Consider the following 57,671-nt stretch of genomic DNA (forward strand, 5'->3'; position numbering starts at 1 on the left):
TGGCAAATAACGTTCTGGCTCATGTCGATGACCCAATGGATTTTTTGAGCGGCTGCAAGTCGCTCATTGATGATGAAGGCCTTGTCGTTATTGAGGTGCCGTACCTGGAGGAATTTGTCGAATTTATTGAATTTGACACTGTATATCACGAACATCTGTGTTATTTTTCAATCACATCGTTAATGCGTCTTTTTGAATCCGTTGGACTTTCCATCGTCCGCGTTGATCGAGTTGCAGTTCACGGTGGTTCTATTAGGGTCTATGCCGGAAAAATAGATAAGTATCCCGACCACAGCCTTGATGCGGTTGCGTTTTTCCGTCGAGAACAAGAGTTGGGATTGAATTCGCCTGAAACATTTGTGAGCTTTGCAAACAAAGTGGGCGTCTTGAGGGAAAGACTTCGTGCATTGTTGATCTCGTTGAAAGACCAAGGTAAGACGATCGCCGGATATGGCGCGCCTGCCAAAGGCAATACGTTGCTTAACTATTGTAGTATCGGATCCGAGATTTTAGATTTCGTGGTCGACAAGAACCCATTGAAGGTAGGTCTTTACACACCTGGAACGCATTTGCATGTAAAGCCCGTATCGGCCGTGTTCGAGTCACAGCCGGATTATTTGCTTATCCTCGCGTGGAACTTTGCAGACGAGATTATGGAGCAACTCGTCGAGTACAGAAGTATTGGCGGACGGTTCATAATTCCAGTTCCGGAGCCCAGGATAATCGAGGTATGAAAGTTGTAATTTTGGCTGGTGGCCTTGGAACGCGGCTTTCAGAAGAGACTTCGCTTCGGCCGAAACCGATGGTGGAGATCGGCGGAAGACCGTTGCTTTGGCATATCATGCAGATCTACGCCGGACACGGTTTCAAGGAGTTCCTGATTGCTTGCGGATATAAAGGGGAGCAGATCAAAGAGTATTTTCACAGCTACGTTGTCAGCTCCAACGACTATTTTATCAATCTTGAAAACGGGAACTGCGACATAGTGGGTCGTAAAGGGCTCGATTGGCGTGTTGGAATGATCGATACGGGATTGCATACGATGACCGGTGGGAGAATCCTTCGCCTTCGCGAGTGGTTGATGGACGGGACATTTATGGTCACCTATGGCGACGGTGTCGGTAATATTGACATCAAACGGCTGCTCGAGTTTCACCGGGCTAATGGGAAACTCGCAACCGTTACAGCTGTGCGGCCACCGGCCCGATTCGGTTCTCTGAATATTGAAAACGACCTGGTGACCGAGTTTTCTGAAAAACCTCAAACTGCGGAGGGATGGATCAACGGTGGTTTTTTTGTCTTTGAACCGATGATCTTCGACTACTTTACAGGAGATGATTCCGTGCTGGAGCGTGAAGCGCTTGAACGTCTTGCATCGGAAGGCCAATTGGTCGCGTTTCGTCACGATGGATTTTGGCAGCCGATGGACACTCTGCGTGAAAAGCAGCAGCTTGAGTCGCTTTGGCAGGACGGCAATGCACCATGGGCAACGTGGAACAAAGATGGGAACTAGGTTGATCGTTTGAAATGTAATAATGGGGTTTTGGAGCAAAAGAAAGGTATTTGTAACAGGCGCCACCGGACTTCTTGGTTCGTGGATGGTAGATTCTTTGCTCGAGCTCGGAGCATCGGTTACGTGTTTGATCCGGGACTGGGTCCCGGGAAGCCGCTTAATATCGTCGGGGACGGTGAGCCGAGCTCAGATCGTTCACGGACACCTCGAGGACTACGATATCTTGGTCCGGATCTTGAATGAGTACGAGATTGACACAGTTTTTCACCTCGCGGCACAGACAATTGTTGGCACGGCTTCGCGATCTGCGATCTCAACATTCGACTCGAACATCCGCGGAACGTGGAACCTGCTGGAAGCTTGCCGAGTATGTCCGACTTTGATCGAACGCATAATATTTGCGTCGAGCGATAAGGCGTATGGCGCCCATGACAACTTGCCGTATACGGAAGATATGGCACTTCAAGGGCGTTTCCCTTATGACGTCTCGAAATCGTGTGCGGATCTGATAGCCCAATCGTTCTATCACAGTTATGGAATGCCGATCGCAATTACGAGATGCGTGAATTTGTTTGGAGGCGGGGATCTAAGTTTCAACAGGCTGGTTCCGGGAACAATCATGTCTGCACTCCGTAATGAGCGGCCCGTAATTCGAAGTAATGGTCAATTTGTCCGCGACTATTTCTATGTCATGAACGCGGTCGAGGGCTACTTGAAACTCGCTGAAATGATGCCAAGTGATCTCGTGAACGGCCAAGCGTTTAATTTCGGTTACGGTGAGCCATTAACGGTTGTTGAGTTGGTTGATGAGATTCTGACGATTATGGAGAAAAGCTCGCTAGAGCCGATCATAATGAATGAGGCTAGTAACGAGATCGTAAACCAATACCTCGACTGTACAAAGGCTCAAAAACTGCTTGGTTGGCAACCTCGATTCAACAGAGTCGACGGTTTGAGGGAAACGGTCGCATGGTACGAAGAGTACATATTCGGACGAGATCGGGGTCACCAAAATGTTGTTGAGAATTTAATATCGGGTCGCGGAATTTAACGACCTTGTGAAGAAGTGAAGAAAAGAACATGTCAAAAGTCTTCGAAATAGGTTTGTTTTACCTTCGACCGGTCGTTTTCATTTTTGTTGTGATCTCCTTTGGAACGACCGCGTTGATGCTGGATCTCTCCGGACCGATCAGTGTTCAAGACGTTGAAGCCTCGAGCCTGGGATCTGATCCACGACCTGACCTCGACGAAATCGGGCGAATGCCCGAGAACTCGAATCGGCAGAACCTGACCCGTTTCGTCGGTGCCGTGAATGGCGAAGCGTTCGAACTTGTCAATGGGCCAGACGGCCCATCAAAGGTTGCGATCCCCTCATCACGAAAGGTCTTTAAGGCCTTCGGATTGACATCAGATGGTCGAAGGCTTCTTTACACTCCGCTTAAGAACAACATTCCTTCCGGCGAACTTTTGATCGAGGACCTTTCAACGGGGGATCTGAGAAAGATCTCCGATCGTGTCGTGATCGAGGCATCACTTTCACCGACTGATGACAATAAGGTGGCATTCACCTTCGCGGAAGGCGGCACGTTCGGATTGGCAGTATCTGATGTTGCTGCGAACGATTCCCGTGTTCTTGTCGCGAGAGACGTTTTTGCTGAGATACTTCAGTGGAGCGATTTGGGCGACGGCGTTCATTTTTTTCAATCATCGCGATCAGATACTAGCATCGATCTCTCCAAGCAGTTTGAATCCGAAGAATTGTTCGAAGGTAATGTATTGTGGGCCCGGAAAAAAAGAGCTTCGACTTCGTCCAATCAAAGTTTAGAAATCACGAAGAAATTTGCAAGCATTTCTGAGTCCGGTCAACAGGGGCGCAGTAGCCATCTGCCTGCCGGTTTCCCGATGTTAGGGTTGAACGAGGCGTATTCCGCCACAACCGGCGCGAGGTTGCGGAAGTCGAACAAGGCGGATGACTTGCCGTTATCCTTTAAGGTGCTTTCGCCGGACGGACGCTACGAAATATTGGGACGGAATTTGCTTGGATCGGATTTGCTGGTGATGCGAAGTGCAACTTCCGGCAAAACGGTAGATCTCGGCAAGGCTCAGTTCAAGGGGTTGTCAAACGATGGTGTGATAATTAAGAAATTTGATCGGGATCAAACCGTCTTGAAATTTGTAGAATGGTCCGGAGCCGAGTTGATCTTAGGAACAACGGTCGTCAATTTCAATTTACCGATTTCAAACTCAGTAATGACTCAGGGCGGAATGGGCTACGGTTCTCCGGGAAACTGCAACATAACTGCTCATTCCGGACACCTTGAGTATGCTTATGACTTTCAAAAGCAGGTAGTTGGAACCCATGCGATGGCAACAGCCGATGGTCTCGTAGTTTTCACTGAATCATCAGTGACCTGTAATTCGGTGCAAACAACATGTCCGGCTTACTCGGGCTCAGGTTGTCCAGGGTCGTTTCTGGGTAATGTGGTCGTTATCCAACATGCAGATGGAACGTACTCGAAATACGCTCACCTCGAAACCAATTCGCTGCAGGCAGTGGTCGGTACCGCCGTTGATCAGGGATTGTATATTGGACGGCAGGGCCACACTGGCTCGACAAGCGGTTCGTTTAACAGTTGCGGCGACCATCTTCATTTTCAGCGACAGATTTCGCCCGATATATATGGCCAGTCGATACCGGTTGATTTCAGCGACGTAGCGTCCGAGCCGCTGTCGTGCGGAACTACCTACACGTCGGGAAGTGTTGAAATTTCGCATTCTGTAACTCCTTCCTCCCAGACCTTTCCGGTCGGCGGGGGAAATGGCAGCATCACAGTAACGTCGACAGGCGGCACATGGTCCGCTACTAGCAACAGCAGTTGGATTACTTTGATCGATCCGGGCAGTGGAACGGGAAACGATACCGTTTTATACACGATTGCGGACAATTCCTCAGGCGGTCCGCGCACTGGAACACTTACCGTGGGCGGCCACATATTCACAGTTGACCAGGCCGGTGCTCAGCCGTTGAATTTGCCTCCATCGGTCGATGCTGGCCCCGATTTGACCGGTGCAATCACAGATCCGGTGAATCTCGTTGGTTCTGCTACCGACGATGGATTACCAAATCCCCCATCTGCTTTAACAGTCGTTTGGAGCGTCGTAGATGGGCCAGGAGCGGTCGTTTTTCAGGATTCGAGCTCCATCAACACGACGGCGAATTTCGGTCTTGCGGGATTTTATACGCTGCGTCTTACGGTTGATGACGGCGAACTCGTCGCGAGCGACGACGTTCGAGTTCTTATCAATTCGGTCGGTGGCGGTGGGCATATAGTTGGGACCCGTAGTAACTCTCCAGCAAGCGTCGATCTCACGAATGAAGGAACTTCCGATTGGGCACATTGGGGACTCGATACCGCTACGAGCTTCAATCACATGGGCGGTGTTGGGCAGCAAATAAGCGATTATTCATTAATTGGAAACACGAGTGCGTTGCGATTTGTAGGTAATCCAACTTCATTTTCATGGAATAACGGTTTGCCAACCAGTTTGGCTTCCACGAACACGGGAGTATTTACCTACGATGTTGGCAGTGGTTTCGAAGTGAACCTGCCTGCGGACACAACGGAACGCACACTGAGGCTTTATGTTGGTCTTTGGCGTGCAGGTGGCCGCCTTGAAGCGGCGATCAGTGACGGCAGTGCGTCGCCGTTTCTTGACACTTCATTTGTCGATACAACAGGGAATAGCTTGGGCTATTACACGCTCAATTATAAGGCTGCCTCAACCGGGCAGACTCTGGTCATCAGATGGACCGTGGACAGTTCGTATCATTCGATTGGGAATATTAGTTTACAAGCGGCCTCCCTTTCTCTGACACCGGTACCGGTGAATCAGGCGCCGGTGGTGAATGCGGGAAGCGACATGACGGTGACGCTGCCTGGTACGGCGAACATGGGAGGGACAGCGAGTGACGACGGGCTGCCTAACCCGCCTGCGTCGGTAACGACCACATGGGCGACGGTCAGCGGGCCAGGGACGGTGACGTTCGGTGATGTCAATGCATTGAACACAACGGCGAGTTTCAGTCAGGCAGGGACGTATGTTGTGAGGCTGACGGGAGACGATGGTTCGCTGACGGCGACGGACGAAGTGACGGTGACGGTCAATGCAGCAGGTGGAAGCGGCTCACTATCGGTGACGAGTGCTGTGACCCCGACGGGTGCGGTGGATCTGTCGGCGGAGGGGACGGCTGACTGGGCACATTGGGGGTTGACGTCGGCGGGCAGTTTCAACCGCAAAAGCGGGGTTACGCAGCAAATAAGCAACTATACGCGAGTGGGGACAGGGACGATACAGCAATTCGGGAGGAACCCGACGCTTTACAACTGGACGGGCGGGACACCGACCGGGAGTGCGACGAATGTAGCTACGGGACTATGGGTGATCGGGCAGAATAACGGATATCAGGTAACGGTGCCGGCGGACACGGCAGTGCGGACGCTGAAGATGTATGTCGGGCTGTGGGCGGCGGGAGGTCGATTCGAGGCAAGTCTGAGCGACGGAGCGCACCGGTATATGTGGACACATCGTTATCGAATTCGACGGCGACGAGCAACCGGGTATATACGCTGAACTATCAGGCGGCAGCGAGCGGGCAGACACTGACGGTGAGGTGGGTGGCGAACACGACGTACAATGCGTGGAGCAATGTGACCCTGCAGGCCGCAACACTATCGGGCGGCACTGCTCCAACCCCAACTCCGACCCCGACTCCAACACCGGTACCGGTGAATCAGGCGCCGGTGGTGAATGCGGGAAGCGACATGACGGTGACGCTGCCTGGTACGGCGAACATGGGAGGGACAGCGAGTGACGACGGGCTGCCTAACCCGCCTGCGTCGGTAACGACCACATGGAGCGACGGTCAGCGGGCCAGGGACGGTGACGTTCGGTGATGTCAATGCATTGAACACAACGGCGAGTTTCAGTCAGGCAGGGACGTATGTTGTGAGGCTGACGGGAGACGATGGTTCGCTGACGGCGACGGACGAAGTGACGGTGACGGTCAATGCAGCAGGTGGAAGCGGCTCACTATCGGTGACGAGTGCTGTGACCCCGACGGGTGCGGTGGATCTGTCGGCGGAGGGGACGGCTGACTGGGCACATTGGGGGTTGACGTCGGCGGGCAGTTTCAACCGCAAAAGCGGGGTTACGCAGCAAATAAGCAACTATACGCGAGTGGGGACAGGGACGATACAGCAATTCGGAGGGACCCGACGCTTTACAACTGGACGGGCGGGACACCGACCGGGAGTGCGACGAATGTAGCTACGGGACTATGGGTGATCGGGCAGAATAACGGATATCAGGTAACGGTGCCGGCGGACACGGCAGTGCGGACGCTGAAGATGTATGTCGGGCTGTGGGCGGCGGGAGGTCGATTCGAGGCAAGTCTGAGCGACGGGAGTGCACCGGTATATGTGGACACATCGTTATCGAATTCGACGGCGACGAGCAACCGGGTATATACGCTGAACTATCAGGCGGCAGCGAGCGGGCAGACACTGACGGTGAGGTGGGTGGCGAACACGACGTACAATGCGTGGAGCAATGTGACCCTGCAGGCCGCAACACTATCGGGCGGCACTGCTCCAACCCCAACTCCGACCCCGACTCCAACACCGGTACCGGTGAATCAGGCGCCGGTGGTGAATGCGGGAAGCGACATGACGGTGACGCTGCCTGGTACGGCGAACATGGTAGGGACAGCGAGTGACGACGGGCTGCCTAACCCGCCTGCGTCGGTAACGACCACATGGAAGACGGTCAGCGGGCCAGGGACGGTGACGTTCGGTGATGTCAATGCATTGAACACAACGGCGAGTTTCAGTCAGGCAGGGACGTATGTTGTGAGGCTGACGGGAGACGATGGTTCGCTGACGGCGACGGACGAAGTGACGGTGACGGTCAATGCAGCAGGTGGAAGCGGCTCACTATCGGTGACGAGTGCTGTGACCCCGACGGGTGCGGTGGATCTGTCGGCGGAGGGGACGGCTGACTGGGCACATTGGGGGTTGACGTCGGCGGGCAGTTTCAACCGCAAAAGCGGGGTTACGCAGCAAATAAGCAACTATACGCGAGTGGGGACAGGGACGATACAGCAATTCGGAGGGAACCCGACGCTTTACAACTGGACGGGCGGGACACCGACCGGGAGTGCGACGAATGTAGCTACGGGACTATGGGTGATCGGGCAGAATAACGGATATCAGGTAACGGTGCCGGCGGACACGGCAGTGCGGACGCTGAAGATGTATGTCGGGCTGTGGGCGGCGGGAGGTCGATTCGAGGCAAGTCTGAGCGACGGGAGTGCACCGGTATATGTGGACACATCGTTATCGAATTCGACGGCGACGAGCAACCGGGTATATACGCTGAACTATCAGGCGGCAGCGAGCGGGCAGACACTGACGGTGAGGTGGGTGGCGAACACGACGTACAATGCGTGGAGCAATGTGACCCTGCAGGCCGCAACACTATCGGGCGGCACTGCTCCAACCCCAACTCCGACCCCGACTCCAACACCGGTACCGGTGAATCAGGCGCCGGTGGTGAATGCGGGAAGCGACATGACGGTGACGCTGCCTGGTACGGCGAACATGGGAGGGACAGCGAGTGACGACGGGCTGCCTAACCCGCCTGCGTCGGTAACGACCACATGGAGCACGGTCAGCGGGCCAGGGACGGTGACGTTCGGTGATGTCAATGCATTGAACACAACGGCGAGTTTCAGTCAGGCAGGGACGTATGTTGTGAGGCTGACGGGAGACGATGGTTCGCTGACGGCGACGGACGAAGTGACGGTGACGGTCAATGCAGCAGGTGGAAGCGGCTCACTATCGGTGACGAGTGCTGTGACCCCGACGGGTGCGGTGGATCTGTCGGCGGAGGGGACGGCTGACTGGGCACATTGGGGGTTGACGTCGGCGGGCAGTTTCAACCGCAAAAGCGGGGTTACGCAGCAAATAAGCAACTATACGCGAGTGGGGACAGGGACGATACAGCAATTCGGAGGGAACCCGACGCTTTACAACTGGACGGGCGGGACACCGACCGGGAGTGCGACGAATGTAGCTACGGGACTATGGGTGATCGGGCAGAATAACGGATATCAGGTAACGGTGCCGGCGGACACGGCAGTGCGGACGCTGAAGATGTATGTCGGGCTGTGGGCGGCGGGAGGTCGATTCGAGGCAAGTCTGAGCGACGGGAGTGCACCGGTATATGTGGACACATCGTTATCGAATTCGACGGCGACGAGCAACCGGGTATATACGCTGAACTATCAGGCGGCAGCGAGCGGGCAGACACTGACGGTGAGGTGGGTGGCGAACACGACGTACAATGCGTGGAGCAATGTGACCCTGCAGGCCGCAACACTATCGGGCGGCACTGCTCCGACTCCAACTCCAATGGTGCCCCTTTGGGTGGATCGTTTCAGGTAAGTACGATCACTGCGATTAATCAGTTCGTCGCAAAAGCCACAGTCGATAGCAACGGCAATTTCGTGATAGTTTGGGAAAGTGAAGGGATGGATGGTAGTTCGTATGGTATCTCGTGTCGTCGTTACAGTTCTAACGGGACACCACTGAGCGGTGAATGTCGGGTGAATTCCACTGCTGCAGTTAGTCAATTCGATCCCTTTGTGGCAACTGGGACAGACGGTAGATTTATTGTGACCTGGACGAGCGATCTACTAGACGGAAGCGGTAGTGGCGTCTACGCCCAGCGTTTTGAAGCCACCGGAACGCCGCAGGGTGGGGAATTTAGGGTCAACACGTTCACGTCCGATAATCAGGGGAGATCTCGTGTTTGGGTCGACTCATTTGGCAATTTTATTGTTGCCTGGGAGAGTCGCGGACAGGACGCAAGTGGATACGGTGTCTACGCTCAACGGTTTGACACAAATGGAGCTCCCGTGGGTAGTGAATTTCGAATTAACAGCACGGTAACTGGCGATCAGCTTTGGGCTGCTTTGGGCGGAGATGCGTCAGGCAACTTTACGGCTGTATGGAGTAGTAGCCAAGATGGCAGCGGATTCGGGATTTGCGGCCAGCGGTATGATTCAAGCGGTTACCCGGTCGGTTCCGAATTCCGGGTCAACACCTTTGTGCTTAATGACCAGCTTTACCCTTCCATTGCAGTTGATCCGACCGGACGATTTCTCGTTGTTTGGCAAAGCGACGGTCCGGACGGTGACGGTGCGGGTATTTTCGGCCAACGCTTTGGTGCGACCGGAAGTCCGCAAGGTAGCGAGTTTCAAATAAATTCCTACAGTGTGGGTGCCCAAGGCGGTCCGTGGGTCGCGGCTGGCGCTTCTGGCGGTTACGTCGTTGTTTGGAGTAGTTACGCACAGTTTAGATCGGATTGGGCTGTATTCGGTAGACGATTCGACATTGCAGGGGTGCCGCTGCCGGCTCCATAGTTTTTGCGGCGAATCAATTCTAAACTATTTGAATCCATTAAGTTCTCGAAGAATTTATGTCAAAACGAGGTTCGACACTCGTTCCGTCGAGTAATGCTGTTTTGAGTTTCGAGCGAGTGTCGCTGCCGCGTCTGGTTTCGATAAGCATGCGCCCACATCAGTGGGTCAAGAACCTTTTCGTATTTGCCCCGGTATTGTTCGGAGGCAAACTCACCGATATTGCTGCACTTGGTTCGGCGTCTCTTGCGTTTTGCACATTTTGTTTGCTGTCAAGCTCGCTGTATATGGTGAACGACTGTGTTGACGCTCGCGAAGACCGCTCTCATCCTGAGAAACGCAACCGACCAATAAGTTCTGGATCTCTTACGGTTACGGCCGCCTTGGTAGCTTCTCTTTTCCTTGTGGCCACCGGAATGTTGTTGGCGTTATTTGTTGGCGGGAGTTTTGCGATAATCGCGGCGGCCTATTACGTTCTTATATTGGCATATTGTGTTTTGCTGAAGCGAATCGCCATTCTTGACTGCATCGTGATCGCATCGGGGTTCGTACTAAGGGTCGTCGGAGGTGCAGTTGCGATCAATGTTATGCCAACACATTGGCTGATCGTTTGTGCTTTTTTGCTTGCTCTTTTCCTAGCATTCTCAAAACGCCGCCAAGAACTGCTAATTTTGTCCGCGAGTGCTACTCAACATCGCAGCGTATTGGGCAGGTACTCGATCGCATACCTCGAGCAGGTGAATGTCATCTTGATTGGTGCATCGATAGTGTCTTATGCACTCTACACGGTCGCCCAAGAAACGGTCGAAAGGTTTGGAACCGACACATTGATCTATGGTACGGTCTTTGTCATTTACGGGATGTTTCGGTATCTTTTGTTGATCAACGACCCGAAAAAAGGCGGGAATCCGAGCACTGTACTGGTAAGTGACAAGCCGTTACTTGCTGCGCTTCTCGCCTGGGGCATGTATAACTCCGCAATTATTTATCGCATGCATTTTGCGACCATCTACACGTCACTTTTCGGTTAGGAAATTGAAGAAGTCAATGATCTGAACAGTCGGATTGTTCCTCTTGCCGGAGTTCATTGTTTTGTCGACAAATTTGAATTTAATCGGCGCTTGAGATCTGAGATCACCGAATTCGACACGGTGCAATTGGCATTAGGCTTGTTTCGATTCGCACAATGTTCTTTTGCCAGCTCGATACAAGTTGGAAAAACTGCTTGACTTTTTTTGCCGGAGAGAGTTCTACTTAGAATGTAGCTATTCAGCCCTCCCAAGACCAGGCTTCGAATTTCATCCCACAACAATTCCAGATTTCGGTCAAAATCCGGTTGGCTTTTTTTGAACATGAATCGTATGAACGCGCACAAAGAGACTTGCTATGCGTCCGGCACCTGGTTACTTCAGGGCAGGAGAACATGTACGTTATTTTTGGTCGGCCTGCTGTCGATTTTCGTACAAGCCAGTAATTGTCGTAGCACCGTTCCACAAGAGGTATTAATGGACGAGTCATCTCCGACTGTTGTTTTTGACGGGTTACGTCAGTATTCACGAATGTATGTCCACGTGCCGCTAAATGTTATCGCCCGCGATGATGTGGGAATCAGTCGTGTGGAGCTGTATGTTGACGGTGCGCTGTTCGCCACCCGTGATTTCGTGCCGAGTCAGCGTAACGCGCTCGCGAAGTTCAATTGGAATGCTGTGCCTGTCGGCAAGCGGCTGCTTCAGGCAAAGGCCGTGGATGCCGCAGGCAACGCGCATACGACCGCGATTGCCGTGATGGCCAGAAAGGTCGAGCAACCGCTCGATAACACGATAGTGATTATTCCAGAGGTTCGGCATCAGACAATGCAAGGTTGGGAAGCAACGGACCAAGCCGGACAGTTTGAATCTGCCGCGTGGCAAAACTACAAAGATGTATTGTTTGATCAAGCCGTCAACGACCTTGGAATAAACCGTGTTCGTTTGGAGGTCTTTAGCGGAATGGAAAATCCGACGGACTACTTCACTCAATGGCAGAATAATCAAATCCCCGCTTCTCAGTACTTCGGTAGGCGATATGAGATCATCAACGATAATTCGAATCCAGCATCGACTAATGTAAATGGCTTCAAATGGTCGGCCCTCGACCATTCGATGACTAACATTGTTTTGCCACTGCGGCAGAGGCTTCAGGCGCGGTGAAACGTTATGGATCAATGTAAACTACGTCGATTTCGGTTCATCTCCATTCGAACATAAGGCTGATCCCGCAGAATATGCTGAGTTCGTTCTCGCTGCGTACCAACATTTGCAGAGTACATATGGGCTGACACCGGACTCGTGGGAAATAGTCCTGGAACCGGACACGCCGGCTGCAAGCTGGTCCGCGGATCAGGTGGCAATGGCAATTAAGGCAGCGGGCGAACGGCTCGTTGCAAGCGGATTCACACCGAATTTTGTTGCGCCGTCGACTACGAGCGCGTCGACCGCGCCAGGCTATATTGATCAGATCGCAGCAACGCCGGGTTCGATGCAGTATGTTAAAGAGTTTTCCTACCACCGCTATGCCGGCGTCAGCCAGTCAGTATTACAGAGTATCGCAGACCGTGCAATCCTATTTGGAAAACGGACTTCGATGCTTGAGTGGATCGGTGCCGACCAGCACACTCTGCACGACGACATCAAATTCGGCAGAATATCGGCATGGCAACAGTACACTCTTGCCTTTATCGAGGCAGGACAAGGCGATAATGGTGCCCAATACTATCAGATACACGATCAAAATCCTGCGAACCCTTCGATTTCACTAGGAACACGGTCAAAATATCTCCGTCATTATTTCCGCTTTGTCCGGGCCGGGGCACAGAGAATCGAGGCGATAAGCGGAAATGGCAATTTCGATCCAGTGGCATTTATTAACACGGATGGAAAATTCGTAGTTGTCGTGAAGGCTCAAGTTGGAGGGACTTTTCGAGTTCGAAATTTGCCGAACGGAGTTTACGGGATCAAATATTCAACCGGATCGACGTACGACGTAGGTTTAGCTGATGTGAGTTTAGCCATCGGGCAGGTCTTAACAACAACGATTCCGGCATCGGGGGTAATGACGATTTACCGGAAGTAATTCAACTGCGTCACTTGCTTCCCGCATCTAGAGTAACATCCGCTCGTTCTTCAGTCGATAAAGAAACCCCTGTTGCATCGCTTGCAAGCATTCTATAGCGAATTACAGGATCCATTAAATGCCGCTTCCGCAAAGTCACGCACAGGCGATACCGAGATCATGTGCCAAATTTTAAATGTTGTTTTTGTAAGAAGTTGAGATAGTCGTATTTCCTCACTTTACAGCACAGATCCGGTTCCGCTAACTATTCGAATTGGGAATAGATTTCGAAGGCCATTTAACAATCGATTGAACCGAATCGATTCGACTCGGTCAGCTAATTTCCATTGTCGGTCCAATTTGTGTAGGAGGCGCTTAGTTTTTCAATGTAGGTTTAATTCTAATCGTCTACACGTTGAAAAACACGAATTTCGTATATCGGTTCCTGAGCATCATGGTAAACCAATCTGAATTCACTAATCAGGCTGTATTCGTTATTCTGAAATGCCGGGCCGTCTTTCTCCCAGCGCTTATTAAATACCAAATAATCGGCTTTTTGCATCTTCGCATAATTAATTATCGCCGGAATATCCGCATCAGGAATGTAAAGGTGTTTTGCCTCTGCGTAGAACGCAACCGTTATGTTTGACGACAGTACTAAAGGGCGACTTCCATTCGACCGATTCTTGATCCAAACACCGGCTTCTTTTTCTTCAAAAGGAACGTCTTCAATTCCATTCGCTTTCACGGTGGCAACGAATCTTGGAGAAAGAACGGCTACCAGAATCATCAATGTAACTGCTTGAAGATGTTGTGGCTTTAACTTGGTTATGGTCTGGAAATGGGGCTTCGAAGATTCGATCGCCCAATTGCTGAATTCGACGATACCGTTTGCAGCCCATGCAATCAGGATCGGTATCAATGGAAAGAGATATCTGGTTTCGATTACGGATAGTGCGTATCCGATAACCGAACAGGCGACGATCGAGAACAGGTAAAGCTCATTTGCAGAACGTTCTCGCGACCATGGTTTATCAAAAAAACCGATAATCGCAAACAATATCAAAGGGAACGGCAATAGTTCAGGAAAATAAGTTTTCAGCTGAAATTTGATCAAACTCAGTGCCCGTTCGCTTAATGTAATCATGTCTAATACTGGTTGAGAATATTCGGGCGGCTTTGCGATTGCTGGAACGCTTTGAGGCGGCACATTACTACTCGTTCTGTAGTCATCGCCCCAAATTATATCTTTCATAGTCGAACGACCGTCGGGCGACAAATGGCCAAGTTCGCCCTCAAAATGAAATGCAGGACTATTTACAGCGGTCTTCTTACTGATTGTCCACTCCCCGGTTTTACTTTGTATAAACACAACATATGGCACGAAGAGCAATGCAAATCCAAAAAGTATCATTAGATAGGACGCAAGCAGTTGACGAATATTCAGAACCGATCCGAATATCGCCAAACAGATCAAAAGCAAAAGCATCAAAAAAAGAAATCCGATCGCCTCGGGCTTAGTAAGATACGAGGCGCCGAGAATTAGGCCAGTTATAAAGAATGTGGCTAGTTTGCCGCTTTTAAGGGCGTACCAACCAAATAGGACGAACGTCAGAAATATGAACGTGTAAAGCGATTCCACCATCACTACGCCTGACGATTTGATCAATAATGGATGCAGAACCATCAAGAACGTGCCGATATAGGCCTGATAATTACCGTAGAGATCACGGATCAGAAGATATGCGGGAATTACCAAGAGTGTCCCCGCCAAAAGCGATACAAAACGGCCCCCTAATTCTCGATCATCAAAAACGGTAATGAAGATCCCAGTAAGGATCGAGTACAACGGTGACCAATATGCACTGATGCCGCCACCGAAATCGCCGGACATAAACCTTTCACCAAGAAGCGTGTAATAGGAACCATCCGGGTTTACAACCGCATCACGAGGTAAGAAAATCAGTCGGATCACGAATGCCGTAACAACGCTCGCGGCAACAAAGATGTTCTCACCAGCGCTCCCAATCAATTTCGTGTTGAAGTTTTGTGGAAAATTCAATTTACGCATCTGCAATTTGCTAAGCGCCGAGATCTGTCTCCGATGGAGATCTATGGAACAGCGGTAACTTGTAATAGAGCCAACATAATACAAAAACCGATCCACTATAAAAGAAATAAAGAAACTGAAACGGTATCGCTGCGATCGCGAAAAATATACCTCTTTTCGCTATGAAAAATCTAAAGATCCTCCGGTTCAAAAATACGACAAACCCCAGAAGTCCAAACGGTACAAGCAATGCGATCGGTTTCCACAAAACAAGCGGTAACATGATCAGTGATAGTCCGGTAAGGACGGCACTAAGTCGGTCTGTTGACTTTAAGTTCATGTCATTTATCATGCCTTTTTCTGCGATTATCAATTTCGACCACGGTAGGGCACGAGCGAAAATCTCCGTCCTTAGGTGAGAACCAAGATCCCATCTTTTCAAGTGCTTAGCCTGGATCTCTCGGTCAAGCAAAATATTCAATCCGTCCCTTTTTAGACGAAAACCGAGATCAATATCTTCGATCGAGGGAATCGAAAACTTATTTTGATCAAAGCCGCCGAAATCCAAAAATACGTCCTTTCGAATCGCACCTAGACCTGACCAAAAGGTTGAGGCCGCGCTATTCGAGGTTTGATGAACAAAATGGTGTTGCAGGTTTTTGTACTGCGAAAGAAAATTCGGTTCTGCTGGAGCATCATCGTAGGAGCCGAAGAGGGCCGAGATCTCAGGTTGTGTTTCAAAGCGTTTCGCTACGCGTGCAAGTGTATCGATATTTAGCACTACGTCAGCGTCAACGAACATAAGGATCTCCCCTCGGGCTGATTCGGCTGCAAGATTCCGGGCGGCTGCCGGACCAGACTGTTTTGGCATAGAAAGAACCAAGACATCTTTTTGACGGGCGATCTCAGCGCTTTTATCGGTGGAGGCGTCATCCACAACTAGAATCTCAAACGACTGGAAGCTCGACCTAAACACAGCATCCAGGCATTCTTCTAAAAATCGTCCACCGTTATAAACTGGGATGATGACAGAGATGTAGGGAGACTTTAACGCCATAGTCGATCGGACGGAGCGGCAATCATACCGTGAGCCTATTCATTTATCACGCTGCCCTGAATTTGTAAGATCACCCAAGCCACAAGATCCTCAAAAGTAAAGTCGGTTATTCGTTCGCGAGTCCTGCAGCGTCCGTTATCATTCTGTCCCGTTTTGAACCGATGACGGCCCGGGTCAGTTGGATCGGTTGGAACACGATACTCGACCAGAGAAAAACCTCATTTGTGCAGTAACATTTTTTTGCCCGAATCTGTTCACGTAGTCGCTGAGCCTCTTCAGAGTCCCAGATCTCAAAAAATGACTTGTTCCTTAAATTTCCGAGCGGGAAGTGCTGTTCGCAAACACTGACATCGCCATTTGCATAAACCACACCGGTCAGCACGCCGGCTTTACATGGAATATATTGAGATTCAGATTCAATTGTCTTGACCTTAGCCCATTGCAAGAGTGGTTCTACCGTTGACCCAAAACGGGTTTCTTCGCGGTCTTTCCATACTTCAGCCACGTGCCGATAAAGCTCCTTATACTTCTGAAGCTGTGGGCCCTGAAGCGAAGGATTCTTTCGATCGCCACGTATTATAGCGAGATTGTGATGCTCGATCTTAGGACAATTATCATGCAGGTATTCGGTTAGATCCCATATTTCATCCATATTTTCGCTCATAGCGACGGTATTAGAATGAATACGAAAACGCGAATCAACGCTATTCAACCCGGCCAGCATTTCGTAGGTTTCCATCGCTTTCTTGAATGACTGGGCGTTTCCACGAAACCGGTTATGATATTCCGGCATGCCGTCCAACGAAATTTCGCAGACAAATAGCTCCAATGTCTTACTCTTCATTAACTGCCGTAGAGCCTTCTCAGTACGATCCGTAAAGTAACCGTTAGTGGGTACATAAATGTTCTTTACATTATTGTTCTTAATGAAAAGCTCGCAGATCTCGGCGAAATCCGGTCTGATGAATGGTTCTCCGCCAGAGAGGTTCAAATTCTCGAATGAACCAAGCTCAAGCGACAAACTTTCAAATTCCTCGAACGTAAGATCGTTGCGTTGGTTCAGTTCTTTCCAATAGAAGCAGTGCTCGCAAGTTAGATTACAGATCGAATTGATAAAAATTATCATGAACGGCGGTGTCTGTCTGCGAGAGTGTGTCGCCGCCTTGAGCGATAATTTAGTGTGACGAGCTATTCTGGAAGTTAACTTCATATTTGTACGTTCCTTACGGTACGGTCGTATTCTTATACGCTCTTGGCTGCAGATCGTACACTGCGCAAGCAGCGACGAAGCAAAATGTAACGATCGAATGCGGCAGTCGACAACATCTCAAAAACTCGGAGGTTGCCTAAATAGTAAGCATCAAGTCGATTCATCGTATACAAATCGTCATTAGAGCCGTATTTTCCAAGTTTTGTTGAACACGCCCCGTCAAAATTGGCGGCAGCCAGACCCCTCGTTGCCGAATTGAATCTGCCATACGGATACGCAAACGAATGGACTTTACGGCCAATCGAATCTTCGAGCCTTGCCTTCGACCCAAGAATTTCTATTTTCGCGGCCTCTGGACTTTGCTTGGTTAGATCTGAGTGGTTTTTCCCATGTGCCCCGAACTCGATCCCGTTTTCATCTAATTCCCGGATTTCCTGCCAAGAGAGTAACGGACTGCGGGGCAGATCAGACGGGTTTCCAGGCCAGTCATTGTACCCGCCGCAGAAATCAGTAACGACGAACACTGTAGCCTTGAAGTTGACGTCGCTTAGGATCGGTAGTGCGTGATTATAGAAGTTCTGAAATCCGTCATCAAAGGTCAGTACGATCGGGTTCGGCGGCAACTGTCCGTCATTATCGACAATTGAGAGAAGGTCTCTCAAAGTGAGAGCGCTGTACCCATTTTCAAATAGGAATCTCATTTGACGAGCGAAAATTGCGGGAGATGTCGATATGACCGAACCGCTATCATCAATCGAATGATAGGTTATGATTGGGATAGAGAACTTTTGCATACACTCTCGTGTTTCAATGCCGACTTCGCAATTTATAATAATTCCCCAAACTTCATTACTCGGCCCACACCCTCTATGCAGCGTGCTACGGAACCGTAATGGTTCCTAAATGTCCGATCATTGATCCGAGCCCGTAATATTTCGATTTTTGATCGAGTCTATCAGCCGAAAATACCGATTTAAATGCGGCTCTTCATTCCATTCTTTCAAATACGCGCGATACCCATTGTTTCCCATTTCCGCGCGGAGATTCGGATCCGCAACCAGTTTGTTCATTGCATCGAGAAGTTCTTCCTCAGTACGATATATGAAACCACCGTTGCTGTCCTCGACAACCTCGGGCAAGGCTCCAAGGTCGTTTACGATCACTGGCGTTTGATATGAGAACGCTTCGATAATAATGATTCCAAAGGTTTCGTAGCAAATTGAGGGCACGATTACCGCGACAGCCGATTTGTAATTGTCAGCTAGTTGATCTTGAGTGAGCCGGCCAAGGAATTCTATGTTGGGACAACCTTTTGCGCTAAGTTCAAGATCGGGCCTGTACGCTCCATCACCGGCAATCTTCAGGTTAAATTCAGGCCGACTACGAAAAACCTCGATCAAATTCTGAACGCCTTTAATATATTCTAGACGCCCTACAAAAAGAAAATATGGCTTTGTTCCGTTTTTCGATGTCGGAATATCGGCTCGGTCCTTGTCTCTCGGCAAAAAGTACGGATGATGCTCAATCGGTACGTCCAAACCCATGTCCAGATGTTTTTGAAGTGTAAATCGGCTTGGCGAAAGGAAACAGTCTATATGCTCGAGCATTTTCGCCATCAGACCCGTACTTCGCCAAAGCTGAGGCGGACGTTTGCCCCGAAGCTGGCAGCTCAGACAACTGGGTTTGGTGCATACTTCGCGGTTATTCTTCCAAAGGACATGCATCGGACATACAAGCCAATGTTCGTGCATGGTGTACAACTTGATCGCTGAACCGTAGCTCAATGCCTTTATACCTATCAGCGACATATTGTTGTAATGGATCACGTCATAGTTGTTACCTTCAAGCGCTTCTTTGAGCTTGCCCTTGAAAAACGGCACTCCTGTTTGGTGAGTGGTAAGCGGAGACAAAAACCCCACGCTGCTCTTCAGTGGATAGAGAGTTATCCGCCTATGGTTCGGAAATGTGGATGTCGGCGGGGTGCCGTTCATGAACAAAAATGAGTCTTCACAATAAAATACATCTACCGTGTGTCCCCGGCGTGCGAGTTCATTTGACAGTCGGTAAACGTGCATTCCATCACCGCCGAAATTGAAAGGCGGATAGAAAGTCGAAACCATGCAAAATTTGAGCGAAGACTCCATCATGGTCTGATCATCGGGGGCCGAGCGAGTTGAAAATCCCTAATGTCTCATCGGCGGCCTTTTTCCAACAATACTCCTTTGACCGTTCCATCCCGGAACGTATCATTTCTGCCCGGACGGATTCATTCGAAAGAACGTCGCCAATAACATCTGCCATTCCAGCAGCACTGGTCGGATCAAAGAACCGACCGGCACCTGCGACAATTTCAGGCAAAGAGCCATATGTGCTAGCAGCTATTGGAGTTCCGCATGCCATTGCCTCTATCGCTGGCAGGCCGAATCCTTCCTCCAAAGATGGAAAAACAAGCAGGGTCGCAGAATTGTAAAGGCAGACGAGATCCTCATCTGTTATGAATCCGGTAAACAAAACACTGCCCTGCAGTTCGAGATCGTCGATCTGCTTCTTTAGGGTCGGATAGGCAGAATAGAATGGATCGTCAGTGTAGTCGCCAACCAAAACGAGCTTTATATCGTGGTTCGAATCCCGGTCGAGTATTAGTTTGAACGCATCGATCAGGGTGCCTAAGTTTTTATGAGGGCTAATGCCTCCAACGTACAGCAAGAACCGTTGTTCGGGAGTCAGGCCATGTTTCGAAAGGGTAGAAAAGAACATTCGATCCTGCGGTATTTTTTGGAATACTGAACTTGCCGCCTCCGGGATAACTCGGATCTTTGATTCGTTGATCCTAAAGTAATCCGCGATTTCATTTTTAGAATGTTCTGAAACTGTTGCGATGACATTTGCCTGTTTTATCGCGAGATTCTGTTTCAATTTCCAAAAGTACTTTGATCTGCGGTCAGGGAAGACAAGTTCCGGATGATGATCAGCAATTACATCGTGAATCGTAAGGACGATCTTTGTCCTGTTGAGAATCGGGAAATAGGAGTAAACGGCCGGAAAAAAGAAAACATCTACGCGGTGTCTGAGCACCTCGCGGGTCATCGACCAAATATCCTGTAACGATCTCCGACCGCCCGCAGAGGCCGCTTCGATCTGAGCCTGTTGCGTTTTTGCTACGATCTTTTCAACGCCCGATGGTATGTCATACGCATCAGACATTTCGCTATCAACAAAAAATACGTAATCATTCGACTTATCGAGTTCGAGCAGCGCGAAGAAGAGTTCACGGGTGAAACGGCCAAAACCTCTTCGATTTCCCCAGCAAGATGCGTCTACTCCGATTCTCATAGGTTCTCAAACAACTATCTGTAGCACCCGGAGCTGGTTTCCAGTCAATACGATTCCAATCAACATTCCGGCCACGGTTGATCGCTTTTCGCCAACGGGTCGCGAGAGATTCGGTGATAATCAACCTCCACAGGTCTGATTAGCCAACTGAGCACATATCAAAATAAAATCTGGGCTGTTCTAGCGAAATGAGATGACCCAGTTGTATATGTGGCCGATTACAAGACCGCAAATGTAGCCAATTACAAATGCATAAGCGGCACCGATCAAGCTGCCAACAAATGTGACCGAGTACCCGAAGAAAAACTGATCCAGAAGTCCCATATGCGGGCCAACGACCTCACCGCCTTTTAGAACTAACCAATTAGTGGCCAGAAAAATAACGAGTGCGCTTATAACCGCCAGGACGAAACCCAGAATGTGGCTATTCAGCCGAATTACAGCATTTCGAATTATCTCCTCTTCTGCTATTTCGTCATTCAATTCGGAGTATATATCTACCTGCGGGGACACTTCGATTTGATCATCTTTAGACATAGTTCTATGAAATCTTGGTTGGGATCAAAGGCTGAGTCGACGCCAATTTCGAATGATCGGATTCACCGTTATCCTTAATTTCCTCGTGATACTCATGCTCTTCGTTTACTCCCCAAACGTCATAATTTGCCCCTAAAATATTTTTTACAGAAAGCATAGCGGTTAGCATGGAATGATCCTGATTATTGTACTTGTGCATTCCGTTTCGTCCAACGAGGTATAGGTTCGGAAGTCCTGCCAAAAACTCCCGAATTGTGTTCACGGCCTGAACATACACGCCGTCGTACACAGGGTACGCTTTTGGCATTCGAACTACCGCCCCATCTTCAACATCGGCGGTATCGATAAGCCCCAGCAAGCCAAGTTCTTTGGTGCCGAGGGCGATAAGTTCATCGTCAGGCATCGTCCATAGTCCGTCGCCCTCGAAACAGAAGTATTCAAGACCTAAACAGGTCTTGCTTGGGTCGGGAACCATACTTGGACTCCAGTTCTTGAAGTTTTGTATCCTTCCGACCTTCACTTCCGAGTCGTGGATGTAGATCCAGTTGTCCTGAAAAAGATCAGCCTTGTTGATGATAAGTGAAACGGTCAAAAAGTCACGATAACCTAACTTGTCGGCAGCATCAAGGACTATCTTTGTCGGGGGCGGGTCTAGTTTCCTAACCAGTTCTTGGATCGGCATGCTGCTGATGAAATGCGTGCCTTCTACCGACTCTTTATTTTCGTTATTCTTTATCTCTACTGATCGAACCCTTCCGGGTGTCCACATGATTTTCTCGACACTCGAATTCATCTTAAGTTCGCTGCCACGCTCTTGAATATCCGCCGCGACGATTTCCCACATCATTCCGGGTCCCTTTTCGGGGTAATCAAATGCGTCGATCAAAGTCTTGATCACATCGCCTTTCTGCTTAACCTGGCTTGCCAACAGTGCATTTTTTATCGTTGCAAAAAGCGACAGGCCCTTGATTCGCTGAGCCGCCCAGTCCGCCGAGATCTCATTACACGGCATTCCCCACACCTTTTCGGTGTAGGTTTTGAAAAAGGTATTATACAGCCGATATCCAAACCGATTACAGATCCAGTCCTCAAATGATCGTTCGGGCTTTATTGGGAACGTCTGCGCTTTCAGATAGCTGAAGACCATCAAAAAACAATTCCATATTCCTAAACCGAATAGAGCATTAGTTGCTTTTAACGGATAATGAAAGAACTTTTTATTATAATAAATGCGCGATAGTCTTGATCGACGCAAAAAACGCTCCTTGCCGAGAACCTCACGCCACATTTCATCGACAGCCTTAACCTTCGTAAAAAAACGATGGCCCCCAATGTCGAAAAGGTAGCCTTTATAATTGACAGTACGTGAAATCCCGCCGACAACGTCGTCCTTTTCCAAAACTACGGACTCAACACCTTCCTTACAAAGTTGATAGGCAGCTGTGAGACCTGCAGGGCCGGCACCAATAATTACTATCTTCTTATTATTATGATTGCTATCCATTCAATCTAGCTGGGGTCTCTTAGGGGTGATCGAGATAATCGTTTACAGCAGACATTTTTGCCTTCAATTTCAAGAAGTAGAGGTACGTCATCACAGCAGAGTTTCGTACGGAGGCAATCAACCATCCGATCGCAAATCCAACAATGAATCCGTAGCCTAAGCCGACGATACTACCTATCGGTGTTACGTCGTAGCCGATGAAAAAATTTCCGAGAAGGCCTAGATAGGTTCCTATTTGCTCCCCCCCCTTCAAAACCAAAATGTTGGTCGCCAAAAAGATCATGAGGCCAAATAGTGAGCCGAGTGCTACTCCTAAAGCCGTTGCATCAATTTTGGCCAAGGATTGAACGATCAAGTCCTCCGTTCGGTGCGATTTCATATTCACATCTGGCATAGTTTTCCTCTTTTTGCGGCCTAAGCGCCTAATTCGCTACTTATTGATATGTCCATACAAGCTCGAAGAAACGGATGTTCACCAATTGATTTTGATCTCTGAGCATCTATTGATAATACTCGCGTTCAAAATCGGCCGTCGCGGATAATTACGTCCGGATCTCCATAACACGGATACCCCAAACAACAATACTTGACGAGAACACGGTCAATTCATCATGAATTCCAGTTGTAATAACCTTTTTCTCCCACCTCAAACGATTGAGTTCCTCTTTCGAGTTCCACCGCACTTACTGAAAAATCATCGGCATGGGCGTTTCCAGAAAAGGGCAGTGCAGCCGAATGAGCCAAAACCGTCTTCAGTCCGCATATTTCCGTTATTCAACTAATGACGTCAAAAAAAACAAATTTTGCGATATTTTGTGAGAAGCCATACGCTTCATTAGAAGTTTGCTTACATTCAATTATCCAAACGACGGTCACGACTTTCAATGCACCGTGCCAATATCACGAAAGACGGCGTTCTCGACATCGATAACTACTCATCGCCATCAAGACCGATTTGCAGATCACTCGGAACACTATTTCCCTTGATCACAAGTAAATATGGATTAATTGCATCAGCTATATTACTTCATCGTTTTCGATAGAGAGCCCAGAAGAGATCTTCTGATGGGTATGGAAAAGAAATCCGATCAGGCATCAACCGCAGCAACTGAAGATCACCGAGGCGATACTTTAAGAGCGATTTAGCGTGAGTCCCACTTATCGACTTTAGGGTTCGGCCTGAATACACTTCGTCGAATCCCTCATTTCCCAGAAAGTCCTTCAACGATCGTCGCGAAAACCAATGAAGAACACTTGGCGGTGAATATTCGTGCCAGTGTTTTCCAAGGACCTTTGCAGTGATCGAATCTCGATCCCAAGTCTCGATCAATAGATGGCCATTTCGGTCGAGTATGCGTTTTGCATTCTTGAATGCGGTTTTTGGGTCGTGAAAATGGGCCACAACTTGGATCATCGTAATCAGATCGAATCTTTCCACGGAATCAAATGATTCGAGGTCTCCGGTCTGAATATCAAGACCGTACTCTGCTTTCCCCGAAGCGGCCATCGTGGCATTTGGCTCGAGTCCGATTCCTCGCCAGCCCTCCTCGATGAATCCCTGCAAAATAGAACCATTGGCCGCCCCGATATCGAGTAACCGGCCGGTTTTTAAGAATGTTTTCAGTTTTCTCGCATAACCTCGCCCTCGACGTACCAATCGAATGCTTTCGGCTGCATAGTCAGGGTATCCGGCGCCCCCGCCAGTAAAATACTCGTCCCCATAAACATCCATAATGTTTGAGGATCCCGATATGTATGGAGAAAATCGATGGCCGCAGATTTCGCAGTCGAGAATCGGGTAGTCTGCAACAACAAATCGAATGGTCGAAATTGAATCGCAAAGCGGACAATGAAATCTACTCATGAATTGCGTTTGAACCATACAGCGTGTTCAGACCTACCCAAAATCGAATAACGAGCATTTATCAATTCAAAGGCCCCCGGAGCATTGTTTCGGATCATTGACTCGCACCCCGGATCAATTACAAGGAACCAAGGCGTGCTCCTTTCCAGCTCGCTTTCAAAAATGAGCCATTGCTTGGCGACAAAAAACTCAGGCATCCATCCATTCGAACTGAAGGAAACCGGCACATCAAAGAGATAGTAATAAAGAGGATCACCACAAACAAAAAGCTGATCAGGCTCACCGGAAGAGAGTACAGATAAATAAGGATCCTCGAGAATTCGCGCATAATTTCGAATGTTGTCGCCCCTTCGCTCAAATATCTGAGACGGACTGACTAAACTTACGCTCGTTTCACGATTCTTCAAACGCTCCGCGTAAAAGATTGCGAGAAATCCAGTGATCAGACTGAGTCCGAACAAAAATGATAGAGGCCGTAATGAGCCGGCCGTAAGGAACGATGAAAGGAACTCAAGAAGTTCGTCGACACCCTTTAGAGCTAGGATACCTAAAGGAATAAAAAACAGTATGAAGTGATATGCCCACCATGAAGTCGCCTGCAGGAGTACCAGCCCTAGCCCGACAAAAAGCCAGGACATCAAGCACAACGAGATGATCCATTCGGATCGCTCAACGTCCGACGGCCAATCGCCGCGGCGGAATCTCTGAATAGATCTTGACAAAGCCAGCAAGAAAAAGAGCACGGTCAAGAGAATCAATGGCAGGAACGCGATTCCGAACCAACGCACGCTCGATTTCAGTGTAGGCAAGCGATCCCATCCGCCATGAAGGCTGATCGCCTCGGACGGATACTTGAATGTCGCATAAACAAACTCGTCTAATGCGCTATTGAAATAAAAATATATAACGATCGCAACGATCGGTGTGATAATCGCAATTGCCGATATAGTCAGACCTGCGTATGATCTCCCACGCACTTCCTTCTTCTTCTGCACAGTTCTGATCCAAAAGAAACAAAGCAAGATCGAGATTCCTGCAATCGGCAAATAAGCAAGCTTTAGGAAAATCACAGATGCGATCGATAAACCGCTAACTGCGCAAACCAAATGCCACCAACGGGTGTTTGTGGTTTCTCGGAAACGAATTAGCAACGCGAATGAAAGGAATAACGGCAGACCGACAAGGCCCTCGACCTGAGTCAACTGCTGGCTTCCTGCAACAACGTAGTAGTACCCGACGGTGAAAAGCGGAGCGAAACTCACCAGCCATGAAGCTCTGAAATAATCATTCAAAAGTACAGATAAGAGTATGGAGAACAGTAGCCAGTTGATGAGTTCGAAAAGATGTATGCCGATCTCGTTGAAACCGAATAAGAAACCGCCAACGAGATAAAAAAGAAAGATTCCAGGCTGTTTGACGTCCCAGACGTCCCGGTAGAGTACTGCACCATCGAGAATCTGCGATGCATACACCGTGAACAAAGCCTGGTCGCCCGTGTACGTCTCCGAGAGCCGCAAAACTCCCAAGACGGCTACAGTGGATATCGATAGGACCAAAAAAAGTAACTGAAGCTTTTTAACCTGCATTGCCCGATCGAATATCACCTTCGGTGAAGATGACCTGCGCTATCTTAGCGGGACTCGTGATGCCCCATTTATCCTTGAGCGGTTGAGGCAAAGAGTTCATTGCCTGACACGTTTTCCCGCACCGGAAGCGTTTGCTGCTCAAGCGTGCCTACAAAGTCGGCCATCGAGACTATATCGAAGTGGCGGGAAAGTGCCCCTATCGTCTCGCTTACAAGCTCGATCTTGTTTTCGATGCTAAGTCTCATCCCCGGGAAAAATGACAGCTCAGGCGCGTCGTCGGCGGTCATGAAATCGAGAGGATGCAACAATATAGATGGTTGAATGCCTTTTGCTTTGCAGAGGCGTATCGCGGTTTTCCAATACGCCAAAGCAACCGATTTAGAGAAAGTTGAAAGGTATATTATATAACTCAAATGAATCGGCGTCTTAGCGATCGGTAGCGTCGTTACCGGAATTTCGATGATCGACCGTTGGTTCACGATCAGCCGGTACGGTTTTAGAGGAGCAAAGCCATCTGAAAACTTGCCGAAAAGGAGTTTTCGCTTTTCCTTTTCCTTTTCGGACATTTCGACAGCATTGAAAAAGTAATATGCCCGAGCCAACGGAGCTATGAACGTTGGAAAAGTCGAGCAATCGTAGTCGTAACCACGCTCAGTTAGCACCTCTAACACGGTAGGCGAGAGACTAAAGCCCGGGCCCCGGAAGCCTTTTGGCATTTCACCTGTGGCTTCAGCTATTGCAGCCTCGGAGCGAATAAACTCCTCGTCAAGCTCATCGCGGGAATAGAGATGGAGCCACGGTTCGTGATTGAACGAGTGGTTTCCGACTTCGTGGCCGGCCTTTGGGATCTGTGACAGTACTTCGTGGTTCTTTTCAAGGGCTGCGTCCTGTCCAACAATGAAGAAAGTTATACTAAGATCGCGTTCCTTCAGAAATCTCAGAACCCGCGGTACAACGATATCCAGGTACGAGGGGAAACTTTCCCAACCACTATCGCCATGCGTCTTCATGTAGGACCATTTGTTATCAAGGTCCAACGAAAGGCTCGCGATGGGTTTGTTGGTTGGTTTTGACATAATGCGTTTGTCTAGTTCAAAGATCTTGATAATAAGTTCAAATGTACTCCGCCATTGAAAAGTCCTCTGCGAGTTGAATGGTTTCGTTTACGTTTAAGGTACCATTCGTGATGTGCGACGAATTAAGCACGAACACATTTGGGATCGATACCGATGTATTCGGGATCCCGGCCGAATAATTTAACACCGGTAGAGGGAATACCTCTCGGACCCTCGAGATCCTAAGATCGACAACATCCTCTCGTCTGAAATTCGCATACATTGCCGCAAAACCAGTCAGAAAGTTCTCAACTACTTTATCATCAGCAACATCGAATATTGGATCGTCAGATTCCACGTACTTCGGCAGATAGACTAGCGAGTTACCGCCAAATTCGCTTTTGTCTACCAATGCCGACATTTCTATTATTCCCGTGAATGGCGTGTCATCGGTGATGTTCGTTACGTAGAAATCCGAGATCGGTTGTTTCAGCAGCACTGAGACGCAGATGATTCCCTGATATCGTATCGCCTCATAAGCCAAACGCTCTTCGGCGGTCAATTGCGGCAACAATTTCGCTGCAACCTTTGGTGGACACGTAAGCACGGCCTTATCGAAGTCCTGGAATGTTCCTTTACATTCAATGCGGACGCCGTCGCTCTGGGTCGCTTCAACGGCCTCGACCTTGCTGTTTAAGACCATCTTAACACCCAACTGAACCAGTTCTTCGCCAAAGCGTTTGAGGACCCTCGCATAACCGCCCCGGACGTACCCGAACATCTCTTTCTTGAGACCTGAATTCCTGGCGGCATACATGCGTTGAATGGTCGCCCAAATAAAGGCCGCAGAGGTTTGTTTATACGCATCCCCAAGCTTTGCACGCAGCAGCGGAAGCCACATTTTCTCGAAGGTTTTTCTGCCCGAAAGACCAGTAAGCCAATCTTCAACCGGAATCCTCTCAAGAGTTCGCCAGTTCTTCAACCTTGAAGCATAGAAGATAGTGGCGCCAAGACGAAGTTTGCTCAGGATGTCGAGAGGCGGGAAGCGGAGGAATTCTAAAGTGTTCGACATCGAGTGCAGCTTTCCGTCGGTATAGAATCCAGTCTTCGTTTCAACCCAACGGAATTCTTCGCCCAGACCGAGTTCTTCGACGATTCGACGTGTGTACTGGTCGGACAACAGCGTTACGTGGTAATGCTTGTCCCAGGTAACGCCGCCGATCTGCCATGCTGAAGCAAGCCCACCGATCTCGGATGCGGATTCAAAGATCGTTACAGTGTTGCCTCGCTGTGCACAACGGAGAGCAATCGTCAGACCGAGAAATCCGCCGCCTACAATTGCTATGTTCTGGCCCATTAGAGATCGACTTGATCTTTCAAATGTCATCTGCGGAAGACACACTCGTCCCGTGGATCATGTATTTCAAACCGCACTCGCAGGCGTATTCTGGCAGTTCGGGTCCAGGGAATCGATGGAAGAGTAGACCGCATTTGCAAACAGCTCCGATCGAACGAGCTGGGCTGCCGATCACCAAATGAAAATCAGGAACGTTCTTTGTGACTACCGAGCCCATACCGACCATCGACCAACGACCGATCTCAAGATCGTTCCCGATAATACAACCCGCCCCGATCGTTGCACCTTCACGAACAATGGTCGGGAGCGTGTGTTCATCGGGTTCACTAGGCCGAAGTGATTTCAAATCCGGAAAGGTAGCTCTGGGAAAACGGTCGTTTGTAAATGTCGTTGAGGCCGATATCATCACGCCATCCTCGATGGTAACGGCGGCACAGATATAAACCATCGCGTTAATTTTTACGCGATTACCAATTTGAACGTCATATGCGATGTACGACTTTTCACCAACGATACACTCGTCGCCGATCCTTGCACCGTGTCGGATGTGCACATTGTCCCAAATGCTTGAACCTTCGCCAAGTACGACGTCTTCTTCGATTATCGCTGTCGGGTGTATCCTAACCATAATCTGAATCACCGGCTGAGGATCAAATAACGACCGCGGCAAGTGACTGAATTGAATCGTTGGCTGTGACGGCCGAGAGTACCGTTACCCAGCCGGCAACCTTACTCTTTCCACCACTTCCAACAGCCCCACTTTTCTCGGTCACGGACTGCCAATGATTTGCGGATAATGACCTGTAAGCCGCATCGATCACTTTAACCGATGCGAGGGCAGCGTCCTGATCGATCAGTAGTTCCTCTTTTTCTTTGATCGCGTTCCGGAAATTCTCGATCTTAGACCTGAATGCCTGCACTTTGTCATAGCCCTTACCAAAAACGATCCAGTCAGGCGATGAATTAAGCCGATATTTTGATTCGCGCCAACCGATGTGGATTGTGCCATTTGTGCCGTAGATGCTTATAAAATAAGGTAATTCTTTACTTATCCCCCAAGTAAGATCAACAGTTGCAACGATCCCGTTTTCTGTTTTTGCCATTAGGCGGACGTTTTCGTCAACAGATAGGCCTTGAGTGCCGCCGGATTCGACTGCTAGAACTTCGGTGACCGGTCCAAGGAAATAGCGAATAATATCGACCGAGTGGGTGCCGTTGTCCATTAAGACCCCGCCGCCAGAGATCGATTTATCAGCGTTCCATCTTTTCGACATGTCCACTTTGGCAGTAAAGGAATTGTCGAATTGAACAATATCGCCGAGAATGCCCGAGGCAACTAATGACTTGGCCTTTATCACATCTTCGACGTAGCGGAACTTCGAAGCCATTGTAAAGACCGTCCCGCATCGATCAGCGGTTGCGATCATGCGTTCCGCATCAGCGATAGTCAGACACAATGGCTTTTCACATAGCACATGGACGCCACGCTCCATAAAATATTCAGCGATCTCCGGGTGGGATACTGGCGGAGTTGCTATGATCACTGCATCGATCTCAGCTTTTTCAGCGAGTTCTTTGTAATCGCCAAATGACAATGCTCCGAATGGTTCAGCAAAAGCATCGGCCGATTCTTTGCGAAGGTCTGCAACCGCGACTAACGAACAGCATTCGCTTGCCACGAACGCCTGAGAATAGGTTTGGGCAATGCCGCCAGTACCTATAAGTCCGAATCGTAATTTACTCATATCTAGTTCTTGTTAAGGTCTCAGCAAACCAAATAAACGCGTTTTCACGAAAAAGTGATGTTCAAACCAAACAGCCGCGCCGAAACGACGACCCAGGTGTAACTCTTCGCAGGTCGACGTGTGTGAAAAATAGGCGATCAGCCAAAATCTTGTCAGATGGCCGCGAATTGGTTAATTGAGACACCGATTTCCAGCACAAACCACACATTCACCCCTTCCTTGAGACACACTTTCGATTCTGACCGAGGCAACGGCCTCTCTGATCGAGTCGGCTAGGAAATGAACATGTTCCTCATTGTATCTTTCGTTAATCGGGAGCACGAGTACGTCGTGCAGGCCCTTGAAAGTTCCGGGAAACTTGTCATCCGAATAATCCACCGCTTCCGGCCTCGCCAGATTGAACGGGTAATGACTATCCCCAAAGGTATTTTGGTCTCGAAATACCTGACACTTGAAGGCGGGCTTAACAACGTATCTCGGAGCCGAAGCCACGTCGTATGCCTTCAGAGCCTTTGCGAGTCCGACAGAACCATCTTGGATCTTTGTGTCGTCGACGCGAAGGCAGTACTTCCAATAAGTCATTGTCGAATCCGACGCAGGTTTGTAACTCTCAATTCCGTCGATGTCGTCAATGAGCGCGTCCAACAGCGAAGCCATCTCCTGGCGTTGCTTAACCGAATTATCGAGCTTCTTGAGTTGTTCAAAAGCAAGAGCAGCTTGAAGTTCCGTCATTCGGTAGTTGAGAGCGATAAAATAATGGTCCGGGTTGTCGTCACCGTAACCCCAGGCTTTGTTGATAAAGAGGAACATACGGCGAGCTATCTCGTCGTCATCAGTGACCACCATCCCACCTTCGCCCGTGGTCATTTGCTTGCCCTGTTGAAATGAAAATGCACCGACTTTACCGATAGTGCCTGCCTTTCGTCCGTTCACTGTTGCAAGGAAACTCTGTGCTGCGTCCTCGATTACCGAGATGCCGCGAGAATCGGCGAGTTCCATGATCTCTTTCATCCGGCACGGATTACCAAAGAGATGTGTAACTATTATCGCTTTTGTCCTCTCGCTCAATGCAGACTCGATCGTCTGCGCGGTCACGTTTAAGGTCTTTGGGCATACATCTGCAAAAACGGGAACCGCTCCTTGAAAAATTATCGGAGTCAAAGCTCCCATATCGGTGATCGAAGTCGTGACTATTTCGTCACCCGGATTTGGGTTGATCGCGGCGATCGCTGTGTGGACAGCCGCCGAACCCGAATTACAGGCAAAGGCATGTTTCACACCCATTTTTTCGGCAAAGGCTCTTTCAAGCATTCGGCCGAATTTTCCTTTTGTAGTGATCAACACCCCTGAATCAATGACCTCTTTGAGAGCAGCGAGTTCTTCGCTTCCAAAGCTTCTGCCTGTGGCATCTTGATCCGATGGGAGTTTAACGACGGCTTCAGATTGTGATGATGTTGACATTAACGTTCTATGTTTCTTTCCCTTTCTTTAGATTCGGTTTTTACCGTGTCTCTTGGCAAAGAAGGTTTAATTTGATGCGTTTTCCCAAAGAATCTCAACCTTCCCAGCCGTGATAAAAGTCTCAGATGACCGAAGATCGTCTTCGCCGTTTTCATCTTCGATGCCCCGAAAAGTCGTACTTCGAGAGTCGCCGGGTACTCAACGATCTTTCCCCCCGCCAAATCGAGTTTACCCAACATTTCCGCGACACCGAGAAAACCGCCCTCCTGCATATCAAGTTGGATCACCGAGTCTCGCCGATACACACGAAAGCAACTGGTATAAGTGAACAATTTGGTGTTCAAAGTTCTGCGATAAAGGAACGAGGCTCCTTTTGATAGAAAGAGCCTCCAACCCGGGACGTTTCTCACCTCGCCTTCCCGATGGTATGGCGATGCCGTGACCATATCTGTACTCGAATCCAAGAGTGGTAGCATATCCACAAGATGTAGCGGATCATATGTGCAATCACAGTCCATAGAACACACAATCTCAGTTTCCGAGGATTTCAGTCCAGTAAATATTGCGGCTGCCACGCCCATATTTGTATCATGTCGAACGAATTGTACATTTTTCTTCGTTCCAAAAAGTTCATTTAGTTTTTCCAACGTCGCATCGGTGCTCCCATCATCGACAAATAGGAATTGGGAACGATAACCGGCGTCCAACAGTTTCATCTCGACTCCTCGGAGAGTATTAGCAAGATAGGGAAGCGCCTCACATTCGTTGTAGCAGGGAATTACGATCGATACAGGTAAGTGAGAGTCAGATGACGGGTGCGGATCACGAATTTCGAACTTCTCGTCACTTGTGTACCGGATCGATTCGGGCAAGACAGGTTGATCGTTGATACCAAGATAGGCGGCAACACTGGAAAACTGATACCGTCGTAAATTCTCACGGATCACCCAACCCATTTTATCGAGCTTTCGGTAATGACGAATGCGATTTAGATAGGTAGCAGCCGAGATTCGCGGTTGCTCAGGATCAAGCTCCCAAACGTGGAAATAAAAGACGAACGGTTGTTTGAAACTTCGATCCCAATTCGTTATCGCGTGCTTTAGAAGTGAAAACGGGATTTGTCGAATGTAATTACCGCCCGATATCGGCAAAAGTCCGATACCCAGGTCAACAGTCGAATACGGAAACTCCCATATAGACTGTTCGGCGGTCTTCACTTCACGCGCAAACCTATCGACTCGATCGTCACGTCTTGAAGGCATGAACGAAGCATCATAAACGAAACCCTCGCTCGCAAGCTCATCGAGCACCCATTTGTCCCTTCCGAATTCAAGTTTCTCTGCCGATCTATATCCAATTACCTTTTGACCTGACGCAAGCTCGAGGGCGTGGTTAGTTCGACGAAGGTCTTCGCGAAACTCATCGGGTGTTAAATTCTTTAGACTCCTATGATAGTAGCCACGAGATGCGATCTCATGCCCTCTCGATGCGATCTCATGAACCAGGCCCGGGTTTTGTTCGGCTATCCATCCAAGGACAAAGAATGTCGCTTTCGTATCGAACTGATCTAAGAGATCAAGGGCCTTTAACGTATTGTTCTCATAACGCGTTGCAAAATTGGCCCAGTTACGTTCCTGGATCAATTTCTCGAAAGCTCCAACTTGAAAATAATCCTCAACCAGGACCGTTAATAAGTGGCACTTTGGATGGGCAGGAGACCTCATTATCGTAGATATGACGTTACCGGCGTCTCATTTTTGCGGAAGCTCTTCCTCTCCAGTTGTTTTTGAAGAATTCAGCAATTCTCTTGGCGGCAAGACCGTCGCCGAAGGGGTTTGGAATTGAGCTCAACGACCGAATCCACGTATCATCGTCATAATTCTCTTGAAGTAGACGCTCGAGTTCTTTCGGGTCACCGCCAACAAGTCTGGCGACTCCAGCCGTTACGGCTTCTGGTCGTTCTGTGTTTTGACGGAGGACCAAAAGCGGCTTACCGAGACTCGGGGCTTCCTCTTGAACGCCGCCCGAGTCAGACACGATAAGCCATGAGTTCAACATTGCCGCTACAAAATCAGAGTAGCCCAGCGGTTCGAGCAAGACAACCCTTTCAGCGTCGCCAAGAATCGATTCAGTCACAGACCTAACATTCGGATTTGGATGAACGGGGAACAGAAGGCATACATCGTCGTGTTTTTTCACGAATTCCTTAAGCACTCGTAGATTTGCAGACATCGCCGCACCAAAACTCTCGCGTCGATGGGTCGTGAGCAATATTCGCTTCAGGCCACGGGTCGCTTCTAGAACGGAGGCGAACCGTTCACCTGGCCTAAGATTCTCAACGACCGAATTTAGGGAATCAACAACCGGGTTGCCCGTTACAATGACCGAATCCGGATCGACTCCTTCGGAAATGAGTGTACAGCGATTTTGCTCTGTTGCAGCGAAATGAAATGTTGCAAGCACGGATATCAATCGCCGATTCATTTCCTCCGGAAATGGGCTATTACGATCGCTGGAACGAAGACCAGCTTCTACGTGGCCGATCGCAATGTTTCTATTGAACGCGGCAATTGCGCCGGCAAGAGCGGTGGTGGTATCGCCTTGGACGACGATCACATCGGGTGATTCGGCTTGCAGCAATTTGTCTAACCGTTCGATCACACGAAAGCAGACATCATTTAGGCTCTGTTTCTCGCGCATAACGCGGAGGTCATGATCAACCACAACCCCAAAAAGATCCAAGAATGGCTGAATTAAATGCCCGTGCTGGCTTGACGAAACGACAACAGTTTCGATGGACTGCTTCTCCAGTTCTTTGATGACCGGCGCAAGCTTGATCGCCTCGGGCCGGGTCCCAAAAAGTACCAATATCTTCGGTTGATGAACAATCATGCGAATTTGCAACTTCTAACATGTAACATCAGTAAAGGGAATGCGACAAATCCCGGAAGGTTTGATGCGGTGTAAACCACAAAACCGAGGATAAGAGCCAACACGTCCAATCAATCGCGGTCTTCAGAATTACGTATGCAGGCATAAATTGGTTTGAGGACGACATTCGACACCTCTTTTTTTGGGTTTTTCCGAATTGTGGTCCAAAAGCAGCACCAAAACTGACGTTATTTGGTTTGCTCCATCGGCGAGAAAAACGGTCAATTTGACTTAATCGTTCAAAAAGATGAAAATTCTCTTACCCCAAGCCCTGAAACCCCCACAGTTTCTGGAACAGCCAACCGATTGCATTTTTATGTTAAATAGCGTTAACACTTGTTAAACGTAACTTTGCAAACAACGGGTTGTCTAATACAAGCCCAAATAACCCCCACTCGAGTAAAACAACTCATGCCGGCGTATCGGTCAAATTGATCGAAAAACCACTGCTTATAGTTAACGTTTATTTGATCTTCGAAGAATCGAGATTCGATCAATATCGATCATTTATCCCGGTCTTGAAAAGATCGAATGTCAGTTTCCACTAATCGGGCTCCACCAATTAGGGAAATCCGCCCGCAGTATCGTGACTTAATTCGGGCTCAAAGAAAAATGGTAGAGGCTTGAAAAGCCACATTTGCACCTTTTCGATAACTGCAAACTATTGCCGTGTTCTATTTTGATTATTCCCCAGATATTGAAAAGGGGGAATCGTTGAAAGCGAGGAGATTCTGTATGCGTTCACTCAAATCGATCCGATCCAGGGTTTTCGTAATCCTCTTCAATGCATTGATTACTTTGTCGTGTTTCAGCGCTTTTCAAGTTCCAGCAGAAGCTGCGATTCTAAATGTTCCAAGCACACAATTTCCAACGATTCAATCTGCGATCAACGCTGCGAATCGCGGCGACACGATCGTGGTTGAAGCCGGCAGAACCTATACCGAGAATATCGTTTTGAAATATAAATCGACGGGAACCGGGTACATCACTATTCAAAGTTCGGCGTTGGCATCGCTGCCTGCTGCTGGTAATCGGGTCGGACCGTCAAACGCTTCAAATATGCCGAGGATTCAGACGTCCAGTAATAGTCCGGTATTCAGGACCGAGCTCTCCGGATCCAATCCAACTGGCTTCTATAAACTGATCGGTCTCGAGATCACGCGACAGAGCGATTCAGGTCAGGTAAGTAATTTGATTACGTTGGAAAGCCCTGGGCAGAACGCGCTATCGAAGACCCCGCACGATATCATAATCGACCGTTGCTACGTTCACGGAACTGCAACGTCAGCCACCCGACGAGGGGTAGTCCTCAACTCCAAAGACACGAAAATAATAGACAGTTATTTTTCGGAATTTCACGAGACAGGAGCAGATTCGCAGGCGATTGCTGGATGGAACGGACCTGGAGGGTACCTAATTTCTAACAACTATCTGGAAGCGGGATCGGAAAACGTAATGTTCGGTGGTGTGGATCCAGGTATCCCGAATCTCGTGCCGACCGATATAACAATCGAGCACAATTATTTTTTCAAGCCATTATCTTGGCGAGGACGAAACCCGAGCTGGCAGGTCAAAAACCTCTTTGAACTGAAAAACGCACGCCAGGTAATTGTGCAGAATAATGTCTTTGAAAATAGTTGGGCCGAGGCGCAAGATGGCCGCGGAATTCACTTTAGTCTTCGCAACCAAGACGGGTCTGCACCATGGTCCGTCGTAGAGGATGTGGTTTTCAGATACAACATCGTGAAGAATGTTGCTAATGGAATATCGTTCTTAGTCGAAGACTATACGTTTTCAAGCCGGGTTCAGCGGAATATCGAGATCAGTAACAATCTTGTTTTGATCAATGGCGATTCAATGGGGGGTTCGGGCTGGGCATTGTTGCCGAGCAAGGGTGGATCGCAAGTCGGTCAGAATTTCGTTATCGATCACAATACATTCATCCATTTGGGCAGTTCGGCCGGCAATCGGTTTATCGACTTTCAAGGATCTACTTTCTTGAGCGGTCTGACGGTCAATAACAATATTGTTGCCGGTAACGGTGGCGACATCGGTCGCCTCGCTCGTGACGGCACCGCAGGAACTTCAGCGATAGCCGGGGCTGCCGATTCATACACCTTCAACAAGAACGTTCTACAGCGGAGTTCATCTGGGTATCCGGCAACATCGTCCTACGTTTCAAGCGTTTCCGCTTTTGGGTTTCAGAATTTTGCGGGTGGTGATTATTCGTTGAGACCAAACTCGCCCTTTCGAGGGACTGGGACGGATGGCAAAGATATCGGGGCGGACATTCCAGGACTGAACCGCAGGGTTGCATGTGTCCCGACAGGACAAAGAAGCAACTGTGTTGGGGCGAGCGTCCGAAGCGATTTTGATGGCGATGGTCGTTCAGATTTGTCCGTATTTCGACCGTCTGATGCCGTATGGTACATAAATCGGAGCACGGATGGCGATTCTGCGATCAGATTCGGACTTTCGCAAGATAAGATCGCTCCTGCCGACTTTGACGGAGACGGTAAAGTTGACGTCGCGGTATTCCGTCCACAGGAAAAGCTCTGGTACGTACTTATGAGTTCGACGGGTTCTGTCGATGTGCGTTATTTCGGATCCAATGGCGATGTCCCTGTTCCTGCGGATTATGACGGCGACGGCAAGGATGATATTGCGGTCTGGCGACCCTTAAACGGAACTTGGTACGGGCTCAAAAGTTCAGACGGGTCATTTTTTGCGTCACCGTTTGGCCTTTCAGATGATAGAACCGCTGTTGGTGATTATGACGGAGACGCGATGGCAGACCTCGCAGTATATCGCCCTTCGACAGGGACCTGGTACATTCAGCGTTCAACGCAAGGATTTATTGCTCTTCGCTTTGGCCTTTCAGACGACGTGATCGTTCCGGCGGATTTTGACGGTGACGGTGTTACCGATATTTCAGTGTTTAGGCCTTCAAACGGGACATGGTATCGGCTTAATTCATCAAACGGTCAATTTTCTGCGTTTCCATTCGGATGGGCCGATGATTTGCCAGCACCTGGAGATTTCGACGGCGATGGAAAATCAGACGTAGCGGTCTTCCGCCGATCGAATGGGGTTTGGTATCTTCAGAAAAGCAGCGAGGGATTTGCCGCGTACCATTACGGTATGGATGGTGATCAGCCGACATTTGCTGCATTCGTTCGATAGTCGATCTACTGATAATCTCAGGGTACTCGTTGAACGTCTTACCGCTACTTTCCATCTGACTTCGACAATTTTCACTAGACATCTCAGGAACTCATTCAACAATAGTCGTATCTAACCCTCTGTGTTGACGCAGGTCGCATTCAGTGATTTGATAGTCATTCCGCATTGATTAGAACTCGGTGCGGGTATTGGGGTAGAAAGGATGTCAGAACCCAAGCAGGGCAACGTCTCAAAAAAAGCCGAGGATTTCCAAAGCTTCAACAAATACAAATTCGACGGTTACAATTCGTACGTCTCGCGAGAATGGGAGTTGTTTCAGACAAACGGCGATAGGTACGGTGCGTTTTTAGCAGCAACGGCAGATCTAACGGTTCGAAGTGTATTGGATGTCGGTTGCGGCAGCGGCCAAGAAATGCTTCCGTTTATCGATAAGGGGGCGGTCGGTTTCGGACTTGACTATGTTCCCGAAACTGGCCAGGTTGGACGTCGCATGTACAAAGAGCGGAATCGAGACGGTCGGGTTGCATTTGTTCGAGGCAGCGGGGACGCGTTGCCTTTGAAGGACGGATCAGTTGACGTCGTAATCTGTCGCGGTGCGATCATGTTCATGGATAATGAACGTGCACTTTCTGAGTTTAGTCGCGTCTTGTCGAAGGGCGGGCGGCTTTTTTTGATGTTTCAGACACCTGCCTACTACTGGTGGAAATTTAGGAACGGTTTAATTAAGGGGAATCTCCTTTCGTCTGTACACGCCATCCGCGTTCTTTACGCCGGCATGTTCTTTCATATCACAGGCCGCCAACCACAGGGGCGTCTGACTGCGGGCGGTGAAGTCTATGAGACTGCCAAATACGTTGTTTCGACATGTGAGCGCTATGGACTAAGAAAAATTGGTGAGATGCCTGATACGAACCCGCAGACACCATATTTAATTTTCAAGAAAACTTCTGCCGATGCGACGGGTTGAATGTCGAAATCTGAAGCTAAACTGCCAAGGAATATGCGATCTTTAAGTACTCGCTGGTAAGTTTCTGCCAACTCTCACCACTTAACCACCAAAACGCATTCGGAAGGTCGAAACGATAAGGATCTGGAAACGAGACCCCGATTGTAGCGCTATCATTCGTTTCGTATATTCCTTTTTGATAAATAATCGACACGCGGCGAGAATGATAGGCTGATGTAACGATCTGCAGCGTCTGAAACTTTTTCGCCCGCGAATAGTCGATTACCATTCGGGCCTCAATTTCGGTTCCGGTCAAAAAGCCACTTTCAACGATTCCTGGCACGATCTCAATGTCGATCTCCGAGGCCCCACTCTCGACCAAAGCCCACTTTGCCCTTTCGACAAAGTATGGGTTTCGGTTAAGCTCACTGCTCCAGCCACTCTTGACGCCGTCGTTGGTCAAAATTATCCGGTTTGAAACACCCTTTCGATAAAGCCTTGCCGCCTCAAGGGCTCGCTCTCGATAGTCTGCCCCACCTGCCAGAACAACTATTGCGTCAGCTTTTTCGAGAGGTGAGCTTACTACCAACCAACTTCCTAGCAGCCAGGTTGTTATAAGCCAAATGGACGAGATCGAGATCAAAACTGGTATAGGTCGTTTCATCTTTATCCAGTCCAAACTCCGGGCCGAAATCGCCAACAAAGCATAACCTCGCTCTCTCTCATTCACCAACAAATTCCCTGATAATTGGAATCCGAAGTGCGGTTTCCAAATAATCGAACTAGATCGACAATCACGGTATCTTCTGAAATTAGAGAATCTACCGTCGTAAACTCTTCATCCTTGTTCCCGATCACTATCACTTCAGAATGAGAAACTACATCATCGACACTTTCAGCCATCAATCTGGAAATGTGCGGAATCTCGTTTTCGATATAATCTTTATTTGCCCCAATAAGTTTCGCTATCGAGACTTCTCGGTCGAAAAGGCGAACGTCGTACCCTTTACCGATCAGACGCTCTATAACGGCGACGATCGGCGATTCGCGAAGGTCATCGGTGCCAGCCTTGAAAGCAAAGCCGAGGACACCAACTTTCTTTTTGCCTGTGCTGGTAACCATCTCGACAGCTCGTTCGACCTGGAGAAGGTTGCTAGAAAGAGTCGCTTCTAAAACGGGGACAGCGACATCTAGTTCTTTTGCTCTGTATGACAACGCCCTTAGATCTTTAGGCAAACACGAACCACCAAACGCAAAGCCAGGTTTCAGGTAATATGGCGAAAGATTGAGCTTAGTATCTTTGACAAAAACATCCATTACCTCGTGGCTGTCGATCCCTGATGCCTTACATATGTTTCCGATCTCGTTTGCGAATGCTACTTTCAATCCGTGAAAGCAATTGCACGCATATTTGACCATTTCCGCCGCGCCCACTGGTATAACATAGATCGGAGCATCCACGTTTGAATACAACTTTCGGATCTCGTCTCCGGATTCTGAACTATCTGCTCCAATAAGTGTGAACGGAGGCGAATAGAAGTCATGAATCGAGGTGCCTTCACGAAGGAACTCGGGATTGACGCATAGATCGAAATCAGTGCCGGCAACCTTTCCAGACGAACGTTCCAACGCCGGCCTTACAAGTGTCGCAATAGTTCCTGGCAGCATTGTGCTGCGAATGACCACTATATGAAACGCATTCTTCTGTGCAAGAGCTTCGCCGATCTGTTCGCTGACGCGTTCGACAAAGTCGAGTCTTAAGGAGCCGTTAGGATTTGACGGTGTTCCAACGCAGACAAGCGAAATGTCCGTCGAAAGCACCGCTTCTCTAACGGCGGTAGTCGCACGAAGGCTGCCGTTGGCTACAGTCTTGTTGATCAGATCGCTAATTCCGTCTTCGATGATCGGACTCTTTCCAGAGTTAATGATATTAACCTTCGTTTCATTAACGTCGACTCCAATAACTTCGTGCCCATCAGCTGCGAAACATGCAGCCGATACAGCCCCCACATAACCCAGGCCAAAGATGCTTATTCTCATTTTGCTAAAATTAATACTGCCGATATCAAATAGTTACTTTCTTCTTTCTAACAGTCGAACTCGTTCCTTATAAAACGCCTGGTCCGTTAAAACCACAAAATTATCTTCAACAAAATCCTCTAAGGGACGACACGAATTGCCGTATGAGCATTTCTCGTGCGTAATGAGCCATATATGTCGGGCCTCAGGCGGAACTTTTCCGATTATGAACTCTATCTGTGATCGGAAGGCTTCGGCTGTACCTAACTTACCTTCAAGGAAAAAATCGAAATACCCTGAATCGGGAAGAATTTCGTTCTTACCATTATAGTGGGTCTTGATCGCGGGAACATCAAATGCGTCAAAAATCACGACCGGCTGATCGGTCATCTCGTGCTGTTCCAAATATCGTGCGACCCTTATCCAATCCCCGCGTTTCGCATTCTCAGGGTACATCGTAAGTACTGAGTAACTCGAAAAAACCATGAACACAAGTACTGGGAACCAAAGGAGATATTTCGGAATCGAGATATCTATCGCCGTTATTGCAAGCAAAACTATTGGCACAAAGTAAACCGAAGCATGTCTTTGCGCCAGAAGCTCAGGACCGACGAGTAGATTTGCAACGCAAAAGAATACGGCCACCGTAGCAGCGAAAGTCCCGACGGTGACCATGTCTCTGTTGACCTTGGAAAAGCGCCCGACCGCAAAAAAGAGAACCGTAGCGACCAACCAGATCCGTACTATCCATAACCGGATTGTCGAAACTATTGAAGTGCCCGTATCCAGAAAGAGCTCAGTGGGCAGAACGAAAAACAAGAAATGCCGCCAAACCGTCCGCACACCATCAAGCAAGGTCTTATTTTCCTGTGGAATTGAACTGCGCTGTTCAAATTGAAAAAAGACCATTATGAACAGTGGAAGAATAAGCAAGCCTGCTGAGGTGAGAAGGACGAGGTAACGTCGAGCCTCACGGTACCTGCCGGTCGCTATCAACGCAGCGAGGCCGCCCACCAGAAGGAACCCAACGTAATAGTGTAGATAAACCCCGACGATCCCGATTACTGCAAAGCCAACTTGATATTTTGATCGAGATTTTTCATTGTCGCAATCGGTCGAACGTCTTGTCCCAAGGTCTGCGAAGCCCCGGAAATAGGCTTCAAGTAGAAGGCATGTTACAAGAATTACAAATGCATAAACCCGTATTTCGAGACTCGCCCATATGACGAATGGGTGGACGGCAAACAGGAAAGTCGCTATTGCGGCGGCTCTTTCGGTTACGAACCTTTGCACAAGTACTGAGAAACAATAAATAGCAGATAGAGCTGCAATGATGGAAAGTATTCGAGCAAAGAAAACAGATTCATTAATCGATCGCCAAACGCTCAACAAAAGGAAGTACAACGGGGCCTGTTTCTCATTTGCGAAGACGGTATCGATTGTTGCAAGGAGACCCTTGCTGGTCGTAAACAGTGACGATGCTTCGTCCGACCAGACATTCAAAGTATATACATAAGGCAATGCGATCGCCAGATGCACGCATATCCCCGCTATCAATGAGATCGCGATCCAAGGGAAAGTGTCTTCAGAAGTCGTTGATTTCGAAATGAAGCGTGTCCTCGCCATTCGGGATCCGTTTGATGCAAGACAATTCCGCAGCTTTTCTGTACCCACAGGCTCTAGGCTTCCACAGCTTGCTCGCAAATGGACGCGAATTGATCAGCAGCGTGCTGCCAGCCAAATTCTGACCTTACACGTTTGGCGGCCCTTATTCCAAGGGCGACTGCCTCCCTGTCGTTCTTAAGGAGTCGAATGACCGAATTGGCAAAATCGTTGACCGTATCTTTCAATAAAAGTTCGTTACCGTCAGTTAATGGCAAACCCTCGGCGCCGATCGTTGTCGAGACTACCGGCAATCCCATTGCCATCGCTTCATAGATCTTTAATCGCGTTCCGCCCCCAATTCTTATTGGGACAACGTAAACAGCGGCATTTTTCATAAGCGGCCGCACATCAGGTACCCGTCCAGTAACCGTTATGTTCGGATAGCGCCGCGCCAATTCGCGGAGTTCTGGGAATGGGTCGCGACCGACAACAGTCAGTGATACGTCCGGAACCTCGTGTCTGATCGTCGGTAGGATGTCATTAATAAACCAATTGATCGCATCGTGATTCGGTAACCAATCCATCGAACCGGTAAAGACAAGATTCGGCCCTGAGGCTGTATCGTCATTTCTTCGAGCAAAGAACGCCGTATCAACACCGGTTGGTACATCAAAAACGCATTGTAATCCGTATTCGCTTCGAAATACCGCTGCATCTTCGGCCGAAACTGCAATCACTGAATCGAACCTTCGGCATGTATTTCGCTCAAAATCGACCGCTCGCTTCCATTGGGATTCAAGATATGCTTTCTTAATTGGGTTTGTCGCGACATCCGCATGCCGTTTCCAGATCATTGCCTCGACATTGTGCTGGAAAAGAAGCGATGGAATGCTGATCTCTTCGGGCAGGTTTATCGACGACTGCAGGAAGTCGCATATCAAAATGTCGTGTCGATCTTCCTTTAGGACCTCAGAGATCTTTCTCGTCATCGCCTGAGCACGATACTTCGAAATGAAGTACGGAAGCGGCAAAAAAAGATTTGCGACCAATTCGGCATAAAACCGAGCACCGAATTTTGGGGCTACTCGGTGCGGAACAGTGATCACCTCATGCGCATATTCCTCGGCTTTTTCGAGGGCGTCAGGATCGGCAGTGCCGTCATCTAGCGTTAAGTAGGTTATGTGATGGTGGCGCTTTAGCTCCTTAAGCATATGATACGTACGTATCTTTCCGCCCTTGTCGACCGGATGCAACAATTCAGTTTTAAGCCAAAGAATTTTCACGATTTTAACGGGGCTCCGATGCGCGACGGTTTAGTTCTTCCTCTAATTAGGGGCGTTCGCCGTCGATGAAAGTACGCTGCCAGATCTCGAAATTAACGAGCGACCAAAGTCGCTCGTCGTGGTTTTCGCCATTCATATGCCGTTCTGCTATGTTCCTTACCGCATCTGCGTCGAAGATGCCTCTGCCGAGCGATCTCTCTGAAAGGACATATTCATCTACGATTCCGCGGTATTGACCGCGAAACCATTTTCCGATAGGGACCGGGAACCCCATTTTACTTCGTGTTAAGATCTCATCGGGCAGCACGCCTTTCATTGCCTTACGCAAAACGTACTTCGTCTTACTTCCGCGCAGTTTCATGCGCTGCGGCATCGAGGCCGTAAATTCCATTAACTTGTGATCCAAGAAGGGAACCCGGCTTTCGATTGACGCCGCCATCGACATCTGGTCCTGTTTCATCAACAGTTCATGCAGATATGTTTTGGTATCGGTGTACAGCATCCGGTCGAGCATTTCGCCGCCTTCCAAGCTATTAAACAGACGTGACATCTCGGCATACGGGTCAGTCGATCCGTTCAAACGGTCCTTGGTTGTCGCCGACAAAAGATGTCCCTGCATCGATCGCGAAAATACCGCGAAGTTATCGAAATACGCCGATTCGATTGTCGGTTCCACAACAAAGAAGCTCTTCTTCAGCGAATGTCTGATCTTTGAGTCAAGCGGCAGGACTTCAATCGCCGCTGCAAAGTGACTGCGTAGCGCTTCCGGAGCTATCTTATCGAATAGCTTTCCATATTTGATGTTTGTAAGCGTTTTCGCGTATCGACCGTAACCGGCAAGGCTCTCGTCGCTTCCTTCGCCGGTTAAGACCACCTTCACATGCTCGGCCGCGAGTCTCGATACGAAATTCAATGCGATGCTTGATGGGTGTGCGATCGGTTCGTCCTCGTGCCATATCAGTCGCGGAAGTGCTTCAAAAAAGCTGTGCGGGGAGACGATCACCTCGTGATGGTCGGTTCCAAATCGATCTGAAACGAGTCTCGCATACCTGAGTTCGTTAGCTTCTCGTTCCTCGAACGCAACAGAGAAGGTCTTGACGCGCCCATCAACCATCCGTGACATCTCAGCTGCTATCGCACTCGAATCAATGCCGCCCGACAGAAACATCCCGAGCGGAACATCCGCCATCAGCCTCAGCCTCACCGACTCGGTGAACAGCGAGGACCATTCCTCGATCCATTCGCGATCTGAACGCGGGGAAACGGCGTCGCGATCAAACGAAATATCCCAGTACCTGTTTATTTCTACTCTGTCATCGCCGAATGTTAGTGTGTGCCCCGGAAGAAGCCGTTTCACACCGGCGAACATCGTTAGTTCGCCTGAGGTTCCGTGATTTGCTAAATAGTCGGTCAGAGCTCGGTATTCCAGTTCCGGTTTCACGGCTCCGGCTTCGAGCAGGGCTTTGATCTCGGATGCGAAGAAGAAACTGCCGTCATCAGAATTAGCGTAGTAAAGCGGCTTAACTCCTAGGCGGTCGCGTGCGATGAAAAGTTCATTTGATCTCGCGTCCCAGATGGCGAAAGCAAACATCCCGCGAAACTTATCAACACATGATGCTCCGTAAGCCTCGTAGGCCTTTAATATCGTCTCAGTGTCGGATGTGGTCCTGAAAGTGTAACCGCGATCTTTGAGCTCCGGTCTCAGTTCGAGATGGTTATACACCTCACCGTTATAGACGATCACGCACGTACGATCGTCGTTGAACATCGGCTGTTGTCCCGTCTTGAGGTCGACGATCGATAGGCGGCGGTGGCCGAGGCCAACCCTTCCGTCAATAAAAACCCCTTTCTCATCGGGCCCCCGGTGGGTCATCGTATCGCGCATTCGTTCTATCAGACCAGCATTTGCTGTCCGCGCTGAGCGCCGCGAAAATACGATCCCGTTGATTCCACACATATTGGTTCTATAGACCGAACGCTCTAAGAAACCCGGCCAAAATCGTCCTCAAATCGCACGATGTCATCTTCGCCAAGATATTCGCCCCGCTGTACCTCAATGAACACCACCAGTTCATCACCGGGGTTTTCGATACGATGTGCCGAACCCACGTTTATGTCGACTGATTCACCAGCGTTCTTGATGATCTCCTGACCATCAATAGTAACCTTTGCGGTTCCTTGAACAAAAAACCAATGTTCAGATCGCATCGCGTGCTTTTGATAGCTCAATCGCTTTCCGGGAAGTACCTCAATGCGCTTTACCTTAAAGTTCCCGCCCGTATCAATGACCGTGAAACTCCCCCACGGTCGCTGGTCAAAGGGGGGATGATTATCGATCGGCTTGCTGTCGGACATTGTTCCTCCAAGTCACTCACTGTTCAATTCTACATTTATCTCGAACCTCTGAGGTACGTAGACCAATGATAAAGTCCTCAAATCGTATCGTCGGGTTCAAATTTTCCACGTGACCGTTGCTGTAAACTCGATCGTGCCGCTCCCGGCGAAACTGAATACAAGTCTTTTCGATGGTATCTCCTTTCCGTAGACGGGAGATAAGTGAGAGTCTATCAACTGCCATCGGCCCTCGGAATCTAACGACTCACCAATCAACCTGGTTTTGATTCGCACATCGTGCTCGTCTAGGTCATTCCCTGAGAGTGTCACGACTTCGTCTTCGAAATTAACAACAATTCCAGGTGCCAATATGAAATTGATCTCGTAGGTATGTCGGGTTTCGCTTGATACACCGTCAACGATCCTTAACGATCCTCTCGGGCCGATCTCAATTGACCGTTCGTATTTAACTTCGAGGAAGTCAAATCCATCATGGCTCCCTCGGAATCTAACACCGCTATCGTGTTCATGCCATTCGATTAAACGGGCATTTGCCTGAGATTTCCAGGAGAACGGGCCTGCGGTCCGCGATGATGAGAAACCGTCGACCGTGAGGCAGTTGTGAGCCATCGAAGTGCGGTAGCGGTCGCGAGCCTCGAGATCTGAGGTGTATACGAATGTGCCTGAATCGACGAAAACAGACTTTCCAGCAAGCGATGCAACAAAACTCAGCGCATCCGCGTGGGCGTGTCCACCATTCATAAAGCCATGCGGCCCACAAATTATAACGAAATGATCCGCATTCGGCTCCCACGAAGACCGAAATGTATAGAATCCTCCGTTTTCAAAGGATTCTGAATTTGATCGAGGTTCCTCAGGGTCTAAATCGGTCAAAGCTTCCGAGGACCCTGGCCCGGCGATCCACAGTAACTCATTCTCGAAGTTGTCGATCTGGTATTTGAGATCGCCGCGATCGAACAAAAATGCTCCCAACAACAATAGGCGTCGAATATCTTCGATCGGCCTTGTCTCTGAAGAAAAATACCTTCCGCCATCGTCATCCCCAAAAAGCGGCATTGTGCCATCGGGCCTGGTGATCGCTTTCAAAAATGAAAATAGGCTCTCGAGCCTGTTCTTGAGATCATCCTCGATCGGTAGCCCCTCGCGCGTTCTCATAAGTATCAAGTCCGAATAAAAATCCGCAGTGTAGCGCGCGTAGTGGCTTGCCTGTTCACAATAGCTGCCGTCCGGGCGGATGTGCCTGGATTGCCATACCATCAGAATTCGATACCCAGTTTCTTTCCAACGCGTCGACATTCGACCACCGTTCAAGAACGTCCCAATGTAATACAGTCCTAATCCCTCGCCCGTAATATGTGTGTTTGGAGCAAAATACGTCGAAAGATAGGTCTCGATGTGCCTCGCTTGCAGCGAAAGGATCTTGAACATTCGCCGCTTAAGTTCAGACGTAAATAATGGCGAAGGCTCAAAATAAAAATACGAACGTATCCAGGAGATCGAACGGAAAGCAAGCTCGAGGCTTGAGAGCCAGTTTATCCCGACCTTTGGTGGGTTGTTTTCGAACCAATCTTCCAAATGCGTGGCGAAGGTCTCCGCGAAGACCTCGTCGCCGCTTAGCAGATAAGCCTGTCCCAAAGTTTCAAAATACTGATGTCGGTTGAGTTCCCATATCACCTTTTTATCACCGGTTTTCGAAGCGTCGATCTCGTTGATCCGTGACCAGTGAATGTACGGCGACCGCCTTCCGGAAACCGGGTCTAGATGCCAATCAGGAATCGGGCTTCCGAAATCGAGACCTTCGTAGCCTAGAAGATCGAATCGTCCATTTCGTATTCGATCGGCATCACGCAAAATTCGGTCTCGTTCATTGGGTAAGCGGGTTTCGACGAGGGATACAAACTCGCTTCGATCGGAGAGCCAAGGAGCGAAGATCAAGTGTCGATCGTCATGTGGGGTCAATTCGACAGCCTCGATGCTTTGGTAACCAACAAACCCAAGCAGTTCCAACGACTTTGATACTTCTTGTCTGGATCTTGTCAAAAGTTCATCGAGGCTGCGTCCCCAAAGTTTTTGTATTGTCCCGAGCATTCAGTGCTTTTTTTTTGCGAGGCCCATATAGAGGTCGGTCCATTTGCCGCTGACTTCCTCCCACGTGTATTGTTTCACAGACTCGCGTGCAGCGGCGATCAAACGTTGGGCAAGTGCATCATCACTAAGCAATCGAAGGGCGTTCGCGGCGATCTCCTCATGATCGTTTTTTTCCACCAATAACCCAAGTCGACCGTTCTCGACTATATACGGTATCCCGCCCGCGTTTGTGGAGACTACTGGCAGTCCGGCGGAGAATGCCTCTATTATCGAGTTCGGCATATTGTCGATGCTGGATGAGTTGAGGAATATGTCAGCTTCGTCGTATACGGCCGCCATTGCCTCCGGCCGTACTGCACCGCGGAATTCAACTGAACTGATTTGAAGACTTCGAGCCAGTTCCTCTAAATTGTGCCGCTCCGGTCCATCGCCGACGACGATGAGCTTAGACCCCGGAAACTGGGTTTGAATTAGCTTGAACGCCCTTAAGGTACAAGCGACGTTGTAATGAGCTTCGAAGTTTCGATTCGACAAGAAAATCGGTTTGAGCGGCTTTCGACGGCGAAAAGGGAAGCGTTCTGAATCTACGAAATTGAACACGGATGTTGCCTCGATTCCGAAGTCGGCGAAGACATCGACCAGGTAGTCAGACGGAACCACGATTTTGTCGAACGATCGAATTGTAGGGATCGCCGTTCGCCATCGACGAAGGTGATCTTCTGCCTCCCCACTTCGATAGTTCAGGATCGTCGGCTTTCCAAAGAGTCGAGAGATAATTAGAGCAGGCGTCGGGCTTAAGAGAAACGACAGATACGACGCTGAAAATATGTGAACAACGTCGAACTTCCGCACATTTAGTAGAAGGTCAAGAACATATTTTGGCCATGTTATGAGTGTTCTGACATACTTAACGCGCTGCAAGCTAGGAAGGAACGACGGGTTTATCGGCTGCAGTCTTAATTCAACCTCTGACGAACCGCTGAACTTTTCAAGCAAGCGATTTGCTTGAACCGTATGGCCGCCGACGATAGGAAGTATCGGAGCGACCAACATCACATTTACCTTTGATGATTCGTGCTTTGAGGTCATATCGGAGTCGAATTCGGACACGCAAAGCCTTAGCTCAACGGTCTTTCAGAACCGATTCGTAGAGCGAAAGGACGGAATCGGTCTGCCTCTCAGCCGAAAACCTTGTAAATGCGATCTCTTTTCCGCGTTGGCCGAGCCGGTCTGACAACGCTTTGTCCTCGAGAATCTTGATGATGCATGCAGATAATGCCTCATCGTCATCCGAGCGGACAAGATATCCGGTTTCTCCGTCCTCAATAGCCTCTTTGGCTCCCCCAACGTCGGTTGCGACAACCGGCAAACCAGCTGCCATATACTCGATTATCGCATTAGAAAATCCTTCTGACCGTGATGTGAAAGCACACCGATTTCAGACATGCTCAGCAGACTCGGAATATCAATCGCGGAGCCAACAAAATGGCAATAATCTCCGATGCCAAGCTCGTTCGCTCGATCGATGAGGTTTTCACGAAGCTCACCCTCGCCGGCCAACAGGAACTCAGCTGAATCGATACGCTCCCGTATTCTCTTTGCAGCCCGAAGAAACATTTGGTGGTTTTTCACGTCCGACCGCATATTGGCTACGATCGTGACGAACTTCGGATTAGCGCCAATTTCTATGCCTAGAGAGCGAAAAAACGATTCTCGATCTATAGTCGCTGCATTCGTGAATCGCGCAAGATCGAGTCCGTTATAGATCGTAACGATCTTCTCTGGAGGAACATTGCGGTCAATAAGAAACGTCCTCACTGCCTCGGAGTTTGCGACGATCTTTTTCGCAAGACGAAATGACTGCCGCTCTACAATGAGTTGGGAAGCTGACTTGCTTAGCGTCGAACGCTTCGACGCGATGCGAACGCATTGTGCAGATAGAGCCGCTCCAAACATGCCGAAAATATTAGTGTAGAAATCGTGAGTATGCACCAGGTCGATTTTCCTTTCACGAATATACCTTCCAATTTCAATGGTGCGATTGATGAAGTTAAGGTCATAAAAACTTGTTAGGCGGAATTCGGGTATCTCGTCGATCGGTATCCAATCAATAAGTTGCTTCAGAGGACCGCTTTTATCGAGGCAGGCGATAGAAATTTCGTACGTCCCATCTGTCGAAAGCGCTCGGGCAAGTTTTATTGACTGCAGCTCTGTGCCGCCGGTTTCGAAACTACCGATCAACTGTAGCACCCTGGGTTTTGCCATAAATGCTCAAATCTCGCTTCGAATCCAATCCAAAGCTGAAGAGCGAACGATGCAAGAAACTATCAGATTTGCCGAGAAATTCGCCACTGACCGCCTTTGTACGTGAGTCTAGTAAGGCCCCTCATTCATTATAGGAACTAAACGGTAATCACGATATTCGCCTGGTGAGCCTGAATTGCCATCTGCCGCCGCCATTGCCATATTGAACATCTCGCGAGCCGTAGCAAAGTGAACAGTATATTCCTGGGAACGCTCACCATACTCAATTATTTCCGCGAAGTACCGTCGGGCGTCTTCGCCTATACATGCGGATTGATCGTGATCAAAAAAGCCGTGGCAATGGAGCTTTATGAAGATCCAGTCTGGCTTGCCGCTTACCGTGATGTTCGCACGTATCCAGCGCCGCAGCCGAGCAATGTCCATTGGTCGGAAATGAGCAAGCTCTCCGTTTTCTAATTTCGGTAGTGGCAAACCCTTCATTCTCTGCGTCCAATCGAGCATAAGCGGGCCCGTTACTATTAGAGGTAGAGTTAGTGCCCTGTTATTCGTTGTTAGACGTTTTGCCTTCCTATGCGGAGATCGGCTTTTGAGTGGTAACCCGCACTCATAGATCGAGTTTAATACCGGGACCTGACTTCGGTCGGGCGCCGATGGGAGTGTCATGTCAACGTAACAGCCTGTTTCGTTCAAGATTTCAAGTTCATTGTCGACTCCGCAGAACCGTCCGCCCGCGGAATTCCCGAGTGCCCAGTTTCCATGAACAAATGCATACATTGGCTCGCCGATTCCGCTCATACGCGAAAGACATTTATGATCATTTGCAAGCGTGTCCCGGAAGTCGAGTATCCGGTTTCTAAGTCCATCTTCCGTATCTGGTTTATCGACTCCATGATGCAGATGTATCTCTACTTCTCCCAAGCCTTCCTTTTGAAGTCCCGATAACTTCTCCAGAAGTCCACGATCATATTGTTCCGCAGGATAGAAATTTGTGTGTCGAAATTTCGTTCCGTCTGTGTCGAGAACCGATTCACCGGTTTTGCGGGCTAGCTCGAACCACCTATCGAGTCTGCGGTGCTGCGACTCGATGTCAAAAAGTTCGGAACCCTTCCAGCTTGGTTCGAAATGATTTGCGATGCAGAAGATCAGGCGCTTAGGGCCTGCGTCCGAACTATTAAGCATTGCACGAGCTCGAGCGACAGGATATTGCAGCAGCCAAGGCAGGGCGTGTCTGATCCTTGCGATAGTAGATTCATTTCTTGCCATAGCCTATTTCTTGACAATAACAAACGAACGAGACCCCTTGCCTCCGCTGGCAAATTCCATTTGAACCTGCAACCCTAACTCATCCAGCTCTCGTCGTAACATTCCTCTGGTGTGAAACGTTTCTTTGCCCTTCCAAAATGAACCTTTAGGCTGTTTGCCGGTAAGCCAGTACCATGAACCCCCGAGAAAACAAATGCATGGATAAGCCATCTTTCGTGCGCTGAAGGTTGTTAACCGTTGACGGATCATTCGCCAGTAGAAACTCGGTGTGTGAACAGTCAAAACCAATCGGCCAAATTTATCCAAAACTCTTTCCATCTCTCTTAGGGCCATATGTGAATTCATGTACGGCAGTGCGACGCGGCAGATCACGAGATCAAAACACGCCCCCGAGAAGGGAAGGTGCTCACTCCGCGCGTTTAAGAATTCAACTCGGTTCTCAATTCCACGATCAGCAAAGAACTTTCGAAAAATATTTCCTGCCGCGATTTGAGCATCCACGCCAACACACCTTGTCGCACCCATTTCCACAAACCGAAGCAATTCCTGGCCAGCGCCGCATCCAACGTCCAACACACGAGAGTATTGCAACCCGCCAGCAATTGTTCGAAGGAAATGGATGCGATCGTCTGTACTCGCCTCAAAAACCGCGATCTCGCTTTGCAGATAATTGATGTATTGATCCGTATCTTCTTTAGCCACAGGTGGTACTTTAGTTGCGGTTTTGGGGTGCTTACAATCTACGTAATCTGGTCTGATAGCTAAGGCTCAAATGATTGGCCCCTGTAAGCCGTTATTGGAAGTGAACTCCCGGTGCCAAAGTTCCAACATAAATAAAGCCCAGAGTGAGTGAGAATGATCACGTCGGCGGTCGGCATGCTCTTTCAAAATGAGCTCGATATAGCTTCGGTCGAAATATCCCCGGTTCATTGCCGTAGCGTCGAGGAGCGTATCGTTTATTCGTTCTCGAAGCTCGCTGTTTATCCATTCCTCAATGGGTACGCCGAAACCCTGCTTTGCTCGGTAAAGTATCTCGTGAGGTACTATCCCTTCGAACGCCTTCTTTAGTATATATTTTGTTTCGCTACCTTTCACCTTCATCGTAGGTGGAATGCGCGATGCGAACTCTATCAGTTTGTGATCAAGCAAAGGTGCTCGTGCTTCAATCGAATTGGCCATTGTCATCCTATCGACCTTTACCATCACATCACTTGGCAGATATGTTAGTGAGTCCAAGCGCAGCATTGGCGAAATCGAATCCCGCGATTCACATGATCGGGAAATGTCCTGGAACTCTTCCTCGGCGATTCCAAAATCACTGTCAAGTGCATTGAGCATGCTCTGCGAGTAAAGTTTGTTGCGGTTAGGACGGTTAAAGAGTGATAGGGCATCGATATATCGAGGAATCGGGTCAAGTGAAATATTATAAAGATAGTTCTTGCCTAAAGCAGAGTTGGGCAACGCGCGGCTGAGCCTACCGAACGACCGCCTGATAAACGAAGGTAATTTCGATGCCCACGATCGACCGAGGTTCTTTGGGTAGCGAGTGTAGCCGCCAAATAACTCATCGCCACCATCCCCCGAGAGCACAACTGTGACATGTTCGCGAGCCAACTTTGAGACCATGTACGTCGGAAGTGCCGAGGAATCAGCGAAAGGCTCGTCGAAATGCCAAACAATGTCGTCGACGACTTCAACAAGGTCGGGCGTAACGATGAACTCATGGTGATCAGTTTTGAAATGCTCGGCGGCTAACCGGGCAAACTTCAGTTCGCTGTAGCTGTCTTCATTAAAGCCGATCGAAAAGGTCTTTACCGGGTCGACAGAGATCTTGGACATCATTGCCACAACAACCGATGAGTCAACACCGCCAGAGAGAAACGCTCCGAGCGGCACCTCAGATAGCATTCGAACATTTACCGCATCATGGACCAATTCTCGCAATTCGGCAGCTATTTCTGTCTCGTTTAGACCGCTGTCAGATGCGCATGGGAATTCCCAATAAGGTGAGGTCTTTATTTTTCCATTTCTGAATTCGAGCATATGACCCGGGGTAAGCTTGTTCACCGAGCGAAATATACATTGGCTTTCCGGGAGATATCCAAATGTGAGGTATGTATCTATCGACTCCAGATCTATCTCATGGCTTATTCCGGGGTAAAGCATGAGCGACTTTAGTTCTGAGCCGAATACTAATGAGCCATCATCGGCCAAAGCATAGAAAAGGGGCTTTTTGCCAACGCGATCACGGGCGAGAAACAACGACTCGGCCTCGAAATCCCAAATCGCAAACGCGAACATTCCCCTTAGTCTTTCGACGCATCCACTGCCGTATTCCAAAAAGGCCAGGAGGATTGTCTCCGTGTCTGAATTTGTTTTGAACTCGTGGCCCCTTTCTTCGAGTTCTGCTTTCAATTCTCGATAGTTGTAAATCTCTCCATTAAAGATAATTGCGAAGCGTCCGTCCGCAGAAAAGATTGGTTGTTGTCCGGTCTTGAGATCAATGATCGAAAGGCGTCGCATCCCTAAAGCCACGCGCCCTCGCACTACAGTGCCCTGCTCATCCGGACCACGGTGAGTAATGATGCGGCACATGGCATCGAGCAGTCCGGCGCGTTCGAACCTGATCTCCTTATCCTTTGCCATGATGAAACCAGCTATTCCACACATACTCTTTTACTCAGATTATGAAAACGCATCGTCGAAGGTGATGAGAGGTCGTCAATGACAGGAAACCCGAAATTGACTTAGCCAAAAATGGCGAGTCGTTAAATACTCTCCTTGTTTCGAATGAACCATAAGCGGTCGATCAAACGCCTTTCATCGTCCTCTAGGCCACCGGTTTTCATCAAGAAAAACAGGTAGGATGACGTAAAAACGAGAAATGAAAAAGCCATGATCGCTGCATTTGAAACTGGCTTGGACAGACTGATCAACGCGGTCGTATCCGACCGGGAAACGACGGCATTCGTCATCAGTGGGATGTACTCGCTTGAAAGCAAATAAAGGGGAATTGTTAAGAGTCCCGCGATGAGACTGCAGAAACCGATCTTCCATATTCCCTTAAACAAACTGAAATCTGCCCGTTTGAATCCGATCCTCCTAAAGATGGCGATCTCAGCCAATATGGTCTCGGCGAGCCTAACCCCTACAGTTGCCGTGACGATTGCTAATAGACTGTTTGTCTTTGCTGCAAGAAAAAGAGCTCCGATCAACACGATCGCTGATAGAATTCTGAATTTAAGTAACAACTGTCCTAACTCTTTATACGCTCTGACGATCGCATCCGAGATAAGAGCTCCGGTTGGCAGCATCAAAATAAATATACGGAATATCGTTGCGCTTCCTTTATATTGTTCCGTAAAGAGTAAGGTAATCAGGGTTTCCGCGGTAATAAAGAAAAAGATAAAAACGGGAAAATAAACAACCGCGAGTTTCCTCGTCGCTTTCGCGACCAATCGGATCATTTCAACTCTGTTATCCGATAACTGGAGCTCACTCATCCTCGGTATCATCACCGAGTTAACTGATTCAGACAGCATTCCGATCAGAGGCAGTTGAAAGCAGCCAACCGCATATATTGCGAACTCCGTGGGACCAAAATTATATCCCACAAAAAAGTAGTGGAGATCGGTTTGAACATGCCATAGCAATCCGATGAATCCGAAAGGTAATGCGTAAGAGAGGTGCTCTCTGAAGAACTTCAATTCGAAGGACTTCCAAAAGCCCGGAAATCGCCTAATCAAATATGCCAAGAGTACGACGGACTGCAAGGCCGCTTGAACGATCGAGGCGACGATGATCGAGCGGACCGTACCGACCGTCGTTGCAGCAAATAAAACAAGAATCGTTCTGGAAAACTGGGAACCCACGAAGAACATTGCTCCGAGTCGAGCCTCGCGATTAGCAACAGCAACATTATCCAAGAAAAGTGAAAAGATCCAAACCCAAGTCAGAAGGCCAATAAGAGCCGATAATTCCTCGATTTCGGCGTCTCCGAAAACGGTCGCCAAGAGGTTCGGAAAAAAAGCAAGTGCTGAAAACGCCACTCCGCCTGCAAAAAGAAGGAAAAGAACGATGTTGAATATCGCAGCCGGCCGCTGCTCGACTTTACGGGCCAGATAATAGAACGAACTAATTCCGACGCCGAACGGAAGTGTGGTGGCAAGTGTCGTAACAATGACGAAGACCTGACGATAGCGACCAAATTCGGCGATCGGGAGAACGCGCACAATCACGATCGGAAGTGCGAACGAGAAGATGAAACCAACGATCTTCGCGGAAAACAGCCAAGTCGCCTGGTTGAACAGCGATGGCGTGGTCGAGTTGGAGATAATTACTTCGGGACGCGGCAATATTTTTTATTGAGTGTGGAATCGACTTCAATTTCTTGGCAGACGCATTTCCGTCAGGCTGGCCTAAATGTTCACAAATTGGAACCCGCCGTACTAAAACTCCTCACCTGATTGAGCTAAACTAATGATCCGACAAGATCTTAATGCAGGGTCAACGCGAAGCTGAAAGGATAAAATCGAATTCTCTCCTTCGTAGGCATCGAAACGTTGCTCTGAGCAGCCTCGGGCTGATCTTCAATAAATGATCGATGATCTTCAGTTTGATGCTCGGAGACGTCACTAAAATGTCGTCAAGATGCCTTTGGGCGCCTTCAAAATCCTCGTTCACAAGAAACCACTTTGCTCGTTCGGTTTCTAACAAAATGCGGTCTTTTTCATGTTGACGAGCGATGACGGCAAGTTCCGAATCGTTGAAACTAAATTTCCTCATCAAATGATCCCAAAGGACCATAGTTCGTTCTGCTCGTTGCACACTCGAACCTGAAAGGCTATCTGCACGCAACCGATATTTCAACAAAGGTTTCCTGTGATACTCAATGACGGCGCCAGCGCGGACCAAGCGAAGCCACAGATCAAAGTCTTCGAAACCGATCTTTGGAAGGGATTCGTCAAACAATCCGGCGCCAGTGACTAAATTCCGTCTTGCAACGGTTCCCGAAGTTATCAAATTACATTTCCATTCCAGGAGTGTCTCCGAAGTGACCGCCCCGATCGAAGGATTTCGCGTCATGAACGTTTCTTTTGGCCCTACCAATTCACCAAAAAGCAGCGCGTCACAGTAAATTACGTCGCAGTTTCGCGTTTGAATCTCCTGCACCTGTGTCGACAAATATTCCGGAAACCAAACATCATCGCCATCTAAAAATGCGAGAAATTCGCCGTTAGCCGCCCGAATGCCGGCATTTCGAGCCGAGGCGGTACCTCCGTTGCGCTTTGCTACGTAGTTTATCCGGTTTTGATATGGAGCAAGTATCGCTTCGAGTCTTTCGGTATCCGGACTTCCGTCATTAATGACAACTATCTCGAGATTTGTGTAGGTTTGTGCGAGAACAGAATTAAGTGTTTCCTCGATATAGTCAGCAACCAAATAAGCCGGAATAATTACACTGACGAGAGGGTAATCGTTTTCGTCAACTTTTTTCGGAGCTTCAGTCATTACCAAATACGGCTACTTGCGGTGCACCAAAAGTTCTTTACGTTCGGCTTGGTTCCCATTGCGAAAATGTTTCGCCATTTAGAAACTTATAGAGACCCATTACGGTCGCCGCGTTTAAGAGTGCAAAATACGCTGGATACGATACCAAATTGCAGGCTATTTTGCGTCGTTCCAATTCCAGACCGGCTAATGCGACCAGCCAGAAAATGACTTGAAATACGAACACAACGAGATATAAGGTCGAATTTAGAGCAAGTTCCAAACTTGTGAGAAAAAGTGTCAGTAACAAGAAAGGGACCATGTAGCGCAAAATCTTGTGTGAGATCAACTGAATCGCAAAGAATCCGGTCCTGAACGGATTAAGCGTCGTTCGATTTC

Annotated in this window: 47 protein-coding genes (2 of these 47 cut by a window edge); 13 read left to right on the forward strand and 34 right to left on the reverse strand. The window is 48.9% G+C overall.

The genetic code is table 11. The features are described 5' to 3' along the window. From IPM28_02155 to IPM28_02205, 11 genes are all read left to right on the forward strand, one after another. Positions 1-734, forward strand: partial view of a class I SAM-dependent methyltransferase gene (locus IPM28_02155; GenBank protein MBK9171793.1) — the 3' portion only. 463 nt of this gene lie to the left of the window's left edge; 734 of the gene's 1,197 nt are visible here — the last part of the coding sequence; its start codon lies off the left edge, out of view; it ends in the stop codon at positions 732-734. After that, the gene (gene rfbF / locus IPM28_02160) at positions 731-1,513 is read left to right on the forward strand and encodes a glucose-1-phosphate cytidylyltransferase (protein ID MBK9171794.1); all 783 of its coding nucleotides are present in this window, start codon (positions 731-733) and stop codon (positions 1,511-1,513) included. Before IPM28_02155 ends, rfbF begins: the two co-directional genes overlap by 4 nt. A gap of 22 nt (positions 1,514-1,535) precedes the next feature. Continuing rightward, the gene (locus IPM28_02165) at positions 1,536-2,564 is read left to right on the forward strand and encodes a GDP-mannose 4,6-dehydratase (GenBank protein MBK9171795.1); all 1,029 of its coding nucleotides are present in this window, start codon (positions 1,536-1,538) and stop codon (positions 2,562-2,564) included. Between the two features lie 29 nt (positions 2,565-2,593). Continuing rightward, positions 2,594-6,145, forward strand: coding sequence for a peptidoglycan DD-metalloendopeptidase family protein (locus IPM28_02170; protein ID MBK9171796.1), 3,552 nt, complete (start codon positions 2,594-2,596; stop codon positions 6,143-6,145). Further along, positions 6,091-6,468 (forward strand): hypothetical protein, encoded by a 378-nt coding sequence (locus IPM28_02175; GenBank protein MBK9171797.1) that lies wholly within the window; start codon positions 6,091-6,093, stop codon positions 6,466-6,468. The genes IPM28_02170 and IPM28_02175 overlap by 55 nt, the downstream gene beginning before the upstream one ends. A gap of 10 nt (positions 6,469-6,478) precedes the next feature. Next, positions 6,479-6,841 (forward strand): hypothetical protein, encoded by a 363-nt coding sequence (locus tag IPM28_02180; GenBank protein ID MBK9171798.1) that lies wholly within the window; start codon positions 6,479-6,481, stop codon positions 6,839-6,841. Between the two features lie 47 nt (positions 6,842-6,888). Then, on the forward strand, positions 6,889-9,018 hold the full coding sequence (locus tag IPM28_02185; protein ID MBK9171799.1) for a hypothetical protein: 2,130 nt from the start codon (positions 6,889-6,891) through the stop codon (positions 9,016-9,018). Positions 9,019-9,218: 200 nt separating this feature from the next. Next, on the forward strand, positions 9,219-9,998 hold the full coding sequence (locus IPM28_02190; GenBank protein MBK9171800.1) for a hypothetical protein: 780 nt from the start codon (positions 9,219-9,221) through the stop codon (positions 9,996-9,998). Positions 9,999-10,054: 56 nt separating this feature from the next. Next, positions 10,055-11,026, forward strand: coding sequence for a decaprenyl-phosphate phosphoribosyltransferase (locus IPM28_02195; GenBank protein ID MBK9171801.1), 972 nt, complete (start codon positions 10,055-10,057; stop codon positions 11,024-11,026). A gap of 330 nt (positions 11,027-11,356) precedes the next feature. Next, positions 11,357-12,184, forward strand: a complete 828-nt coding sequence (locus IPM28_02200) for a hypothetical protein (protein ID MBK9171802.1) — start codon at positions 11,357-11,359, stop codon at positions 12,182-12,184. Positions 12,185-12,290: 106 nt separating this feature from the next. Continuing rightward, entirely contained in the window at positions 12,291-13,106 is an 816-nt protein-coding gene (locus IPM28_02205) for a hypothetical protein (GenBank protein MBK9171803.1), read from the forward strand. Positions 13,107-13,485: 379 nt separating this feature from the next. On the opposite strand, the gene IPM28_02210 is transcribed toward IPM28_02205, so the two are convergent. The 18 genes from IPM28_02210 to wecB form a co-directional block, all read right to left on the reverse strand. Continuing rightward, positions 13,486-15,156 carry a glycosyltransferase family 39 protein gene (locus tag IPM28_02210; GenBank protein ID MBK9171804.1) on the reverse strand — a complete coding sequence of 557 codons (1,671 nt, stop codon included), beginning with the start codon at positions 15,154-15,156 and terminating at the stop codon, positions 13,486-13,488. A 10-nt stretch (positions 15,157-15,166) separates the two neighbouring features. Beyond that, positions 15,167-16,192, reverse strand: a complete 1,026-nt coding sequence (locus IPM28_02215) for a glycosyltransferase family 2 protein (protein ID MBK9171805.1) — start codon at positions 16,190-16,192, stop codon at positions 15,167-15,169. 106 nt (positions 16,193-16,298) lie between these two features. Then, positions 16,299-17,402 (reverse strand): radical SAM protein, encoded by a 1,104-nt coding sequence (locus IPM28_02220; GenBank protein ID MBK9171806.1) that lies wholly within the window; start codon positions 17,400-17,402, stop codon positions 16,299-16,301. Between the two features lie 32 nt (positions 17,403-17,434). Next, positions 17,435-18,103, reverse strand: a complete 669-nt coding sequence (locus IPM28_02225; protein MBK9171807.1) for a polysaccharide deacetylase family protein — start codon at positions 18,101-18,103, stop codon at positions 17,435-17,437. 210 nt (positions 18,104-18,313) lie between these two features. Further along, positions 18,314-19,477 (reverse strand): glycosyltransferase family 4 protein, encoded by a 1,164-nt coding sequence (locus IPM28_02230; GenBank protein MBK9171808.1) that lies wholly within the window; start codon positions 19,475-19,477, stop codon positions 18,314-18,316. A gap of 79 nt (positions 19,478-19,556) precedes the next feature. Continuing rightward, positions 19,557-20,735, reverse strand: coding sequence for a glycosyltransferase family 4 protein (locus IPM28_02235; GenBank protein MBK9171809.1), 1,179 nt, complete (start codon positions 20,733-20,735; stop codon positions 19,557-19,559). Between the two features lie 180 nt (positions 20,736-20,915). Beyond that, positions 20,916-21,272 (reverse strand): hypothetical protein, encoded by a 357-nt coding sequence (locus IPM28_02240; GenBank protein MBK9171810.1) that lies wholly within the window; start codon positions 21,270-21,272, stop codon positions 20,916-20,918. A 4-nt stretch (positions 21,273-21,276) separates the two neighbouring features. Then, on the reverse strand, positions 21,277-22,776 hold the full coding sequence (locus IPM28_02245; GenBank protein ID MBK9171811.1) for an NAD(P)/FAD-dependent oxidoreductase: 1,500 nt from the start codon (positions 22,774-22,776) through the stop codon (positions 21,277-21,279). Between the two features lie 19 nt (positions 22,777-22,795). Continuing rightward, complete coding sequence (locus tag IPM28_02250; GenBank protein ID MBK9171812.1) at positions 22,796-23,170, reverse strand: hypothetical protein; 375 nt, start codon at positions 23,168-23,170, stop codon at positions 22,796-22,798. A gap of 633 nt (positions 23,171-23,803) precedes the next feature. Continuing rightward, complete coding sequence (locus tag IPM28_02255; GenBank protein MBK9171813.1) at positions 23,804-24,508, reverse strand: class I SAM-dependent methyltransferase; 705 nt, start codon at positions 24,506-24,508, stop codon at positions 23,804-23,806. A 128-nt stretch (positions 24,509-24,636) separates the two neighbouring features. After that, entirely contained in the window at positions 24,637-26,226 is a 1,590-nt protein-coding gene (locus IPM28_02260) for a hypothetical protein (protein ID MBK9171814.1), read from the reverse strand. A 68-nt stretch (positions 26,227-26,294) separates the two neighbouring features. Further along, positions 26,295-27,302: a polysaccharide deacetylase family protein gene (locus tag IPM28_02265; protein MBK9171815.1), complete on the reverse strand. Its 1,008-nt coding sequence runs from the start codon at positions 27,300-27,302 to the stop codon at positions 26,295-26,297. A gap of 37 nt (positions 27,303-27,339) precedes the next feature. Further along, entirely contained in the window at positions 27,340-28,668 is a 1,329-nt protein-coding gene (locus IPM28_02270) for an NAD(P)/FAD-dependent oxidoreductase (protein MBK9171816.1), read from the reverse strand. After that, entirely contained in the window at positions 28,658-29,269 is a 612-nt protein-coding gene (locus IPM28_02275) for an N-acetyltransferase (GenBank protein ID MBK9171817.1), read from the reverse strand. Before IPM28_02275 ends, IPM28_02270 begins: the two co-directional genes overlap by 11 nt. Before the next feature lie 19 nt (positions 29,270-29,288). Further along, positions 29,289-30,383: a Gfo/Idh/MocA family oxidoreductase gene (locus tag IPM28_02280; protein ID MBK9171818.1), complete on the reverse strand. Its 1,095-nt coding sequence runs from the start codon at positions 30,381-30,383 to the stop codon at positions 29,289-29,291. Positions 30,384-30,554: 171 nt separating this feature from the next. Further along, positions 30,555-31,844 carry a DegT/DnrJ/EryC1/StrS family aminotransferase gene (locus IPM28_02285; protein MBK9171819.1) on the reverse strand — a complete coding sequence of 430 codons (1,290 nt, stop codon included), beginning with the start codon at positions 31,842-31,844 and terminating at the stop codon, positions 30,555-30,557. Continuing rightward, positions 31,844-33,568 carry a DUF3473 domain-containing protein gene (locus tag IPM28_02290; protein ID MBK9171820.1) on the reverse strand — a complete coding sequence of 575 codons (1,725 nt, stop codon included), beginning with the start codon at positions 33,566-33,568 and terminating at the stop codon, positions 31,844-31,846. Before IPM28_02290 ends, IPM28_02285 begins: the two co-directional genes overlap by 1 nt. A gap of 16 nt (positions 33,569-33,584) precedes the next feature. Beyond that, positions 33,585-34,736 carry a UDP-N-acetylglucosamine 2-epimerase (non-hydrolyzing) gene (gene wecB / locus IPM28_02295; protein MBK9171821.1) on the reverse strand — a complete coding sequence of 384 codons (1,152 nt, stop codon included), beginning with the start codon at positions 34,734-34,736 and terminating at the stop codon, positions 33,585-33,587. Positions 34,737-35,510: 774 nt separating this feature from the next. On the opposite strand from wecB, the gene IPM28_02300 reads away from it, so the two are divergent. Beyond that, the gene (locus IPM28_02300; GenBank protein ID MBK9171822.1) at positions 35,511-37,958 is read left to right on the forward strand and encodes a VCBS repeat-containing protein; all 2,448 of its coding nucleotides are present in this window, start codon (positions 35,511-35,513) and stop codon (positions 37,956-37,958) included. A 202-nt stretch (positions 37,959-38,160) separates the two neighbouring features. Beyond that, positions 38,161-38,925 (forward strand): class I SAM-dependent methyltransferase, encoded by a 765-nt coding sequence (locus IPM28_02305; protein MBK9171823.1) that lies wholly within the window; start codon positions 38,161-38,163, stop codon positions 38,923-38,925. A gap of 16 nt (positions 38,926-38,941) precedes the next feature. Here IPM28_02305 and IPM28_02310 read toward each other — a convergent pair whose 3' ends face one another. The 16 genes from IPM28_02310 to IPM28_02385 all read right to left on the reverse strand — a co-directional run. Continuing rightward, positions 38,942-39,568 (reverse strand): YdcF family protein, encoded by a 627-nt coding sequence (locus tag IPM28_02310; GenBank protein ID MBK9171824.1) that lies wholly within the window; start codon positions 39,566-39,568, stop codon positions 38,942-38,944. A 62-nt stretch (positions 39,569-39,630) separates the two neighbouring features. After that, on the reverse strand, positions 39,631-40,944 hold the full coding sequence (locus IPM28_02315; protein ID MBK9171825.1) for a nucleotide sugar dehydrogenase: 1,314 nt from the start codon (positions 40,942-40,944) through the stop codon (positions 39,631-39,633). A gap of 33 nt (positions 40,945-40,977) precedes the next feature. Then, positions 40,978-42,549 carry a glycosyltransferase family 39 protein gene (locus tag IPM28_02320; GenBank protein ID MBK9171826.1) on the reverse strand — a complete coding sequence of 524 codons (1,572 nt, stop codon included), beginning with the start codon at positions 42,547-42,549 and terminating at the stop codon, positions 40,978-40,980. A 53-nt stretch (positions 42,550-42,602) separates the two neighbouring features. Next, on the reverse strand, positions 42,603-43,739 hold the full coding sequence (locus IPM28_02325; GenBank protein ID MBK9171827.1) for a glycosyltransferase: 1,137 nt from the start codon (positions 43,737-43,739) through the stop codon (positions 42,603-42,605). A gap of 118 nt (positions 43,740-43,857) precedes the next feature. Continuing rightward, positions 43,858-45,768: an asparagine synthase (glutamine-hydrolyzing) gene (asnB, locus tag IPM28_02330; GenBank protein MBK9171828.1), complete on the reverse strand. Its 1,911-nt coding sequence runs from the start codon at positions 45,766-45,768 to the stop codon at positions 43,858-43,860. A gap of 23 nt (positions 45,769-45,791) precedes the next feature. Beyond that, positions 45,792-46,166: a phosphomannose isomerase type II C-terminal cupin domain gene (locus IPM28_02335; GenBank protein ID MBK9171829.1), complete on the reverse strand. Its 375-nt coding sequence runs from the start codon at positions 46,164-46,166 to the stop codon at positions 45,792-45,794. Between the two features lie 96 nt (positions 46,167-46,262). Next, a complete protein-coding gene (locus IPM28_02340) occupies positions 46,263-48,206 on the reverse strand; it encodes an alginate lyase family protein (GenBank protein ID MBK9171830.1) in 1,944 nt (647 codons plus the stop codon). Positions 48,207-48,254: 48 nt separating this feature from the next. Next, the gene (locus IPM28_02345; protein ID MBK9171831.1) at positions 48,255-49,343 is read right to left on the reverse strand and encodes a glycosyltransferase family 4 protein; all 1,089 of its coding nucleotides are present in this window, start codon (positions 49,341-49,343) and stop codon (positions 48,255-48,257) included. A 34-nt stretch (positions 49,344-49,377) separates the two neighbouring features. Further along, positions 49,378-49,647, reverse strand: a complete 270-nt coding sequence (locus IPM28_02350; protein MBK9171832.1) for a glycosyltransferase family 4 protein — start codon at positions 49,645-49,647, stop codon at positions 49,378-49,380. Further along, positions 49,644-50,519: a glycosyltransferase gene (locus IPM28_02355; protein ID MBK9171833.1), complete on the reverse strand. Its 876-nt coding sequence runs from the start codon at positions 50,517-50,519 to the stop codon at positions 49,644-49,646. The genes IPM28_02350 and IPM28_02355 overlap by 4 nt, the downstream gene beginning before the upstream one ends. A gap of 108 nt (positions 50,520-50,627) precedes the next feature. Further along, positions 50,628-51,782, reverse strand: coding sequence for a hypothetical protein (locus tag IPM28_02360; protein ID MBK9171834.1), 1,155 nt, complete (start codon positions 51,780-51,782; stop codon positions 50,628-50,630). A gap of 3 nt (positions 51,783-51,785) precedes the next feature. Continuing rightward, positions 51,786-52,484, reverse strand: coding sequence for a class I SAM-dependent methyltransferase (locus tag IPM28_02365; GenBank protein ID MBK9171835.1), 699 nt, complete (start codon positions 52,482-52,484; stop codon positions 51,786-51,788). Positions 52,485-52,550: 66 nt separating this feature from the next. Next, positions 52,551-54,428 (reverse strand): asparagine synthase (glutamine-hydrolyzing), encoded by a 1,878-nt coding sequence (asnB, locus tag IPM28_02370; GenBank protein ID MBK9171836.1) that lies wholly within the window; start codon positions 54,426-54,428, stop codon positions 52,551-52,553. A 122-nt stretch (positions 54,429-54,550) separates the two neighbouring features. After that, positions 54,551-56,137, reverse strand: coding sequence for an oligosaccharide flippase family protein (locus IPM28_02375; protein MBK9171837.1), 1,587 nt, complete (start codon positions 56,135-56,137; stop codon positions 54,551-54,553). A gap of 151 nt (positions 56,138-56,288) precedes the next feature. Beyond that, complete coding sequence (locus tag IPM28_02380; GenBank protein MBK9171838.1) at positions 56,289-57,293, reverse strand: glycosyltransferase; 1,005 nt, start codon at positions 57,291-57,293, stop codon at positions 56,289-56,291. Between the two features lie 37 nt (positions 57,294-57,330). Continuing rightward, positions 57,331-57,671, reverse strand: partial view of a glycosyltransferase family 2 protein gene (locus tag IPM28_02385; GenBank protein ID MBK9171839.1) — the end only. Its footprint extends 835 nt past the window's final position; 341 of the gene's 1,176 nt are visible here — the last part of the coding sequence; its start codon lies beyond the right edge, outside the window — the gene reads right to left on this strand; the stop codon is at positions 57,331-57,333.

Source organism: Chloracidobacterium sp., from assembly GCA_016716305.1.
Classification (GTDB): domain Bacteria; phylum Acidobacteriota; class Blastocatellia; order Pyrinomonadales; family Pyrinomonadaceae; genus OLB17.

Bases quoted from the DNA above. Each gene is read 5' to 3' on its own strand.
- IPM28_02265 (MBK9171815.1), bottom strand. From the start codon at position 27,302: ATGTCAAAACCAACCAACAAACCCATCGCGAGCCTTTCGTTGGACCTT.
- IPM28_02255 (MBK9171813.1), bottom strand. From the start codon at position 24,508: ATGGATGTTTATGGGGACGAGTATTTTACTGGCGGGGGCGCCGGATAC.
- IPM28_02335 (MBK9171829.1), bottom strand. From the start codon at position 46,166: ATGTCCGACAGCAAGCCGATCGATAATCATCCCCCCTTTGACCAGCGA.
- IPM28_02290 (MBK9171820.1), bottom strand. From the start codon at position 33,568: ATGAGGTCTCCTGCCCATCCAAAGTGCCACTTATTAACGGTCCTGGTT.
- IPM28_02285 (MBK9171819.1), bottom strand. From the start codon at position 31,844: ATGTCAACATCATCACAATCTGAAGCCGTCGTTAAACTCCCATCGGAT.
- IPM28_02235 (MBK9171809.1), bottom strand. From the start codon at position 20,735: ATGAGAATCGGAGTAGACGCATCTTGCTGGGGAAATCGAAGAGGTTTT.
- IPM28_02315 (MBK9171825.1), bottom strand. From the start codon at position 40,944: ATGAGAATAAGCATCTTTGGCCTGGGTTATGTGGGGGCTGTATCGGCT.
- IPM28_02345 (MBK9171831.1), bottom strand. From the start codon at position 49,343: ATGACCTCAAAGCACGAATCATCAAAGGTAAATGTGATGTTGGTCGCT.
- IPM28_02305 (MBK9171823.1), top strand. From the start codon at position 38,161: ATGTCAGAACCCAAGCAGGGCAACGTCTCAAAAAAAGCCGAGGATTTC.
- IPM28_02380 (MBK9171838.1), bottom strand. From the start codon at position 57,293: ATGACTGAAGCTCCGAAAAAAGTTGACGAAAACGATTACCCTCTCGTC.
- IPM28_02300 (MBK9171822.1), top strand. From the start codon at position 35,511: ATGCGTTCACTCAAATCGATCCGATCCAGGGTTTTCGTAATCCTCTTC.
- IPM28_02360 (MBK9171834.1), bottom strand. From the start codon at position 51,782: ATGGCAAGAAATGAATCTACTATCGCAAGGATCAGACACGCCCTGCCT.
- IPM28_02280 (MBK9171818.1), bottom strand. From the start codon at position 30,383: ATGAGTAAATTACGATTCGGACTTATAGGTACTGGCGGCATTGCCCAA.
- IPM28_02210 (MBK9171804.1), bottom strand. From the start codon at position 15,156: ATGCGTAAATTGAATTTTCCACAAAACTTCAACACGAAATTGATTGGG.
- IPM28_02230 (MBK9171808.1), bottom strand. From the start codon at position 19,477: ATGCACGTTTACCGACTGTCAAATGAACTCGCACGCCGGGGACACACG.
- IPM28_02325 (MBK9171827.1), bottom strand. From the start codon at position 43,739: ATGCTTAAGGAGCTAAAGCGCCACCATCACATAACCTACTTAACGCTA.
- IPM28_02320 (MBK9171826.1), bottom strand. From the start codon at position 42,549: ATGGCGAGGACACGCTTCATTTCGAAATCAACGACTTCTGAAGACACT.
- IPM28_02170 (MBK9171796.1), top strand. From the start codon at position 2,594: ATGTCAAAAGTCTTCGAAATAGGTTTGTTTTACCTTCGACCGGTCGTT.
- IPM28_02250 (MBK9171812.1), bottom strand. From the start codon at position 23,170: ATGCCAGATGTGAATATGAAATCGCACCGAACGGAGGACTTGATCGTT.
- IPM28_02215 (MBK9171805.1), bottom strand. From the start codon at position 16,192: ATGGCGTTAAAGTCTCCCTACATCTCTGTCATCATCCCAGTTTATAAC.
- IPM28_02310 (MBK9171824.1), bottom strand. From the start codon at position 39,568: ATGAAACGACCTATACCAGTTTTGATCTCGATCTCGTCCATTTGGCTT.
- asnB (MBK9171836.1), bottom strand. From the start codon at position 54,428: ATGGCAAAGGATAAGGAGATCAGGTTCGAACGCGCCGGACTGCTCGAT.
- IPM28_02355 (MBK9171833.1), bottom strand. From the start codon at position 50,519: ATGGCAAAACCCAGGGTGCTACAGTTGATCGGTAGTTTCGAAACCGGC.
- IPM28_02260 (MBK9171814.1), bottom strand. From the start codon at position 26,226: ATGCAGGTTAAAAAGCTTCAGTTACTTTTTTTGGTCCTATCGATATCC.
- rfbF (MBK9171794.1), top strand. From the start codon at position 731: ATGAAAGTTGTAATTTTGGCTGGTGGCCTTGGAACGCGGCTTTCAGAA.
- IPM28_02240 (MBK9171810.1), bottom strand. From the start codon at position 21,272: ATGTCTAAAGATGATCAAATCGAAGTGTCCCCGCAGGTAGATATATAC.
- asnB (MBK9171828.1), bottom strand. From the start codon at position 45,768: ATGTGTGGAATCAACGGGATCGTATTTTCGCGGCGCTCAGCGCGGACA.
- IPM28_02195 (MBK9171801.1), top strand. From the start codon at position 10,055: ATGTCAAAACGAGGTTCGACACTCGTTCCGTCGAGTAATGCTGTTTTG.
- IPM28_02245 (MBK9171811.1), bottom strand. From the start codon at position 22,776: ATGGATAGCAATCATAATAATAAGAAGATAGTAATTATTGGTGCCGGC.
- IPM28_02165 (MBK9171795.1), top strand. From the start codon at position 1,536: ATGGGGTTTTGGAGCAAAAGAAAGGTATTTGTAACAGGCGCCACCGGA.
- wecB (MBK9171821.1), bottom strand. From the start codon at position 34,736: ATGATTGTTCATCAACCGAAGATATTGGTACTTTTTGGGACCCGGCCC.
- IPM28_02270 (MBK9171816.1), bottom strand. From the start codon at position 28,668: ATGACATTTGAAAGATCAAGTCGATCTCTAATGGGCCAGAACATAGCA.
- IPM28_02200 (MBK9171802.1), top strand. From the start codon at position 11,357: ATGAACGCGCACAAAGAGACTTGCTATGCGTCCGGCACCTGGTTACTT.
- IPM28_02220 (MBK9171806.1), bottom strand. From the start codon at position 17,402: ATGAAGTTAACTTCCAGAATAGCTCGTCACACTAAATTATCGCTCAAG.
- IPM28_02225 (MBK9171807.1), bottom strand. From the start codon at position 18,103: ATGAGATTCCTATTTGAAAATGGGTACAGCGCTCTCACTTTGAGAGAC.